Source organism: Nocardiopsis listeri NBRC 13360, from assembly GCF_001570765.1.
In the GTDB taxonomy this organism is placed as follows: Bacteria; Actinomycetota; Actinomycetes; order Streptosporangiales; family Streptosporangiaceae; genus Nocardiopsis; species Nocardiopsis listeri.
Map to the genome: position 1 here is coordinate 110,208 of NZ_BCSH01000007.1, position 54,665 is coordinate 164,872.

Sequence of the window (54,665 nt, forward strand, 5' to 3'; positions counted from 1 at the left end):
GCGATCTTGGCTCATGCACCAATGTTACCGGCGAGTAGCTTTGTCGGCCACAACAACCAGAATCCTATTCGGTCATCCGGTGACCACTCCATGCCCGCGGCGCCGCCTCCTCTGTCGTCCTCACCACGATGGGTGCACGAGGAACACATACAGGGTTTTTCCGCCGAGCCGGCCCATGACAGGCTCGACCCCATGATCGAGCCCCTCACACTGTGGGAACACCTGGCCGGAATCGAGGTGAAGGGACCTTTGACCGTGGCCGTGACACCCGGCTCACGTATCTGTCCGCGGGGTTGGTGTGGCATCGTCCACCTGGACGGACACACCCTGGCCACAGCGCCCACACCCGAACGCGCCTACGCCCTGCACACCGCGTTGGAGACCCTGGACCCGACTTCCCACACCGACCCCGAAGCCCTTGCCACCGTGCTCGACCTCGCGCAGGCGCGGGGGCCTGCCACCCTGGCCTACCTGCGCGAAGACGCCTTCCGGCACGTTCCCACGCCCACCATCACACGACTACCCGCCGAAAACCCGGCCGTTCGGGCACTGTTGGACCGGGCCGCCCCTGAGGAGGCGAGGGAGAGCGACCTGGCCGCCCTCACCCACCCCCTGTTCGTCCATCTGGAACAGGGCCGAGCCTTGGCCGCGGCCGGGTACAAGCCCTGGCCGAAGGACGTGGCCCACCTGTCGGTGCTCACCGACCCCGCCCACAGGGGTCGCGGTCTGGCCACACGGGTGGCCTCGGCCGCGATCACCCACACCCTGGGACGGAAGCTCCTGCCCCAGTGGCGCGCCCGCCCGCCGGCCCCACGCCGAGTGGCCACCCGGCTCGGATTCGAGGAGAGGGGCTCCCAACTGAGCCTGTCGATGCGCTGAGCACCCCCTTCAGTCCTCACCGTCCCCGGACCCGTGGTCGTACCGGGTACCGATGATGTCCCCCTGGGCCCGCGCACCACTCATGTCCACGTGGTCGCCCTTGTACTCGTGCATACCGCCGTGCACGTGCCCGGCCTGGATCACGAAGCTGCCACCCCCGATGTCACGGGCGGTGTTGACGATGGTGTCCCCACCCCGCTGGGGAGCGACCTCGTCCAACAGGGCACGCAACTCGGTGGCGGCCTGGGGGTCCTCACGCAGCAGACGGCGCAGCCGGGTCTTCCACTCCTGCTGTACCTCCTCCAAGAGCGTGGGATCCTCCTCCAGGTCCGCCCGGGAGCGCTCCAGCTCACCCAGGACCTCCTGCTTCCTGTCCACATCACCCTTGAACAGACGGGTGACCCAGGCCTGCACCACGGTCCAGCCGCCCTTGACCATCTCCTGGGTCAGGACCTTGGCACCCTCTTCGAACAACTCCACCGCGTCATCCTCCACCGTCGTCACCAGGACCCTCACCGACCCGGAAAGCCCCACGAATAAGACACGGTAGCCCGCCGAGCGGTTCCGCGTCGGGTCTGGGAAAAACCGCTTCCGGCAACAGCGAGACCACTGTTAACGTTGACCGACGCGGAGCCGAGAGCCAGCCACCGCAGACCGAGAACGGGTGAGTCGATGACCCTCAGAGCCGGTGCCGCCACGAGCAGCGCCCACAACGTCCCCGAACACCGGGCCCTGAGCTGAACAGACGACGGGGCCCACGAACAAAGGTCCTTGAGTTGTCCGACCCCACACGAATCTGGTCCACCCGACCCGAGACCGGTGCCGACATCGGCGCCATCCACACCATCAACGCGGCGGCCTTCGACACCGAGGCCGAGGCCGATCTGGTCCACGCCCTGCGCGCCGACGCCCAGGCCTGGATCGAGGGATTGTCGATCCTCACCCAGACCGACCACGGCCGGGTGGTGGGCCACGCCCTGTTCACGCGCTGTCACGTGGACGGCGCCCCCGCACTGGCGTTGGGCCCGTGCGCGGTCCTGCCCGCCTTCCAGCGCACCGGCGCCGGTGCGGCCGCCATCCACACCGGCCTGGAGAAGGCACGGCACATGGGTGAGAACCTGGTCCTGGTCCTGGGACACGCCGACTACTACCCAAGGTTCGGCTTCACCCCGGCCTCCGGGTTCGGTGTGCGCGCCCCCTTCGAGGTGCCCGACGAGGCCATGATGGCCCTGGCCTTGGACCCCTCGCGACCCACACCGCGCGGGACCATCCGCTACCCGGACGCCTTCGGCGTCTGAAGCCACCGAGTGTCCGCGCCCCGCCCGGGGCGCGGACACTCGGTGTCGGTGCAACCACACCAGGTGGTGACGGCGTTGGGGAACCCGAGAGGGGCCGACGACGTCGGATAGGGGACATCGAACGGAAGAGGAACCATGGGCGGCAGGTACGGACAGAGCATGAACCTGGGTCTGGGGGTGGCCCTGGGCGTGTCCTTCGGCCTGCTCTTCGACAGCCTGGCCCTGGGCATCGTCTTCGGCGCGGCATTCGCCCTGTGCTTCGGCGCCTACGGCTCCAAGAAGAACCAGGGCTGACCCCGACCCTTGCCACACCCCTCAACGCACGAGCAGACTCTCCTGCACCAGCAAACGCTCGGCCACACGCTCGTACATCAACGACCGGTTGACCGCCAGCATCGCCGTGTTCTCCTGGTCGATGGTCACCGCCAACGCCCGCACGTGCGGGAACAGATCATGCACCCGCAACGCCTGGGTGGCCTTGACCCGGCTGGCCAACCTCCGACGACGATGGGCCGGCATCACCGCGGTGTCGTGCTGATCGGCCACCACCCCACCGGTGACCGTGCACACGGTGGCCGCCACCACCTGATCCGACATCCGATCCAGCGCCGCGCCCACCACCAGACGTGAACCGTCCTCGGTGATCTCGCGTTCCCACTCGCGTACCTGCGCCGGTCCCCAGGAGCGGGCCACCATCTGCAACGCCGCTCCGGGCGCGTCCAACAGGTGTCCCATCACCCGCCCGAACGAGCGCACCAGCCCCTCGGGCGCGGGCCCCTCCCAGTGGGTGAGCCGATAACCGCGCGCCGGGGTGGCCGCCAGCGACCAACAGCGCCGCAGCGTGGTCTCGTCCAGGCACTGCTCTTGCAGCTCCAACCGCAACAGGGTGCGCAGGTAGGGGCTGGCCCGAGCGAAGTGTTCACCCGGCTCACCGGCCGGCACGGTGCTCTGGAGCCGCTCCATGCCCAGCGCCCGGGCCCGCTCGACCACCGTCTCGCGCAGCGCGCTCCCCATACCCATGCGGCGGGCCACGGGGGCCACGAACAGGCGCAAAAACCCGATCCGTTCATCATGGGGTTGTCCTCGCAGCTCGGCCACCCCCAGCACCGGATCTGCCGCCGACAGGCGCCCCGCCCACCGCCACCCCTGACCGGCCCGCCGCGAACGCAACCGCATCGCCAGGTCCTCGGCCCGAGGGGCCCCGCCCGACAACTCACCCCGCCCGGCGGTGAAGATCGCCGTCCAAGCGGCCAGATCGGAGTGCGGGGCCGTGACGGGGTCGAAGGGTTCCACGAGTGGGCTCACTCCAACACCGTTTCACATCCGCCCCCGCACTGTCCCCCTCCCACATGGGACACCTCGCCACCGGTCCCACCAGCGCAACCCCGACCGGGTGAGCCCACCGTTTTCCGCGCGTTGCCTCACGACGGGTTCCGGCGACCCCGCTTCCTACCGTCGGCCACGACATACGGTCCTCGCCCGGGAAGAGACGGATCTGGACCGCTCACACCGATGTGCGCGCCGCACACGCACACGCGGCCAACGTGTGGGGGAGGGGCCCAAGGACCTGCCCGGGCCGGGTCGCAGCGCCTTCGAACTCCTCGACGCCCTGGCGGAGGGGAGGGTCCAGGCCGACCCCACCCCCACCTTCGTGCCCTGAACGACCACACATCCCCAGGGTTTCGGTCCACTCACGCAACCGTTCAGGGCTTACCTCAGCGCAGAGACAAACCCACCACACAGCACACCAAAGCGACCACCGACATCAAGGTGCGCACATTGTTCCACCGCACCCACACCTGCTCGAAGGCGGACCGCGCCGCCGCCACGTCCTCGGCCTCCGCGGCCGGCCCCACCGCGTCCAAGGTGTTGTTGCGCGGAACGTTCACCGTGAAGGTGATGGCGACCGCCACCACCAACCCCGCCAACCCCACACCCGTCCAAAGCGCCGAGTGGTGCGCGCCGGCCGCGAAGAAAAGCGCCGTAGACCCCAGCACCGCCACCGGTGCACCCACGAACACCAGCGCGAACATCGGATTGAGGATGGCGGAGTTGATGCGCTGCATCGACTCCACCATCGCCCGGTCCCGCGCCCTGGCCAGACCGGGCATCACCGCCATCGAAAAACCCAGGAACAACCCCGCGAACAGGCCCGTCAACACCACGGCCAGCACCGGAACGAAGCCGAACACCACCTGTGTCACATCCACACGCCCACCCTCCCTCGCCGGGGACGACCACCCGGGGGAACCGCCCCACAACATCGAAGCACCTCCCCGCGCGGCGCGCTATGGCTCACCCTCACCGCCCACCCCGAGGCCGAGACCGAAACCGGACGCCCTCCCAACCGAATACCGTTCCTTGGGTGCGGGCCCCAGAGCCCGCACCGACCGGAGTCGCCTTGCCCGACGACCGAACCAGAATCGTCTCCCCAACGTCTGAGCAGCCAAGCGATCCACAACCCCCGGCCCTCCCCAACGGCCCAAGACGCACAAGGAGCCCCCGCACATGTCCCAACGAGCCCTCGGCGCGATCGGCGCGGCTCTGGCGCTGAGCCTGGCCCTGAGCTCCTGTGGTCTGCTCCGCGACCTCACCGACGCTGAGGACGAGCCCCCGCCGCAGGAGAACTCCGAACAGGCCCAGGAAGACCCCGCACCGGAACTGCCCTACACCCGCCAGGGACGCATGTTCGTCGAAGACGGCAACGACGTCGCCTTCGAAGTCGTCATCAACGCACTCGAATCCAACGGCGAGTACATGATGATCGACGTCACCCACAACATCCTCGAACCCCTGCCCGGCACCGTCACCAGCACCGTGGCCCCCATCCGCATGGTCGACCCGCTCTCCGGCGAGGTCCTTCGGGTGTTGAACAACGAAGAGCACGGCGAGAACTACGGCACCTACTTCGAGGAGGGCGACCCCTTCCTGCCCACCCACGAAGGCCTGCCCCTACCCATGCGCCGCTACTTCCCCGCCCCCAGCGAGGACGTGCAGACCCTCACCTTCACCGGCTCCGGACTGGGTTACGTCCCCGGAATCCCCATCACCCACGTCGACGAGTTCACCCAGGCCCCCGAACCCAACGTCTACGACCACATCGACCCCCACACCTGGGAACAGGGCGAACTGCCCGAGGAGATCTTCTACCCCGAGGACGTACCCGAACCGGGCCTGGACGTGGCCCCCTACCGCCAGTCCATGGAAAGCTTCGTCGACAGCCCCACCGCCTCCACCACCCGCTCCGGTGACCAGGAGACCATCGCCCTGCACTCGGACAACATGTTCGAGGTCGACGAGGCCGACCCCACCGACGAGGCGGCCGAGACCATCCGCCGGACCGCCGCCTCACTGCGCGAGAACCTGGCCCAGGGCACCGAGATCACCGTCATCGGCCACACCGACTCCACCGGCTCCCACAGCCACAACCAGACCCTGTCCCAGGAGCGGGCCCAGGCCGCACGCGAACTCATCGAAGAGGAACTGGGGGAGGGCTTCACCTTCGCCACCGAAGGACGCGGCGCCGACGAACTCCTGGCCCAGGAGGGCGAGGACGACGACGAGGAGGCCCGCGCCCGCAACCGCCGGGTGGAGTTCTTCTACGAGGTACCCATGGAGGCCACCGACAGCCAGGACACCGAAGGCCTGGAGGCCGCCCAACGCCACGTGGCCGACCCGGCCCCGTACTTCGAGGAGATGGACGTGCACACCACCGTCTCCCACAACGACATCGACCTGAACGTCTACCCGCTGGTACGCGACGGCGCCTACCTGTTCCAGGTGGTGGGCTTCCAGAACGCCACCCTGAGCGACTTGGAGGCGGACCTGGAGGGTGATGAGGCTCGCCTGCCGGGCAGCCCCGCCCAGTACGCCGAAGGCACCATGGGCGGCTTCCGTCTGGAGGAGGCCGACTCCGGGCTGATCCGCTACGTGATCCGCATCAGTACCGGCGAGGAGGAGTACGAGGACTTCGCCGACGAGATCCACACCCTCAGCCCCGGCGAGGAGTACCTGGCCCTAGCGGTCTTCCCCGCCCCGGCAGCCGAGGTCACCGAGATGACCCTGTACGCGGGCGCCTTCGGTGAGATCCCCCGGATCCCGATCCAGTAGGTCCCCGGCCACGACCCGGCGCCCCGCCTCCCCGCGCAGGGGGCGGGGCACCGACCCGTCAAGGAGGAGAGCACCGCCCGTCAACGCACCTCGTAGGTGGCCGTGGCCACCGCCGGCGCCGCATATCCCACAGAACCATGGACACGAACACCGACCCGGACCCCTTCGCGGTGGGCACGGTCAGTGACAGTGCGCCACCGGCCCAGCCGATGCCCATGCTCGAAGGGCTGTGCTTGCACCCTGTTCACCCGGTCCGGTGAGCACCTCCCCGGCAAGGGCGGTTCGACCTCCCCCAGCGGGTGAAAGCACCCCGCCCCGGGCCCGAACACGACGAAGGGGCCGGCGCCCTGCCTCGGACACCGGCCCCCGCACACCGATGGGAGGCGCCCTCCGATCAGCCCTGCTGGGCGTAGGCCTTGTCCAACGCCGCGCTGAAGACCTCCAGCGGCTGGGCTCCGGAGATGCCCAAGGCCCGATCCAAGACGAAGAAGGGCACACCCGTGGCACCCAGACGACGGGCGTCGTCGATGTCGGCGCGCACCTGGTCGGCGTATTGGTCGCCCTCCAACACGGCGCGGGCCCGCTCGGTGTCCAGGCCGATCTCACCGGCCAACTCCACCAGGGTGTCCACGTCGTTGAGCACACGTCCCTGCACCAACTGGGCGTTCATCAGCCGCTCGTGCGCCGCATCGCCCAGACCGTGTTCACGGGCCAGGTGGGTCAGCCGGTGGGCGTCGAAGGTGTTGACCATGACCCCGCCGGCGAAGTCATAGCTCAACCCTTCCTGGGCGGCGACCTGCTGGACCTGCTCGGTCATGGCCCGGACCTGCTCGCGTGGGGCGTTCATCTTCTTGGCCAGGGAGTCATAGACCGGCTCGCTCACCCCCTGGGGGAAGGTGGGGTCCAGCTGGAAGCTACGCCAGAGGACCTCGACCTCGTCGGCGTGCTCGAAGTCCGCCAACGCCCGTTCCAGACGACGCTTGCCGATGTAGCACCAAGGGCAGACGATGTCGGACCACACTTCGATTCTCAATGTCATCCCCGCTCAGAAACAGATCCCGTCCGAGCACACGGGCGCGTCCTCGGAACCCAACGTCACCAGACCCTCGACCGAAGGCAGGGCCTGTGCCCACTCCTGGTCTTCGGAGGCCGGTTCGAGCGGGCCCCGCTCATCCTGTTCGGACTCGCCATCGTTCAACTCCAAGGCCCCTTCCCGGTCGATGAGCGTCGGCTTCGACGATGCCGGAACGTCCGCCGCCACACACGCTCGATTGTGCGATCACAACACCGAGCAGAGCCGGTTGCTTCCCACCGCTCACCCCATTTGTCACCTTTCCCAGGGTGCCTGCCCTGTGGTTCGCGCCCGGTGGCGCGCCGCCGCCCGCCGCCAGGCCGCACCCACCAGTTCACGCAACCGCTCACCGGTACGCGGGCCCGGACACAACACCGACACCCACCCCTGCACGGCGTAGACCGGATGCGGCAACAGCCGGTCCGACTCGGTGAAGTCGACCTCGACCCCGGCTGCGGCGTACTCGGCGGGGGAGTGGCCCACCACCTCGGTGAACAGGGCTCCTCCCACCGCGACGTTGACCCGGAACACCCCTTCCCGGTCCAGGTCGGAGACGGTGTCGAAACCCGGGTAGTCCTTGGTCACCACCGTCACGAACGGTTGGAACCCCCGCCCACTCGCCCGACCACCGGGCTCGTAGGTGAGGAAGGTGTCGCCCCAGGCCACCTCGGGCGCCCCACTGTCCTTACTCGCCCGATCCACCCGCACCGACCCCAGGCCGGCCACCAACGCGATGATCTCCTCTTCGCCCATCAGCACACCCCTACCTCACGGGCACAGGACCGACCCGGATGTCCGCCCCACTCCTACCTTCGAGTGTGTCATTGAACCGCTTTGTGAAACCCGACAGCGCCAGAACCCCCACCAACAGCAAAATCAGGAGAGCAACCCTCAAACCAACTCATCCGCTCTCCACGCCCCGACGACCTGCTCCGCGCAACGACACCGCACCACCATGGAGCGCCACCCCCTCGGCCACCCCATGGCCACAACCGGCAAACCCCGCTCGAGCGCCCCCACCCCAGGGCACACACCTCAAGGGACCACCCCCCGGACCGGCCCACCCCAGCCCCGAGAGGACGACCATGCCCTCACCGCCCCACCCCAAGCGCGACTACCGACGCCCCGAACCCGACCGTGCCGCCGGCGCCCTGCTGGGCCCCCTGGCCACCGACGCCCTGGTGGGCACCCCACCCACCAGGCCCACCATCGACCCGACCCTGACCCACCTGATCCACACCGCCCTGCAAGGCGCACTCACCACCGTCACCCCCACCGACCCGCCCCCGGACCCCACCGCCCGCGCCTGGGCCCACACCCTGCGCACCCTGGTACGCACCGGACAGCTGCCCGACCACCCCGGCGCCCTGGAACACACCCCCGACCACGACCCCCACGGCGTCTCCTGGCGGGCCCTGACCCACACCCCGCCACCGGCGCACGACCCCGCCCGCGGAGCCTTCGCCTGCACCCACCTGGTCGACGCCATCAAGGCCGCCCACCGCACCGGCGGCCACACCGCCGCCCTGTACACCGCGGCCCTGGCCGGAGCCCGCTGGGGCGCCTCGGCCCTACCACTACAAGCGATGCGCCACCTCAGCGAACACACCGACCCCCACACCCCCATCACCACCGCCCTACAAGCGATCGCCACCCGCTCCGATCCCACCCAATGGCCACAAGCACCCCTGAACCAAGAGGACCGCCAACGCTTCACCCCCTTCGCCGTTCCCCACCCCCTGGACCCCCACGTACTCCTGGGCAACCTGGCCCACCTACGCCACCACCCCACCGCCACCGACGCCGTGGTCTCCCTGTGCCGCACCCACCCCCACGACGCACCCCACCTGCCCGGACCCGACTGGGTCCGCGTATGGCTGCACGACGCGCCCGGCGCCAACCCCAACCTGCACTACACCCTGGACCAGGCCGCCACGGCCGTGGCCACCCTGCGCGCCGAAGGGAAAAGCGTCCTGGTGCACTGCTGGGCCGGAGCCTCCCGCACCCCCGCGGTGGCCGCCCGCTACGCCATCACCACCCTGGGCGCACCACCCCTGCCCACCATGACCACCCTCATCACCGCCGTGGGCGGGCACCTGGACAACCCCACCCTGTCCCAGGCCGTGGCCCACCTCAGCGGCATCGACCTGCCCGACCCCGCCCACACCCTCTTCAACGGAGACCCACCCCCACGACGCCCCGACCTGCGCACCCACACCTGCCACCACCACACCCCCGACCCACACCGGTGAGAAGTTCCACAAACCTCCCCTTTCCGGTACCGTTACCCTCGCGTTACTCCTAAGCTCTGCGCTCAGACCCCGTGCAACACCATTGACACCGGCGGCCCCACTCCACCCGTGCCGCCCCCACCCCCAGGGGGCCCACACCGGCAGGCGCACCACGCACCCGCCCCTCACCGTGCCCCGCAAGCACCAGGAGAGGGACCGCCCTGAACCGTTCCCGTTCGAAGGACTGCGTCGTGGGCAAACACCAGCCCCAGAACCCACCGGTGGACGACCACCTCGACGAGGGCACGGCCACCCACGCCGACGCCCACACCCCAACGGCCCCCGCGCCACTGGGCCCACGTCGAGCAGCCGCACGCTCACGCAAAAAGCGCGCCCTGATCGTGGCCTCGGCCGCCGGCCTGACCCTGGTCGTGGGCGGCGGCGCCGCGGCCGCCGTCATCTCCTCCGGCGCCGACCCCGACAAGGCCACCACCACCGTGGGCATCCCCCAAGCCCAACCCGACCCGCTACAGGCCTCCGCCGACGACCAAGAGGTCACCCCCGAACTACGCGAGCGCGCCGAAAACGCCCGCCAAGGGGCCACCCAATCCCAATCGGCCGCCGGCACCACCATCGCCGAAGAACCCGAACCCGAAGAGGAGGAAGAGGAGGAGGAATCCACCACCGAATCCCCCTCCGAAGGCTCCGGGGAAGGCGGCACCTGCCAGGCCTCCTTCTACGGCGACGGCTTCCACGGTGCCACCACCGCCAACGGCGAAACCTTCGACACCAACGCCATGACGGCCGCGCACAAGACCCTGCCCTTCGACACCATGGTCCAGGTCACCAACCCCGGCAACGGTAAATCGGTGACCGTGCGCATCAACGACCGCGGACCCTACATCGACGGACGCTGCCTGGACCTGTCCACGGCCGCCTTCGACGAGATCATCGGCACCGGCTCCGGAGTGGGCACCGTCTCCTGGCAGGTCGTGGGCTGAAACACCCTCCACCACCTTCGAGGGGCGCCCGGGAATACGATCCCCGAGCGCCCCTCGCCCATGTCACCGCCCCACCCGCCCCCGGCGGCGTACAATTCCCGCCCAGGGACCCCACCTCACCAGCGGACCGCCCCCACACGTCACCCCCACGTGACACAATCCCGCACCACCACGAACACCGAAACACACAAGGGGAGCACAGGGCCTTGTTCCGCACCACCTCCGGCTGGGTCATCTCACCCACCGACCTGGTCGACACCCTCGAATGCGACCACCGCACCGCACTCAAAAGCGCCCTGGCCGCCCACGTGCCCGGCACACCCCGACCCGAACCCGTCGACGCCCTCGTCGCCCAACACGGCCACGCCCACGAAAAAGCCGAACTCGACCGCCTACGCCACGTCTTCGGCCAGGTCACCACCATCGCCGACCCCGAACCCGACGACCAGGACCTGGCCCGCGCCGCCCACCAGACCGCCCAGGCCATGGCGGCAGGCGTCCCCGTCATCTACCAGGGCGTCTTCCACCACCGACTCACCGACCACGTCGCCTTCCACGGACGCGCCGACTTCCTCATCCGCTCCGACCTGGACACCACCACCGGCCGGCCCCGCCCTGACCACACCGGCGAACCCACCTACGAACCCTGGGACACCAAACTCGCCCGCCGCCCCGGCCCCGCCGCCATCATCCAACTGGCCGCCTACGCCCAAGCCGTACCCCACCTGCACGGCCCCGCCCCCCACCACATGCACCTGCTCACCGGCGACGGACACACCCACACCCTGCCCACCTCCGACTTCACCCCCATCCTGACCACCATCACCACCCGCCTACTCGACCACCTGGCCACCCCACCCGCCCTGCCCACCCCCACCTGGGGACAACCCCGACCCACCTGCGAGGGCTGCGGCTACAACACCTGGTGCTCCCAAGGACGCGTGGTGGCCCGCCACCTGTCCCTGGTCGCGGGCCTGCGCACCGACCAGGCCACCAAACTCACCGACGCCGGCCTGAACACCATCGACGCCCTGGCCGCCGCCACCGAACAGGACCGACCCACCACCCTGCCCCGCCGCTCCTTCGACCAACTCCGCGCCCAAGCCCTCCTCCAAGTACGCCAGGACACCACCCGCACCCCCACCGACCCCCAAGGCACCGTCACCGCCGAGGTCTTCTCACCCGAGGGACTGGCCACCCTGCCCGCACCCGCCCCCGGCGACCTCTTCTTCGACATGGAGGGCTACCCCTACCACTCCACCCAAGGCGGACGAGGCCTGGAATACCTCTTCGGCGCCACCACCGAAGACCCCCAAGGCAACGAAACCTTCCACGCCTTTTGGGCCCACGACCGCGCCCAGGAGAAAAAGGCCCTGGAGGACTTCGTCGACTTCGCCCTGGCCCGCATCGACACCGACCAGGGCGCCCACATCTACCACTACGCCTCCTACGAAGTGGACCGCCTCAAACACCTCAGCTCCGAGTACAACACCCGCGAAGAGGAAGTCGACCGGCTCCTACGCGAACACCGCCTCATCGACCTGTACACCGTGGTCCGCAAGAGCCTGCGCGTATCGCAGCGCTCCTACTCCATCAAGTACCTCGAACCCCTCTACCTGGACACCACCCGCTCCGGCCACGTCACAACCGCCACCTCCAGCATCGACGCCTACGCCGCCTACCTCACCGCCCGCCAAGAACACGACCCCACCACCGCACAACGGGTCCTGGACGACATCGCCGCCTACAACCGCGACGACTGCCACTCCACCGCACGCCTACGCGACTGGCTCGAAGAACACCGCACCCACCAGGGCATCACCACCCGCCCCCTGATCCAGAGCGAACTCACCGAGGAAGAAGCCGAACGCGCCCGCAAAAGAGCCGAGAAGGCCGCCCGCCACGCCGCCCTGACCGGCCCCCTCCTGGAGGGGGTACCCCAAGACCCCGACCAGCGCACCGAAGACGACCACCCCCGCGCCGCCCTGGCCGCCCTGGTCGGCTACTACCGACGCGAGAACTCCCCGCCCTGGCGCGAACACTTCCAACGCCAAAGCGCACCCCTGCCGGAACTGGAGACCGACACCAACTGCGCCGTGCCCTGGCAGGTCCACGTGGGCGCATGGCAAGAGCCCACCGGCCGTCAAAAAACCGCACGCCGCGAAGTGGCCATGCGCCTGGACCGCGCCCACCCCAACCCCTTCGGTGTCGGCGACAGCGTCCACCTACTGCACCCCCAAGCCCCCGGACAGGCCGCCACCACCCACCCCGCCAAGGTCCTGGCCGCCGAACCCGACTCCCTCGAACTACTGGAGAGCGCCCCACCCGAGGACACCATCTCCGCCGCCCCGGTGGCCGCCCTACCCGGTTCCCCCATCGACCCCAAACCCAAGGACGGCGCCCTGGAAGGGGTCGCCCACACCGCCGCCCAGGAACTGCCCACCTGGCCCGCCCACCCCGGCCTGGACGCCCTACGCCGCATCCCCCCACGCCTGAACCCCCCGGGCCCCCTGCCACGACCCACCGGCGGCGGCGACCTCATCGACGCCGCCATCAGCGCAGTGGACCGCCTGGACCACTCCTACCTGGCCGTCCAAGGCCCACCCGGAGCCGGCAAAACCTACCTGGCCGCCCAGCTCATCACCCACCTGATCAAACAAGGACGCAGCGTGGGCGTGTGCTCCACCGGCCACAAGGCCGTGGAGAACGTCATGTCCGCCGCCCTGCGCGCCGCCCAGGACCAAGGCCTGACCCTGGCCGCCGCCAAACGCCCCCGCGGCGGCAAGAAGGACCCCGACGCCCCCTGGTACCAACCCTCCAGCCAACAGGTCCTGGCCAACTGGCGCACCAAACACACCACCAAGGGCGAACCCGTCCTCATCGGCGGCACCGCCTGGGGCATGTCCGGCGCAGACACCATCGCCGACCCCCTGGACGTACTCATCATCGACGAGGCCGGACAATTCGCCCTGGCCGACACCCTGGCCGTGTCCGCCTCCGCCCACAACCTCGTCCTACTGGGCGACCCACAACAACTACCCCAGGTCGTCCAAGGCGTGCACACCGACGGCGCCGACGCCTCGGCCCTGCAACACCTGATGGCCGACCAGGCCATCATCGACCCCGCCCTGGGCTACTTCCTGGACCAGACCAGGCGCATGCACCCGGCCGTGTGCGCCCCCGTCTCCACCCTGTCCTACCAAGGACGCCTCCAAGCCCACCCCACCACCACGACCCGCACCCTGAGCACCCTGCACCCCGGGGTGTACTCACTCCCCATCACCCACACCGGCCGCACCACCCACAGCCCCGAAGAGATCGACGCGGTCCTCCAAGCCGCCCTGCGCCTGACCCACGAACACCTCACCACCGACCCCCGACAAGGACCACGCCCCCTGACCGGCACCGACATCCTGGTGGTGGCCCCCTACAACCTGCAGGTACGCGCCCTACGCCGCGCCCTTGCCCGAGCAGCCAAGGACCACCCCGCCCTGGAAGGGGTACGCGTGGGCACCGTCGACAAGTTCCAAGGCCAAGAGGCCGCCGCCGTCATCTGCTCCATGACCACCTCCAACGCCGCACAGACCAGCCGCGGCCCCTCCTTCGTCCTGGACCGCAACCGACTCAACGTCGCCCTCTCACGCGCCCAACTCCTCGCCCTGGTCATCCACTCACCCGACCTGCTCACCACCACCCCCCGCACCGTGGACGAACTACGCCTGCTGGCCTCCTTCACCGGCCTGGTCACCACCGCCCGCCCCTGGCCTTCGAAGTGAGGCACACGCCCCCTCCCAGGTTTCGGACACATCCCTGGTGGAGTACGTTTTAGATGGCACACCACCACCCCGGCTCACCCCCGTGACGGGTACCCGGTATGCCCGCGGGCCGCGACGCCGCGCGCCGCGCCCCCTTGACCCGGACCACCACCCGCATTTGTCGAAAGGCCGAACGGCCCCCGTGTCTGAACGACCCTCCGCCCCCCAGGGCGGCCGCAACACCCGCCACCCCACCGGGATCCGCGTCGTCATCGCCATCCTGGCCCTTCTCGCCCTGGCCCTTGGCCCCCTGGGATATCTGATGGGGTTGGACGCCCAAGCCCACGCCGGATCGGCCGCCGAATGGTTCACCCTGGCCTTCGGCGCCGCCGTCGGACTCCCCTTCCTGGCCGCCGCCGTGGCCACCGTCGCCGGCGACCGCCGCGCCGCCCTATGGTCCCTGGCCCTGCTGGCCTGGCCGGTGGTGTTCGTGGTGGTCGTTCACCTGCTGGGCATGGCCGGGTAGGCTCCGGCCCGTGTCACCCAAGAAGCGCAAACGCCGCAAACCCCAGGAACAACCGGCCACCACCCCTGCGCGGGAGGCCGAACAGGGACGCGTCCTACCGGGCACCACACCCGAAAAACGCACCCTCAAACGCACCCCCGTGGTGGTGGCCTCCCCACCCGACCGGCGCCTCACCGCGCTGTGGGTGATCCTGTGGATCGCCTGGGCCCTGGGCACACCCCTGGCCCTGGCCGGACTGCTCTTCGCCGGACTGGACACCGGCCAAGTCCCCAACGACCCCGGCATGGACGACCCCCAAACAGCCGCCCGACTGATGGCCGAACAAGAACGACGAACGATGCGCGCCATGGGCAACACCCTGGTGTGGCTGCTGATCATGGCCTGGGGGGTGCCCGCACTGGGCACCGCCCTGGCCCTGGCACTACGCCGCAAGATGGCCGCCCTGTGCTTCGCCCTGGCCCTGGCCCTCTCGGTCACCCTGCTGTTCCTGGTCTCCCCGCCCACCGAGATCTGGGGCGCCCTGAGCGCCCACCTGTTGGGCTGAAACCCCTCCCACCCGGCCACGCCTGACCCGAGCCCGAACCACCACCGGCCACAATGGAACACGTGGACACCACCCAAGCACCCACCATCGACACCGACGGCGCACTACCCGTCACCGTACGCAGCCGCCTACGCCACGTGGACCACGGCGTACTCGTGGACACCCGCGCCCTGGAACGCGTACGCGAACGCTTCGACGCCGACCAGGCCCACCTACTGGGCACCTTCCTGGCCGGAGCCCAATCCCCGGCCACCCTGCGCGCCTACCGCGCCGACTGGACCTCCTTTTGCGCCTGGTGCCTGGCCGAGGGCCGCACCTCCCTGCCCGCCGACCCCACCGACGTGGCCGTCTACCTGGCCGTGTGCGCCCGCGCCCGCACCCCCGACGACACCGACTGGGCCCTGGCCCCCTCCACCCTGGAGCGACGCGCCGCGGCCATCGCCGCCGTCCACGGCGCCCACGGCCTGGACTCACCCACCCGCGCCGAAGTCGTACGCATGACCCTGCGCGGCATCCGCCGCACCCGCAAAAGGCGCCCGCGCCGCAAGGCCCCCCTCATCCTGTCCACCCTGGAAGACCTACTCGCCGCGCGCCCGGCCGAAGGCCACCCCGGGGGAGTGGCCCGGCGCCGCGACGCCCTACTGCTACTGACCGGGTTCGCCGGAGCGCTACGCCGCTCGGAACTGGCCGCGCTCACCTTCGACGACCTCACCTTGGCCACCGACCCCACCACCGGCGCCCCCACCGTGGTGGTGGCCCTGCACACCACCAAGACCGACCAAGAGGGCCGCAAACACCAACAGGTGGCCCTACCCCAAGGGCGACGCCGCACCACCTGCTGCGTATGCGCCCTGACCGAATGGTCACACCTGGTACGAGTGCACGCCACCCACGGCGCCCACGCCCTTCGCTCCCACATGCAAGGGCTGCAAGGGGCCCCCGAACCCACCACCCACAGCTGCACCACCCTCCACGAACTGGACCTGGCCGATGGCACCGGGCGCCCACTGCTGCCCTCGGTGGACCGCCACGGCCGTATCGGTGAGCGCTCCATGTCCCCACGCGCGGTGGGCGACCTGGTCAAACGCTACGCCCAGCGCGCCGGACTGGATCCGGACGACTTCGGCGGGCACTCCCTGCGCGCCGGGTTCGCCACCCAGGCCGCCCTGAGCGGGGCCGCCGACCGCGAGATCATGCGCCAGGGCAGATGGACCAACCCGGCCACGGTGCACGACTACATCCGCACCGCCAACCCCCTGGACGACAACGCCGTCACCCGACTGGGGCTGTGAGGACCCCATCTCGAATCACCAACAAACCCACCGGTAACACCCGAAATAGCCCGCTAACGTGCGATCCTTCCCTGATGAGACATTAGGTTGGTTGCGTGAGAAAGGGGACGTAGCCATGGTCGACGAGTTTCGCACCGCATTCCAAGAGCTGATCGACGCATCCGTCGCCACAGACCCCCACCGCTTCCCACCGGCCGTCCACAAGGTCTACCTCCTGGCCTCCCAAATCCCCGCCTCCGAACGGGAACTGGCCCTGGAAGCCCTCACCCCCCTCCTCGCCGGCGAACACGCCGCACCCGGAGTCCTGGCCGACCTGGCCGTCGTCGCCGGCGCCCTGGTCGAAATGGGCACCGACCCCGGCACCGCCGGCATCGAAATCCTCCACCTACTGCGCACCATGGGCAACGGCGCCGTCGCCTTCCTGGACGCCTGGAACCGCACCGGCGGCGGCACCCCACCCGACCCCGACCACGTCACCGCCGACGCCGAAGCACGCGTGGCCGCCCACCTGGGCAACGACGCCCCCGCCGCCACCATGTGCTGGTGGACCAGCCGCCGCCTGGGCCTGGCCGGCAAGACCATGCTCAGCCACCCCGAGATACGCGCCCACCTACGCCGCGACCCCACCCTGCACGCCCAACTGGTGGCCATCACCAACCAACTCAGCGACCTGCTCTACGAATTCGACGAGGTCCGCACCCTCCTGCGCATGGCCGAGGCCACCTCCGCCCTGATCATGGACCGCGCCTCACGCCGAGCCTTCCGCGTCCTCTTCGACGGCATCGGCGACAACTTCCAACTCCACACCCTGCTCGCCGCAGCCCTGATCGGCCCCAACGCCCAAGGCCTGAGGGGCACACCCCCCGACCCGCGCTGGGCCGCCGCCTACCGCTCCAAGGAGACCGACCCCCAAGCCCAGACCGTATGGGGCTGGTGGAACCTGGTGGCCCACGACGGCTCCTGGGTGTGGAACGAGGGCCTGCCCGCCGAGATCCCCCGGATCGAGGGCGAACACGTCATCATCTTGGACGAGCAGCCCTACCCCCGCTCCTGGAACGCCGAACGCCGCCACCCCCAGGTGAGCGGCTGGCTGGAAGTGGACTCCGAACTGGAGACCGAGGAGGCACAGCTGTGGTGGAAACGCGTCGCCCCGGCCGAAACCCTGCCCTCGCACACCCCTGAGCAGGACGAGCCGCCCCTGCCCGAACCGGTGGTACTGGAGCCCGACACCGAAACCGCCGGAAGGGTACGCGGCTTCGTACCCCCACCCCAGGTCACCGACGCGCCCACGCCCGAGGGCACGGATCTCGACCAAGACGAGCCGGCCGGCCAAGACCACGCCCCCGCCCCTCAGACCCAAGACCCCGAACCCGAGCCGCAGCGCCCCACCACCGGCCCGGCCCTGCCACCACTACCGCCCGGGGTCTCCCACTCCAAGGGGTGGGGTCCCACCTGGCGCTGAGAGGCCCGCGGCCCCCGCACCCGAGAACGCTCGAGGGCGGGGGCCGCGGACCATGGGGGAGCGGCCAGGGTCGCCCTCAGTCCTCCTCCAGACGATGCCGAGGCTCGTGCACGGCCGAGACCGGCTCCGAGCCCAGCGCGCCACCACGCCGCTCAAAGCCACCACCACCGTCCTCATAGAGCCCCTCGAAGTACTCCTCCTCGCTGGGACCCTCCTCCGCCGAGCGCACCCAGCGACCGCCCACGAACAACGGGGCGAACAACACCAGGGCCAAGGGGACGAACACACCCAACGGCAGCAGCACCAAGGCACCCTCACTGCCCGGAAGCGTGGGCAAACGCTCCACCAGGTGCGGACGCACCAAGGAGAGCACGCTCAGCCCGGACAGCACCAGGGCCACACCGAAGGCCGGCATCGGGGTCGACCGCGGGGGCACGGCCAACAAGGCCAACAGGACTCCCACGCCCACCAGCCCGGCCAGAGCGACCGGTCCGGTACCCGACAGCACACTCATGTCGGCGGCGTGCAGGCCCCGCAGGTGCGCGAAGGCCCAGCCGCATACCAGCAGCAGGACCGGGCCCAGAACAAGGCCCGACAAGAAGCCGACGAAATGTCGCACGGGGGGGTGCTCCTCTCAGGGGTTGGCAGCACGATAGCGACAAAAACCGACTAAGGCACCCTTGCCCTCTACCCGGGCACACCACCCATGCCCGTGTCGAAGCCCCCCGACCGGCCACGACAACCCCCACAACAACAGTGGCGCCCCACCCCCAAGGGCGAAGCGCCACCACAGCCGAACCATCAACCACCGTGAGCCGAATCACTCCGGCGCACAGGACCCATCCCCACGCGAACCCGACCCCGCACCAGGCACCGAACCCGGACCGACCAACACATCCAACTCCCGCGGACCCACACGACCCGGCACCCCCAACACCAAACGACTGGGCTCAGGACCCAACCGACGACGCACCTCATACGCCAACACCGCGACCACGACCGCACCCACCGACGCCCACAACGCCTGACGGTGCTCGGGCAACGCCGCCATGGCCACGAAGACCGCCACCAACCCCGACAACGTCACCCACGTCAGATACGGAAAACCCCACATACGCAACGTCAACCGCTCAGGGGCGTTACGACGCACCCGAGCACCCAACACCAACTGCGAAGCACAGATCACCAAGAACAACACCAACAGGATCGCCCCGATGGAGGCCACCAAGAACCCGAACACCTGACCGGGGAACAAATAGTCGGCCACCACCGCCGCGTACCCCACCACGGTGCCCAACAGGATCGCCCGCACCGGAACCCCACGCCGATTGGTACCACGCAACACCCCAGGCGCGTCCCCCTGACGGGTGAGCGTGAACAACATCCGTGAAGAGGTGTACATCGCCGCGTTGAGCACACTCAACACCGCGATCAACACCACGATCTCCATGATCAGCGCCGCACCCGGAACGCCCACGGTCTCCATGACCACCACGAACGGACTACGGTCCAACTCCGTGGAGTTCCACGGCACCACCATCACCACCACCACGATGGAGGCCACATAGAACAGACCGATCCGCCAGAGCACATTGGTGATGGCCGTGGCCACCCCACGCTCGGGCTCCTCACTCTCCCCGGCCGCCACCGTGATGATCTCCACCCCACCAAAGGCGAACAACACCACCACCGTGGCACCCAGAACCGCGACCCACCCCTTGGGCGCGAACCCACCGATCTGCCACAGGTTGGCCACCGTCGACCCACCCGAGCCACTCCACAACCCCAACGCGTACAACCCGCCCACCAACAAGAACGCCACGATCGTGGCGACCTTGACCAGTGAGAACAACGACTCGGTCTCGGCGAACACCTTCACCGAGATCAGGTTGGCCACCGTCATGGCCAACAACACCACCAACGCCAACGCCCAACCGGGCAGCTCCACCCACTGCCCCACGATCGTGGCACCGGCCACCGACTCCGCGGCCACCAACACCGCATACATCCACCAGTACACCCACCCGATGGTGAAACCCGCCCGCGGCCCGAACGCCAACCGCGCATAGTCGGAAAAAGACCCACCCGCCGGCACCGCCACGACCATCTCGCCCAACGCGCGCAGGGTCAAGAACACCAAAGCCCCGGCCAACGCATAGGACAAGATCGCCGCCGGCCCCGCGGTCTGGATCACCGCACCCGAGCCGATGAACAGCCCGGCCCCCACCGAACCGCCGATCGCGATCAAAGCCATGTGCCGGCGGCGAAGCGAATGCGCCAGCCCCGACCCGTCCTGGTCCTGTGTCGTCTCTCGCGACGACCTCTCACTGCCTGTCACACGCCCCACCATAGGACGAAAGGACCATCGACTCTTCCGCGCCCTGGACCAACGACCGACGAACCCACCACCGCACCACCCCCAAGCCCTCACCACCGCCTACCACTTCGGACTCATCCCACCCACCCCAGAACACGACACACCCCACACCACCACCAACAGAAAGTAACAACACTGCTACGTTCAGCAATCAAAAGGGCGGCACACCACCGGGGGAGACCACCATGACCACACCAGCGGCCATCGACCTCGACCTCATCACCCACCTGTACCGAACACACCACCACGACCTGGCCCGCGTACGCGACCAACAACGCCACCACCACCAAGCCGACCCCACCATGACCCCCCAACTCGACGACCTCGAAGCCGAGATCACCTACCTGCTCCTACGCCACCACCAACCCACCAACGTCGTAGAGATCGGCGCCTACTACGGCTGGTCCACCACCTGGATCCTGTCCGCCCTACGCGACAACGGCACCGGACACCTGCACTCCTTCGACATCGTCGACCACGCCACCCGCCACGTACCCCAAGACCTGGCCCAGGACCGCTGGACCTTCACCCAAGGCGACGTACGCGCCAAGATCACCCACATGCCCGCCCGCACCGACTACCTGTTCCTGGACGCCGCACACAACGGCTGGTTCGCCCGCTGGTACATCCACCACCTACTGCCCACCCTGCCCGCCCACATCCCCATCAGCGTCCACGACGTCTTCCACCAACGCCACGCCCTGCCCTTCACCGAAGGCGCCGTCCTCCTGGCATGGCTCGCAGACAACACCACCGACTACTTCACCGCCTCGGCCGCCCGCGCACCCCACCACCACCGGGCCTTGAACGACCTCAAAAGCAACCTCGACCTGCACACCCCCGTACACGAAAGCACCCACAACCCCATGATCTTCTTCCGCCTACCCCAGCGCCCAAGGCCCGCGGCCCTGTTCACCCCACCACGCCAACGCACCTCCAACGACGACCCCGCACACCGCACCTGAACACACAAAAGAACGGGGGAGTGGACCCACCAGGCCCACACCCCCACACCCCTCACCCGCCTACGCCTCACACCCCGTCGGGCTCCGCGCGCTCCACCTCCACCAACTCCTGCTCGGCCTGCACCCGAGCACGCTCCTCGGTACGGGCCCGCACCACCGAACGCCCCTGCCCGACCGAGACCACATCGGCCGCATCCCCCACGATCCGCGAGAAATTCACCGGCTGATCCAAACTCACCATGTGACCGGCCCGCGGAACATTCACCAACCGCCCATCACCACAAGCATCAAAAAACTGCTTCTCATGAATCCGGAAATGATCACGCGCACCATTGATCAACCACACCGGACCCTCATAAGCACGCAACGCCGCGATCGCGTCCATGTCAGAGATCTCATCGATCACCGCCGTGGCGGCCTCCACCGCCAACCCACCATCCAACACCGCATCGACCGCACCATCACGCAACGTCAACCGATGAAAATGCTCATTGAGCGTGGCCCCCTTATCGGGCAACCGATCCATCAACGCAGCCGGAATCCGATACACCTGCGCCAACGACTGCGCCGGCTTGGCCGTACAACTGGCCGCCACCAACCCCGCCACCCGACCCGGCCCCGCCACCCCCGCCGCGGCGATCGAGACGAACCCACCCAAACTCAACCCCACCAACAGGGCACCACCGCCCACCTCGTCGATGGCCGCCGAAACCGTGTCCACCGCACGCCCCAGCGAGAACTCCTCACCCCGCCGCGACCCGTGCCCGGGCAGATCCGGCGCCACCACCGTACGCCCCTGCGCACGCAACAACTCCAACTGCGGCCGCCACATACTCGACGACAACCGCAACCCGTGCACCAACACGATCGGCACACCCATCACCGCACCCCCCTTCATCCCCGCACCGCGTAACGCACCGTCACCGGCGCGTGATCGGACCAACGCTCCTGGCGCGAGGGATAACGCTCCACCACACCCTCACGCGCACCACCCGCCAAACCCGGCGTGGCCACCTGAAGATCGATCCGCCACCCGGTGTCATTATCAAAGGCCCGCCCCCGATACGACCACCACGAATACGGGCCCTCCTGATCAGGGAAGAACGAACGCATAACGTCCACATACCCCGCCTCATCGAAAACCCGCGACAACCAAGCACGCTCCTGCGGCAAAAACCCAGAATTCTTCAGATTCCCCCGCCAATTCTTCAAATCCGCCTCAGTATGCGCAATATTCCAATCCCCGCACACCACCAACTCACGCCCCACACCCTCGACCTCCGAGCGCCGCCGCACCAAATAGGGAAGGAACATCTCCATGAAACGCTCCTTCTCCTCCTGACGCGGCGTACCCACCTCACCCGAAGGCAGATACAAACTCGCCACCGTCACCGAACCGAAATCGGCCTCCACATACCGGCCCGCATCCTCGAACTCCGTCCCCGGAAAACCCACCCGCACCGCATCGGGCACCACCCGCGAATAGATCGCCACCCCCGCACGACCCTTGGCCGCCGCAGGACACAACACCACATGCCACCCATCCGGCTCCATCACATGAGCCGGCAACTGATCGGCCTGCGCACGCGTCTCCTGCAAACACACCACGTCCGCCTCAGTGGCCCCCAACCACGACACGAACCCAGGATCCTTCCTGGACGCCGCACGCAACCCGTTCACATTCACACTGGAAACCACAAAACTCGACTCGTTCACGCCCAACAGAGTAGCCACCACACCACCCCCTCAAGCCCCCTCCTGCGCCAACCTCCGCAACACCCCATAGGTGCGATTGGACCCGGCGGCCTCCCGCTGAGCCCTGGACGTCACCTCGATATAGGCCTGCGACGACGTCACCGACGCATGCCCCAACAAATGCATGATCTCGGTGACCGACGCACCATCCTCGGCCAACCTCGTAGCGAACGTGTGCCGCAACGCGTGCACCAACGTCCCCCGCGCCACCCGATCATGCACACCCGCATGCCGATAACACTGCTTCACCAAGTACTGCAACCCACCCCGACGCAACCCCTGCCCCCGGTTGTCCACCAACAACGCATCCGACCCACGCACCGGAGCATCGAACCGCTGCCCACGCGAGACCAAATACGCCTCCAACAACGCCTCCAACGGCACCTCGATCGGCAACACCCGCTCCCCACCACCCTTGCCCACCACCCGAATCCGCCGCTCACCAGGGCGCCCACCCAACGACTCCACCCGAAGCGACAACATCTCCGCCGACCGCATCCCCGTCAACAACGCCAACGCCAACACCGCCAGGTCCCGCTCCGGCCACGGATCCCGCGCCCGACGCGCACCCCGCGCCAACGCCTCCAACAACCGCTCCGGGGTGTCCTCACCCATCAACGGCTTGGGACCCGAAGGACGCACCCGCGGCCGCGGCACCGCCGACATCGGATTACCCGCCACCACCTGCTCGGCCACCCAGAACGAAAAGAACCCGTTCCACGTCGACCACGCCCGCAACACACTCGAAGCCGCCCGCTCCTCCGCGAAATCCGCGAACGCCTCCCGCAACACCTGCGAGGTCAACGCCCCCAACACCACCCCATCGACACCACACCCCAACACCCGCGCCGCACACCCCGACACCGCCACCAGATCCCGCCGGTAGGCCGCCACCGTGTGCGGCGAGGGCTTGGCGGCCCGCCGCGCCACCAAATACCGCTCGATCGCGGACTCCACCAACAAAGCATCGCCACTCATACCCACATCCTGCCCGTAACCGCCACCACGTGCGCGCACCACCCACCCCCCACCACCAACCGCCCCCTTTCCCGCCCACGACGGGGAAACGGGGGAGCGGCACCACCCACCAGGGCGACAAAAAACGGGGCGACCCCCAAGAGCCCGCCCCGCCCACACCACCCACCTCACCCCAACACCCGCCGCACCACCCGATGACCCACCGCATCCACCACACCCACCTCCGCCGAGGCCCGCTCCACCTCACGCTCGTCCCACACCTGGTCCTGCACCGGGATCACCCGGGACCACTCCACCCTCTCGCCCGCGCCCACCACGCTCAGCTTCAAGCCGCTGGACCCGGCGTTGACCACCAGAACACGCATCAGTACGGCCACACCCAATCGCGAATCGTCTCCGGATCCTCACCGAACTCCCTGGTGTGGGCCCGCTGACGCGACCGCTCCTCCACCATCTGCTGCCGCACCTTCGCCGCGCTCCGCGCCAACCCCGCGACCCGGTCGATGACGTCGATCACCAGATGGAACCGGTCCAGGTCGTTCATCATCACCATGTCGAAGGGGGTGGTCGTGGTGCCCTTCTCCTTGAACCCCCGCACGTGCAGGTTCTCGTGGCCGCGCCGCCGATACGTCAACCGGTGCACCGACCACGGGTACCCGTGGAAAGCGAAGATCACCGGCCTGTCGGTGGTGAACAACGCCTCGTACTCGGCATCGGGCAACCCGTGCGGGTGCTCACCGGTCGGTTGCAACCGCATCAGGTCCACCACGTTGACCACCCGCACCCGCAACCACGGCAAGTGCCGCCGCAACAGGTCCACCGCCGCCAACGTCTCCAGCGTTGGCACATCACCCGCACACGCCAACACCACGTCCGGGTCCGCACCACCATCGGAGCTCGCCCACTCCCAGACCCCGATACCTCGAGCACAGTGCGCCACCGCCTCCCGCATCGGCAGGTGGTCCAAAGCGGGCTGCTTACCGGCCACCACCACGTTCACATAGTCACGAGAGCGCAGACAGTGATCGGCCACCGACAGCAAAGTGTTGGCGTCCGGAGGCAGGTACACCCGCACCAGCTCGGCCGGCTTGTTCATCACCACGTCCAAGAACCCCGGATCCTGGTGACTGAACCCGTTGTGGTCCTGCCGCCACACATGCGAGGACAGCAGGTAGTTCAGCGAGGCGATCGGCGCCCGCCACTCCAGCTCACGCGAGACCTTCAACCACTTGGCGTGCTGATTGAACATCGAGTCCACGATGTGCACGAACGCCTCATAGGAGTTGAACAACCCGTGCCGGCCGGTCAGCAGGTACCCCTCCAACCACCCCTGGCACAGATGCTCACTGAGCACCTCCATCACCCGCCCCTGCGGGCCCAGATCCTCATCCACCGGATCCAGACGCCCCCACCACACCCGGTCGGTGGCCTCATAGACCGCCGACAACCGGTTGGAGGCGGTCTCGTCCGGACCCATGATGCGAAAACTCCTCGGGTTGGCGCGCACCACCTCGCGCAGGAAACCCCCCAACACACCGGTGGCCCCACTGGAGTGCGTCCCGGGTCTGGAAAAACGCACCGCGTGCTCCCGAAAGTCGGGCATCACCAACGGCTCCAGCAACAGCCCGCCATTGGCGTGCGGGTTGGCGCTCATACGCCGCTCACCCCGCGGCGCCAGGTCCCGCAACTCCTCGACCGGCCCACCCTGGGCGTCGAACAACCGCTCGGGCCCATAGGAGCGCATCCACCCCTCCAACAGGCGCAGATGCTCCGGATCCGAACGCACCCCCGACAACGGCACCTGGTGCGAGCGCCAGGTCCCCTCCACCGGGTCACCATCCACCTCCACCGGGCCGGTCCACCCCTTGGGCGAGCGCAACACCACCATCGGCCACACCGGCCGGTGCGAGGCACCCCCAACGCGTGCGGCCCGCTGGATGCGCGCGATCTCCTCCAGCGCCTCATCCAACACCGCGGCCATCTTCGGATGCATCACCTGCGGATCCGACCCCGACACCACCAGCGGCCGATACCCGAACCCCTCCAACTGCTTGATGAGCTCCTCATCGGTGATGCGATCCAACACCGTCGGATTGGCGATCTTGTACCCGTTCAGATGCAGGATCGGCAACACCGCACCATCACCCACCGGATCCAAGAACTTGTTCGAATGCCAGGAAGCGGCCAGCGGACCCGTCTCGGCCTCACCATCACCCACCACACACGCCACCACCAGGCCCGGATTGTCGAAAACCGCACCGAAGGCGTGCGCCAACGAATACCCCAGCTCACCACCCTCATGGATCGACCCCGGCGTCTCCGGCGCCACGTGCGAGGGGATCCCACCGGGAAAGGAGAACCGACGAAACAAACGCCCCATCCCCACCTCGTCCAAGGGCACATCCCGATACACCTGGCTGTAGGTACCCTCCAACCACGCGTTGGCCACCGCCGCCGGCCCACCGTGACCCGGCCCCATCACGTAGATCATGTCCAGATCACGCTCACGAATGACCCGGTTCAGATGCGCGTAACAAAAGTTCAACCCCGGCGTGGTACCCCAATGCCCCAACAACCGCGGCTTGATGTGCTCGGGCGCCAACGGCTCCCGCAACAACGGATTGTCCAACAAATAGATCTGCCCGACCGACAGGTAGTTCGCCGCCCGCCAATAGGCGTCCAGCAACCTCAGATCCTCATGCTCCACGACCATCGACCTCCTCAAGACGAGGTGTTCACGGTGGGGGAGGACCGGGCCAGAACCCGCACACCCCTCCAAGGTCGACGGGAGCACACCCGGTCCGAACCACCGTAACCGCCCACCCCGCCACACTCCATGACCCACAGCCCCGCCAACCAAGGCACTACTGTGGCCCATCGTGACCACGGATCCCACCACCACCTACGCCCGATGGGGCCACCACCACACCCGACCCCTGGGACAAGGCATGGAAGGCACCGTCCACCACCTGGGCCCCGGCCCCCTGGGCGAGGACCTCATCGCCAAGGCCTGGCACACCCGCACCGCCACCGACCTCCAACCCCTCCAGGCCTTCTACGACGAACTCGCCACCCACGCCACCACCACGACACCACCATCACCATCGAGCCCCACCTACCGGGAACCGCCCTGAGCACCCTCATCGACCAGGGCACCCTCACCCACCCCCAAGCCCAGGACACCCTCACCAGCGTCCTGACGGCCCTGTCCCACACCCGCGCCGGCGCCGCCACCCGCGCCCTACCCGTCCTGGACGAGGACCGACCCCTGTGGGAGGGCCACACCACCTGGGGCCAGACCATGGCCGCCCTGGTCCAACGCCGCACACGACGCTTCGCCCCCTCACTGCGCGCGGCACTACCCGACCTGGACACCCTGCTGGACGCACTGACCCGGCGCCTGCACCGCATCCCCGACCCACCCGCGCGCATCGTGCACGGCGACCTGTGCCCGCCCAACATCCTGGCCACCCCCCCAGGGCGAGCCCACCGCCGTCCTGGACTGGGGCTTTCACACCACCGCCGGCGACCCACTGTTGGACACCGCCACCGCCGCCGGGTTCTACGACATGTACGGGCCACGCGCACGCGAGTTCGACGACGCGCTGCTGGCCCGATGGGCGGGGGAGTCGGGGACCGAGCGCGAGCGCGCGCTGGTGTACCGGGCCGCCTACGGGCTGGCGTGCGCCAACGCCTATTCGGAGCAGGGTCGGGACGGCCACTTCGCCTGGTGCGTACACACCTTCCAGCGCCCGGAGGTGCGCGCCGCCCTGGGGCTGTGAGAGGCGACGATGGGGGAGCGGGGCGGGGTTCCACTGGGCCACCGCCGCGGGGGGAGAGGGCTCCGTGGTTCGCGCACCGGGCGCATCCACCCCTTCACCTTCGGTGCGCACGTCTGTTCGAATGCGAAGGGCGCGGGGGAGTCGCGTGGTCAGTGGTCAGGTGCGCACCGGGGGTCGACCGGCGCCTGCCCTGCCTCTGCGCCACTCGCACGCTAAAACGGTCACGTGTCGCCAAAACACCTCAAAATGATGCATAACACCGTTTATGCATGAAACATGGAGATATCGCCCGGCGAGAGTGGTTCTCGGCAACACCCACCACGAGCAGAACCCTCGAACGGGGAGACCCCACCTGCCGGACCACCGACCCCCGACAGGAGATGCCCCACACCGCCGGCGCCCACCGGCCGGTCACCCACATCCCACCGACCGGCCACTTGCCCGAGCATCCTGCGCGCCCGACTCCGATTCGGGGGCTTCACACTCGGCCACAGGCCGCACACGGCGCCCCCGAAAACGACGCCACCCCGCCACCACCCACCCGCTCAGACCCGAGTTCGCCCACCCGCGAAAAACCCACCCGACCCTCGGCGACCCCGGCGCGAGCCGCACCCGCCCGCAACACGCCAGCGGTCACCCCAGACCCACCACACACCCCACAGGCCACCCACCCGCCACAACCCCTTCCCCACAGGCATCCCCACAACGCCGATAATGCACATTATGTCAAGTTAAATGTTCGTGGGCCTCCCCACCACCAAAAGACACGACCAAGCCCCACACCCCTGAAGACAAAAAGAGGGCCACCCGAACCCGAGCGACCCCCACACCTCACGACAACGGCAACCACCCCGTGCACACCCTCAAACCCCCACCCGACTCCAACCGCTCCACCACAGCCCGATCCAACCGGGTCCGCCGCGGCGCCGCCCCCACATCCACCCGCGCCATCCCGAACACGAACCGGAACACATCCCCCTCACCCGAAGACCCCTCACCCACCAACGTGAACCTGCGCTGGAACCGCACGATGTTGGAACCCTCCCCCAACACCTCACCCCAATAAGGATCCAACAACCACGACGTACACGTGGCCACCACCGGATCCATCCCCAAATGCTCCCGAGCGAACCCACGCGCACGCGCCAACGCCCCATCTACCGAAACCGGATCCAACCCACCCGTGGGGATGTGCAACCGCAACACCGCATCCCCCACACCCATCCCCGGACCCCACCCGGCCGCCTCCTCCTCCGAATACCACGGCACCGACCCCGGAGCACCCAAACGAGCCGGCTCCAACTGCAACCCACCCACCCAGTACAACCGGCCCCGGAACTGCGCCGCCACCCACGCCGCCGTCTCCACACTCAACCACCCGAACAACCGCCGCGACCGGGCCACCTGCACACCCACATCCGCCAACGTCGCCACCGTCACCGACTCATCGATCCCCAACGAGGCATGCCGAGCGAACTGCTCGGGCACCATCGCAGCGAACGCCACCAGCGACACCATCCGCACCCGCGCGTCCTCCACCTCCACCAAACTCGGCCAAGAACGCCACTCCCCCACCGGCAGATCCCGATCAGCCCACAACCGCCGACACATCAAATCCACCAGGTACCACAACTCCGGCGGCCAACCACCATCACCCTCACCCGGCCACAGGCCCGCCACCTCCACACGATCGGCCTCGGCCAAAGCGAACAACCCCCACACCCGCTCCGCCTCAACACCCACCGGCACACTCAACCCCGCACCCGGCAACGCCTCAGCCTGCGCCAACCACCCCCGAACATCCTCACCCAAACCAAAACGTTCCACCACAAGAGCACTATCCATGACCACATCCTGCACCCACCCACCAGTGAGACGCGACCCACAGATGCGCATAGTCTTGAAACACCACCCACCACCCGAAGAACGAGGAACACCACCGATGTCGGACCCGGCGCAACTCCTACGCGACTGGATCGCCACCTACCACACCCCCACCACGTCGGTGGCCCACCTCCTCTGCGAACGCCACAACCCCCACACCATCGCCACCACCGAAATCGGCCCCACCCTGGAGGCCACCACCCTCACCTTCGGCGAACTCGCCCAACGCTCCACCACCCTGGCCGCCGGCCTGGCCACCCTCGACATCAACCCCGGCGACCGCATCGCCACCCTCATGCCCAAAGGCATCGACCTGACCATCACCGCCCTGGCCATCTGGCGCCTAGGAGCCGTCCTGGTCCCCCTCCTGTCCTCCCTCGCCCCCCACGCCATCACCCAACGCCTCACCGACTCAGGCGCCCACCTGGTCATCTGCCAAGACGAATACCGCACCAAACTCGACCCCGGCCCCCACCACCCCACACCCCCCACCTGGCACATCGCCACCACCGGCACCCACCCCCTACGCCCCGGCGACCACACCCTCACCACCCTCACCACCCACCCCAACCCCACACCACCCCAACCCACCACCACCGCAGACACCACCCTGGCCCTGCTCTACGTCTCCAACCTCATCGGCCCACCCCGCGGCGCCCGCGTCCCCGTCCGCGCCCTGGCCGCCATGCACGCCTACCACCACCACGGACTCGGCCTCACCCACCACGACACCTACTGGAACACCGCCGACCCCGGCTCCGCCTACGGCCTCTACCACGGCCTCATCTCACCCCTGCTCGCCGGCCACAACTCCCTGGCCCTACGAGCAGGCTTCTTCGACCCCGAACTCACCCTCGACGTCCTGGGCCTACACCAAGTCACCAACTTCGCCTCAGACCCCACCACCTACCGCACCCTGCGCGCGGCCACCAAAACCCTGCCACCCGAGATCATCGTCCAAAACCTCGCCAGCGCCGGCGAACCCCTCGCCCCCGACGTCATCGACTGGGCCACCGACCTCTTCGGCGTCCCCGTCCGCGACCACTACGGACAAACCGAACTCGGCTGGTGCGCCGGCATCCCCAACGACCCCGACCTGCCCGAACACACCCACCACCTCCCCCCAGGCGCCATCGGACCCGCCCTACCCGGCTGGAACATCCACGTCCTGGACCCCATCGACGACCAACCCGCACCCGCCGGCGTCTTCGGACGCATCGCCATCCACCACCCCACCAGCCCCCTGGACTGGTTCGAGGGCTACCACGGCTACGACAACACCATCGACATCCGCCACAGCCCCGACCACACCCACCACCTCACCGGCGACACCGGCATCATCGACCGCCAAGGCAACCTCCACTTCAACACCCGCGACGACGGCGCCATCATCACCCGCAGCTACCGCATCGGCCCCACCGAAATCGAAGCCGTCCTGACCACCCACCCGGCCGTGGACGAAGTCGGCGTCTACGCCATCCCCGACGACATCGCCGGCCACCTCGTCGGCGCCCGCATCGTCCTACAGCCCCACACCCACCCCACACCCCAACTCACCGACGAACTACGCGACTGGGTCGCCACCCACTTCGCCCCCCACGCCACACCCCACAAAATCGACTTCGTCGACCAACTCCCCCGCACCGCCTCAGGCAAAATGCGCCGCTCCCACCTGCGCTGACACACCCACCCCCACACCCCGGCATAGCCTGACCAGCACAGGAACACACCCGGGAGCACACCATGACCACCACCCACCCCGCCGACGACCACCCCACCATCAACGTCCACGGCGCCCGCACCAACAACCTCGCAAACGTCGACCTCACCCTGCCCAAACGCCGACTCACCGTCTTCACCGGCGTCTCCGGATCCGGCAAAAGCTCCCTGGTCTTCGACACCATCGCCGCCGAATCACGCCGCATGATCGACGAAACCTACAGCACCTTCCTCCAAGGCTTCATGCCCACCCTCCCCCGCCCCGACGTCGACCTCCTCCAAGGCCTCACCACCGCCATCATCATCGACCAAGAACGCCTGGGCTCCGACCCCCGCTCCACCGTCGGCACCGCCACCGACACAGGCACCCTCCTGCGCATCCTCTACAGCCGCATCGCCCAACCCCACATCGGCAACCCCAACGCCTTCTCCTTCAACGTCCCCACCGTCCGCGCCGGCGGCTCCATCACCATCGAACGAGGCAACACCAAAACCACCAAGGTCGGCTTCAACCGCCAAGGCGGCATGTGCCCCCACTGCGAAGGCCGCGGCAAGACCACCGACTTCGACCTCACCCACCTCTACGACGACACCAAATCCATCAACCAAGGCGCCTTCACCATCCCCGGATACAAATCCGACAACCTGTGGACCACCCGCACCTATGCCGCCTCCGGACTCCTCGACCCCGACAAACCCATCCGCGACTACACCCCCACCGAACTCCACAACCTCCTGCACCACGAACCCACCAAGGTCAAAGTCGAAGGCGTCAACCTCACCTACGAAGGCCTCCTGCCCAAACTCCGCAAAACCTTCCTGTCCAAAGACCGCGAAGCGATGCAACCCCACATCCGCGCCTTCGTCGACACCGCCGTCACCTTCACCGACTGCCCCCAATGCGAAGGCACACGCCTCAACCCCACCGCCCGCTCCGCCAAGATCAACGGCACCGGCATCGCCGACCTGTGCGCCATGCAGATCAACGACCTCGCCCACTGGGTCCGCAACCTGAACGAACCCTCAATCGCACCCCTACTCACCACCCTGACCCACACCCTGGACTCCTTCGTCGAGATCGGCCTGGGCTACCTGTCCCTGGACCGACCCGCCGGCACCCTCTCCGGAGGAGAAGCCCAACGCACCAAACTCATCCGCCACCTGGGCTCCTCCCTCACCGACATCACCTACATCTTCGACGAACCCACCGCAGGCCTGCACCCCCACGACGTCCAACAGATGAACGAGCTCCTACTACGCCTACGCGACAAGGGCAACACCGTCCTGGTCGTCGAACACGAACCCGACACCATCGCCATCGCCGACCACGTCGTCGACCTGGGCCCCGGAGCAGGCACCGACGGCGGACACATCGTCTTCCAAGGCACCGTCGAACAACTCCGCACAGCCCCCACCACCACCGGCCGCCACCTGGCCGACCACACCACACCCAAACCCACCGTGCGCACCCCCACCGGCACCCTCCCCATCCGCGCCGCCACCACCCACAACCTCAAAAACGTCGACACCGACATCCCCCTGGGCGTCCTCACCGTCGTCACCGGCGTCGCAGGATCCGGCAAAACCTCCCTCATCCACGGATCCCTCACCGAACACGACAACGTCCTGGCCATCGACCAAACACCCATCCGCGGCTCACGCCGCTCCAACCCCGCCACCTACACCGGACTCCTGGACCCCATCCGCAAAGCCTTCGCCAAAGCCAACAACGTCAAACCCGCCCTGTTCAGCGCCAACTCCCAAGGCTCCTGCCCCCAATGCAAAGGCATCGGCGTCACCTACACCGACCTGGGCATCATGGCCGGCATCACCACCACCTGCGACGTATGCGAAGGCAAACGCTTCGCCCCCGCCGTCCTCCAACACCACCTGGGCGGCCACGACATCAGCCAGATCCTGTCCATGTCCGTCGACCAGGCCCACACCTTCTTCGAACAGGGCCCCGCACACACCCCCACAGCCCACAAGATCCTCACCCGCCTACACGACGTCGGACTGGGCTACATCAGCCTCGGCCAACCCCTGACCACCCTCTCCGGCGGCGAACGCCAACGCCTCAAACTCGCCACCCACATGGGCGGCGAAGACAACATCCTCATCCTCGACGAACCCACCACCGGCCTCCACCTGGCCGACATCCAACAACTCCTCACCCTGCTCGACCAACTCGTCGACACCGGCACCACCGTCATCGTCATCGAACACCACCAAGCCGTCATCGCCCACGCCGACCACATCGTCGACCTGGGCCCCGGAGCAGGCACCGACGGCGGACACATCGTCTTCCAAGGCACCCCCACCGACCTCATCGACCAGGCCACCACCCTGACCGGCAAACACCTGGCCCACTACGTCAAAGGCACCACACACACCTGACCCCGGACAGAGAAAAACCCCCGCAACCCATGGCTGCGGGGGCTCCCGTCAACACCGGACCCCGCACATCCCCCGATACCGAGGATCCGGCCCAGGCCGCGCACACAACCCCCGTAGGCGCCCGACCCCACACCCGCGTCAAGGCCCCAGGACCGATCGGCCGTAACGGCCGCCCCCGACCCCCAGGGCGCGCAGATGCTCACCCAACGCCCTACCCGACCCCTGGCCGGTAAACATCCCCACCCCGGAAATACTCACGCCCCCTCACCCGTTACACCCACTACAGGCAGATGCGGTAGCAAGTGTCCCCCGGGCGCCACACACCGCCTTCGCGGAATACCACGCCCCTCGCGGGCGGTTCGGAACCGCGTCGCGCAACCCGCCGCGAGGCGACCACCGCATCCGCCTGCCACACACCACGGCCCCGCCGAGCACCCGCTCGACGGGGCCGTTCCCATACCCACCCCAAGAACCCCACCACACCGACACCGCCCGCGCCCCTCACACGCTCGGCCCCTCCTTGCGACACAACAGATGCGCCTGGGCGAACCCACGGCGAGGATCCTCGCGCTCCGCCAGGACGGAGCGGGCCACCTCCACCATCCCCGCCGCACGCAACGGCTCCAACACATGCTCGACGCCATAGCGGTAGGCCGTGGCCACCCGATGATCGAAGACCTCCACCGGCCCGGCAGGATCCTCATGACTCTGGAAGGACACCAACAAGTACCCGCCACCCACCACGACACGCACCATCCGGGCCAAGACGCCGGGCAGCCGTTCGGGCGAGGTATGGATGACCGAGTACGAGGACAACACCCCGGCCACGGAACCGCCCACCAGCGGTAGCTCCTCCAACCCTCCCACCACGAACCCGGCGGACGGACAGGCCTCGCGGGCCAGGACCAATGCCTTCGGCGCCAGATCCACACCCACCACCGCCAACCCCCGCCGCACCAGGTGAGCACTGATGTGCCCGGGACCGCAACCGGCGTCCAAAACCGTCCCGCCACCGATGGAAAGCACCATGTCCGCGAACACGTCGACCATGGCCCGATGCAACGGATCCACCGCGAAGGCCGAACCCGCGTGATCCGCGTAGAGTTCGGCGATCTCGTCATAGGCACGGGAAACGGACAGAGCATGTTCGGTCATGGAGACCGATCATAGAGGCCCCCAAGGCACGCCCGTTCCTCAGGGCTCCCAGAGGGCCAACCTCCGCAGAGCCTCCACCGCCTCGTCGAACCCCTCCTCCCCCAACAGCGCCCGCGCCTCGGTGTTGAATCGGTCGATCTGGGGCCGGGCAGCGGCCAGGCTGTCCCGTCCCGCCGAGGTCAGCCCCAGCACCACCGCACGATGCTGAGCGGGGTGGGTGCCCTTGGTGATCAATCCGGCCTTGGTGAGTCGTGCCACCAGGGAGGTGATGGCGGACTCGCCCGACCCCAGGGTGCGGGCGAGCTCTTGTTGAGTGATGCCGGGGCGGTCGTGCAGGGCGAACAGGGCGCCGAGCTGGGCGGTGGTGACGCCTGCGGCCTCCAGACAGCGACGGTCGGCGTCGGTGCGCAACCGGTGCGCGGCTCGTTGCAGGAGGAAGTACAGGCGCTGATCGGGTTCGGCCATGGGTCGAATCTTGACAGAGGCTCCCGGTGCGCGAGAACCTCACTTCACTATCGAAGTGAGAGTCGGGAGGACCACATGAACGACGCCGACCTGGGGTTCGCCCGAAAGATCCTGGCGGAGCAGCCCTTCAGTAACCTGGTCGGCGCCCGCCTGATCGCCTTCGGCGGCGGAGAGGCCACCCTGGAACTGGACATCCGCCAAGACCTGCTCCAACAGAACGGATACCTGCACGGCGGGATCCTGAGCTACGCGGCCGACAACGCGCTCACCTTCGCCGCGGGTACCGTGGCCGGAGCCTCGGTCCTCACCACCGGGTTCACCATCGACTACCTGCGCCCCGCCACCGGAACCTTGCTGCGCTCCCACGGGTGGGTCGTGCGCTCGGGCCGCAGTCGCGTGGTCTGCCGGTGCGACCTGTTCGCGGTGGACGAGGAAGGCGCCGAGACGCTGTGCGCGGTGGCTCAGGGCACGATCTCGGTGCTCCCGCCATCGAACGGCTCTTGAGGCCTCCCCCGACGAAGTCCACCCCCACCGAGGTCAGTCCGCGGGGACCGTCGCCGCCACCAGCTCATCGATACGAGCGGCCAGGGCCATGTCCTTGTCGGTGACCGCACCCTCCGAATGGGTGCTCAGGGTCAGCCGCACCGTGTTGTAGCGGATGTCGATGTCGGGATGGTGCTCGGCCTGCTCGGCGGCCTGGGCCACCTCACTCACCAGGGCGATCGCGCCCAGGAAGTCCGGCAGGCTCACCGTGCGGTGGACCGAGGTCGTCTCCGGATCCCACTCCCACTCCGTGAGCCGCTCCAGACCTTCCCGGATCTGTTCGTCATCGAGCCGGACCATGGCTCCCCCTTCGAGGTTCGGTGCCGCTTGAGGCGCCAATCCGTGATTGGCCGGTTCCGGCCGGTACCTACCCGGACCGGGCCACGCCATCACTCCCGTCCCGCACACGAAGAAACCCTTTTGAGTAGGTGCGGCGAAGCCGCTCCTTTGGTTTGAAGGAGTGGTATTTCATTGAACTCGCACCTTTACGGCGTAGATTATTAAGTGTGTGAACGGAGGTGTGCGCGAGGAACCCCTTCTCGCTCACGAAACCCCCGCCCCACAGCCGGATCCGGACACCCACCGCCCCTTGCCAAAACCTCATGGCGGGGGTTGGCTCGGTGCTGCCATCCCCTCCACCCCGATCCCCCGCCCCGGCCACGGCCACGCACGCCACTCCCCCGAAAGGCGCGTCCCGCCCCCATAAGAAGCGCCGGTCGCTTCGTGCCCGCGATCCGCCCAGCCCTGCCCGCTCAGTCCGCGGGCACTGTTGAGCACCCGCGAACGCACCGACCGGACCATCCACGCCCTCTCCCCCACCAGCGCTCCCTGCCCCCTCCCCGCGCATCCACGAACTCCTCGATCAGACGAAAAGTGGGAGCACATGAGCCCGTCGCCGCATCGGAACCAAGGGTGGTCGGCCGAATCGAGCCTGGTCCGCCCCTATTCGCTCACCGGGGGCCGCACCCGCCCCACCCGCACGGACCTGGCGCCGAACACCCGGGTGGTGGCGGTGCCATCGGTGGATCCGACGGAGCTGGATCCGGAACTGGAGACGATCCTGTCGTTGTGCGTGCGCCCGATGTCGGTGGCCGAGGTGTCGGCCCGCTCGGGGTTCGCACCGGGGGTGCTGCGGGTGTTGCTGTCGGATCTGGCGGACCAGGGACGGGTGATGGTGCATTCCTCCGGCCAGGAAGGACACCGCCCCGACGCCGACACCCTGCGTTCGGTGTTGGCCCGCATCAAGGAAATGTGACGCGGGCGAAGAGCGCCCTTGGGTACCGGACACGCGCGGGGCGTGCCGGGGTCAGAGGATGCCTTCGACGCGTTCCAACAGGTCGGTGACCGGACCCACGGCGAACAGCCCGCTCTGGGCCCCGGCCTGCTCGCCGCGAGCCGGGGTCAGAGCGGCGTGGGCGCGGCGCAACGCGGGCCGATGACCGAGGGCCAGGGCGGCGTGCGCGATGAGCGCCCAGTGAGCCTCCATGAGCAACCCCGGGTCGGGGTCGGTGAACCCGTCCAAGGCGCGCGCGGCCTCCTGGGCCCGGTCCTGGGCGAGCAGCCGCAAGGGGAGCACCCAGGGTGTGTGCGGCCCCCACTCGGTGCCCGGTTCCTCTTGCCAGGGCAGGTCGTGGCGCAGTCGCAGGCAGGCCAGGGCCAGGGGCCGTAGCCCTCGTTCCAGGCCGGGCATGCCGGCCGTGGCGGTGCGTTCGGCGGCCTCCCGATAGGCGTGGGCCACCTGTTCGGGGTCCTGGCCTCGCAGGTCCATGCGCAGCGCCCGGTACCAGCTCGTGAAGACCTCCACCAAGGGGCGTTCGTGGCGACGGGCCAACCCTTCGACCGCTTCGGCGTGGTGGTCGGCGCGTTCGACGTCGGCGAGTGCCGCGCCGGTCTGTATTCCGATCAGGTGGCCCAGGATCTCGAAGGATTCGGATCCCTGTCGGGTGGAGACCCGGACCAGTTCGTCGCCGATGCGTCCACGTTCGGTGGTCAGTCCGGTGCGGTGGAAGGTCTGCATCCATCGGCCGTTGAGCGCGAACGCCAATGGGGCCGGGTCTCCCGATTCCCGGGCCAGGTCCTCGGCCTCGGACGCGGCCTGGCGCGGGCGTGGGGAGCGTGTTCCACGTGATTCCAGGGCGATGGTGGTGAGCAGGCGAGAGCGGGTGATCGGGTGCGCGTTGGGGCCCAGGTCGCTCAGGGTGTCCTCGGCGGCGGTCACCACGTGGGCGGCCTGGTCGAAGTCGTCGGAGCGGGTCCAGTTGGCGGGAACGTCGAAGGCGCCGATCACGCGTGCGGTCAGTTCGGGGTCGCCCAGTTCCCGGGCGGCGTCGATGGCCCGCACGCGGCGTTGTCGGGCGCCGACCAGTCCTTGGGGTCCGGTCAGGGCCAGGGAGCGCAGTAGGCCCATGGTGGATTCCAGGCGTGCGCGGGGGCCGGGGGCGGCCCGGTAGGCGCGGGCGGTGCTGTGCCAGAGCTCGTCGACCACGTCGGTGGGTCGTTCGGGTGGGTCGAGGTGGTCGGCCTGCTGGAGGATGTCGTGTTCGAGGCGGCGTAGGGCGCGTCCGGGGTCCAGGCCCAGGTCGTGGGCGAGCAGGGTGCGGGCGCGGCGTAGGACCTGGAGTGCCTCGCCTTGGCGGCCGGTGTGGTAGAGGGCGGTGGCCAGGAGTTGCCAGGCCTGTTCGCGCCAGGGGTGCTCGGCCAGGTGGGCGTCAAGGTCGGCGATGGCCCGGGCGGTGTGGCCGGTGTCCAGGTGGGCTTGGGCCAGGGTCTCCACGGCGTGGAGTCGCAGTTGGCTCAGGCGGGCGCGTTCGGCCCGGGCCCAGGTGGTGTGGGCGACGTCGGTGTAGGCGGGGCCTCGCCACAGTTCCAGGGCCCGTTCCAGGGTGTGTGCGGTCTGGTGGGGGTCGGTGGTGGATCGTGCGTGGGTCAGGTCGGATTCGAATGTGCGGGCGTCCACCGCGCGGGTGCGTAGTGCGTATCCGGGGCCTTGGGTGATGAGCAGGGTCGGTGGGGTGCGTGGGGTGCGGTCGGGTTCCAGGGCGCGGCGTAGGGCGGCGACGAAGGTGCGCAGGGCCCCGATCGCGTTCGTGGGTGGGTCCTGGTCCTCCCACAGGTCTTCGACCAGTACGTTCACCGGGACGACGCGGCCGTGGGCGATGGTCAGTCGGGCCAGGAGTTGGCGGTGTCGGGGTCCTTTGAGCGGTAGGTCGTGGCCGTGGTCGTCCCAGGCCCGTATCGATCCCAGTACTCCCAGGCGTGCCGTCACCGGCTCTCCCCCGTGTTCCTCGTCCTGTCCGGGCAGGGGTCACGGTATCGCGTGCTCATCGGTTGCTCATCGGGGGTCGAGAGGCTGATCGCGTCCGCTTCTTCACCTGTCTGAGAGGAACCTTCGCATGTCGAGTGTCATCACCGGTTTGGAGTACCGCCGTGTCCCGGTGGCCGAGGGTGTGTCGTTGAACGTGGCCGTGGGAGGGTCGGGTCCGGCCGTGGTGTTGTTGCACGGTTTCCCGCAGACGCACCTGATGTGGCGGCACGTGGTCGCCGATCTGGCCGAGGACCACACCGTGATCTGCCCGGACCTGCGCGGCTACGGGGACAGTGATCACCCCGTCGAGGATGGGCCCCACACCTACGCCAAGCGCACCATGGCCGCGGACGTGGTGGCCCTGGCCCGTGCGTTGGGGCATGAGCGGTTCGCGTTGGCCGGGCACGACCGGGGCGCGCTGGTGGGTATCCGGGCCGGGCTGGATCACCCTGGGACGGTCACCCATCTGGCCGTGTTGGACGTGCTGCCCGTACCGGAGATGTGGGAGGCGTTGCGGGGCGTGCGAGGGGCGGTGGGCTTTCACCTGTACCTGATGGCGCAGCCGCCCGGTCTGCCCGAGGCGATGATCCAGGCCGCTCCGGAGGAGTTCTTCGGACACTTCCTGGACCTGTGGGCGAACTCGCCGGAGGCGATCCCCGCCCCGGTGCGTGGCGCCTATCTGAAGGCGTGCGCGGGCGCGGTGCCCTCGATCGTGGCCGACTACCGTGCCTCGGCCGGGATCGACCTGGAACACGACCTGGTCGACCGCGACGCCGGGAACCGGTTGGGCATGCCGGTGACCGTGTTGCAGCAGGACTGGGGCGCCGCCCTGGGCTATGACGCCGCCGCGCTGTGGGGGCGCTGGGCCGAGGACCTGCGTCACGACACGGTGGGTTGCGGTCACTTCATGGCCGAGGAGGATCCCGGCCTGGTCGTCGAGGAGTTGCGCACCCTGCTGCGGCGCTGACCCTGGGCCGGCCCCGTGCCGCGGGCCCCTTCTACCCGTGGTCGCGTCGTACTCCGCGCCGGTCCAGCGGCACGATCATCGGGGTGTCGGTCTCGGGGTCGGCGATGATGCGCACGGGCAGGCCGAAGACCTTCTCCACCAGGTCGGCGGTGACCACGGTGGCCGGGTCGCCCTCGGCCACGATCGCTCCGTCCTGCATCACGATCAGGTGGGTGGCGTAGCGGCAGGCGTGGTTGAGGTCGTGCAGCACGGCCACCAGGGTGTGGCCCTGTTCGGCGTGCAGGTCCGCGCACAGGTCCAGCATGTCCATCTGGTGGGCGATGTCGAGGTAGGTGGTGGGCTCGTCCAACAGCAGCAGTGGGGTCTGCTGGGCCAGCACCATCGCCAACCACACCCTTTGGCGTTGGCCGCCGGAGAGTTCGTCCACCGACCGGTCGGCCAGGGCGGTCACTCCGGTGGATTCCATGGCCTGGGCCACCACCGCCTCGTCCTGGGCCGACCATTGGCGTAGGAAGCTCTGGTGTGGGAAGCGTCCGCGGGCCACCAGGTCGGCCACTCCGATCCCGTCGGGGGCGATGGAGGTCTGGGGCAGCAGGCCCAGGCGGCGCGCCACCTCCTTGGCCGGGTAGGAGCCGATGGTCTGTCCGTCCAGGAGGACGTTGCCCTGCGAGGGTTTGAGCGTGCGTGAGAGGGCGCGCAGCAGCGTCGACTTGCCGCAGGCGTTGGGGCCCACGATGACGGTGAAGGAGTTGTCGGGGATGGTGACGGCCAGCTCGCGTGAGATGACCCGTTGGTCGTAGGCGAGGGTCAGTTCTTGGCCGGTCAGGCGGGTGTGGTCGTTCATCGTCGCTCTCTTCGAGGTGCGCGGGACGTCAAAGGGGTTCGGGGCGGGCGGTTCAGGCGCGGCCGCCGCGCCATTCGGTGTACAGCAACCAGATCAGGTAGCTGCCGCCGATGACGGCGGTGACCACGCCCACCGGCAGTTGGGTGGGTGCCAGGGCGCGCATGGCCACCAGGTCGGCGAGTACGAGCAGGGTGGCGCCCATGAGCGCCGCGCCGATCAGCGTGGTGCCACCGGTGCGGGTCAGGCGTCGGGCCAGTTGGGGGGCGGCCAGGGCCACGAACCCGATGGGGCCGGCCACCGCGATGGCGGCGCCGGTCAGGGCGCTGGCGGCGGCCAGGGCGATGACCTGGGTGGAGCGGGTGTTCACTCCCAGGCCTTGGGCGGCGTCCTCGCCCAGTTCCATGAACCGTAGGCGTTGGCCCACCGCGAACAGCACCGGGGCCAGGAGGGCGAAGCCGATCCAGACGGCGGCGACCTCGCCCCAGCCGCGTCCATTGAGGCTGCCGATCATCCAGATCTGTGCGCCCAGGGCGTCGGTGAGTTCGGCGCGGGTCAGGAGGTAGTCGCGGACCGAGGCCAGCATGGCCGAGACGCCGATTCCGACCAGTACCAGCCGGTAGCCCTGCACTCCGTTCTTCATGGCCAGCAGGTAGACCACGGCGGCGGTGATCAGGCCGCCGGCGACGGCTCCCAGGGAGACCACCAGGCGGCTCGCGCCCAGGACGAGGATGGCGAAGACGGCGCCGGTGGCCGCCCCTGAGGTGAAGCCGATGATGTCGGGGCTGCCCAGGGCGTTGCGCGAGAGGCTTTGGAAGACCGCGCCTGCGACGCCCAGGGCGGCGCCCACTCCGATCGCGGTCAGGGCGCGGGGTAGGCGTACGCCTTGGACGAAGAACACGTCCAGGCGTTCGCCATAGCCCATCAGGGCGCCGGGTACCGCCGACAGGGGGATCTCGTAGTCGCCGACGGTCACCGAGACCACCAGGGCGACCACGCTCACCAGGGCCAGGACCAGGCACACGATCAGGGTGCGTGGGCGCAGGAGGAAGGAGAGGCGTTCGCCCTTGCTGCGCCAGGCCACGGTGCCACGTGGGCGGGTGTGGGTGTGCTCGTCGGGGCGTGGTGGGGCCAGGGTCTTGTTCAAAGTTGGGCCATCTTTCTACTGCGGACCAGGGCGATGAACAGGGGCGCGCCCACGAAGGCGGTGATGATGCCGACCTCCAGTTCGGAGCCGGGCAGGATGACGCGCCCGACGGTGTCGGACGCGGTGAGCAGGATCGCGCCCAGGACGGCGGAGTAGGGCAGCATCCAGCGTTGGTCGGGGCCGGTGATGACCCGGGCGGCGTGCGGGATGATCAGGCCGACGAACCAGATGGGTCCGGCGGCGGCGGTGGCGGCTCCGCACAGCAGGATGACGGCCACGGCGGTGCCGGCGCGGATCAGGGGGATGCGGGCGCCCAGGGTGGCGGCCAGGTCGTCGCCCAGGGCGATGGCGTTCAGGGAGGGGCCCAGGGCCAGGGTGAGCACGATTCCCGCGACCAGGAAGGGGGCGACCTGCCAGAACAGGTCCAGGTCGCGTCCGGTGAGGGAGCCCACCTGCCAGAAGCGGATGCGGTCGAACACGAAGTCGTTGAGGACGATGACCCCGTAGATCAGCCCTTGGAGGACGGCGGCCAGGGCGGTTCCGGCCAGTGCCAGGCGGACCGGGGTGGCGCTGGCGCGGCCGCGGGAGCCCAGGGCGTAGACGGCGATCGCGGCCACTGCGGCGCCGACGAAGGCGGGCCAGACCAGCCCTGCGCCGCTCAGGCCGAACAGGAACACGGCGATGACCACGGCGGCCGCGGCCCCGGAGTTGATGCCCAGGATGCCGGGTTCGGCCAGTGGGTTGCGGGTCAGGGCCTGCATGAGGGCGCCGGCCATGCCCAGGGCGGCGCCCACGAACACACCGATGATGGTGCGGGGCAGGCGCAGGGTGCGGATGACGTCGTGGTCGTAGCCGCCGTTGTAGGCGGTCAGTGCGGCCCAGACGTCGGCGGCGGGGATGGGTTTGGCTCCCACGGTGACGCTGAGCAGCATGCACACGGCCAGGGCCGCCAGGGCGACGATGAGGCCGATGGGGCGGATCACGCGTCGGGTGAGGGTGGGGCGCGTTGGTGTGGGCGCGCGCAGGGCCACGGCTTCCCCGTTCTGGTGCGGGTACGGATGGTGGTCGTGGGGGGCGTGGTGGTGCCGGCGGTGCCGACGTCGCATCGTATGGCACCGGGGAAACCCGGAAGAACACCACTGGGACAGGTTAGCCTTACCTACGTCATGTTCGCACGGAAGGGTCCCCCAACGATGTCGCACGCACGCCCCCTGCTCGCCTTCGTCTGCCTGCCCCTGGCCGGGGCGCTCGCCCTGACCGGGTGCGGGCCCGGCTCCGAGGAAACCGGTTCGGAGGACTCCGCGAACGGGCGGACCCGGACCGTGGAAGGGACCAACGGCCGGGTGGAGGTCCCCGCCGAGCCCGAACGCGTGGCCGTGCTGTGGCGTCCCACCCTGGCCGCGGTCACCGGTCTGGGGCACGAGGTGGTGGGCACCATGGGCACCCCCGGTTCGGCCGACCAGGGGTTGGCGCCGTTCCTGCCCGCCGACGCCGACGGTGGGGCGTTGACCCTGGTCACCAACTCCCCGGTGGAGGACGACGTCAACATCGAGGAGTTGGCCACCACCGCACCGGATCTGATCATCGGTGTGGACACCCCGATGGGCACCCAGGCCCAGATGTTGGATTCGTTGGAGGCGATCGCCCCCACCGTGCTGTTGGAATGGGAGGGCACCGGTTCCTGGCGCGGGCACCTGGAGGAGGTCGCCCGGGTCCTGGACGCCCGGGAGGCGGCCGAGGAGGCGTTGGACACCTACGACACCGCCATCGAGCGGGCGCGCACCCGGATCGAGGAGGCGGGGGTCGACCCGGCCCGGACCGAGGTGTCACTGGTGCGGTTGCAGGACGAGTCCGAGATCCGGTTGGAGACTCCGGCGTCCTTCCCCGGTCAGGTCGTCGACGACCTGGGTTTCGCCCGGCCCGAGACCCAGTCGGAGGCCGAGGGCGACACCGACTTCATCTCACGCAGCTACGAGAACCTGGAGCAGGGCGATGGCGATGTCGTGTTCGTCATGGCCGGGTCCGGTTTCGCCGACGCTCCGGACACCTTCACCGACGGGGTGTGGTCGAACCTGGACGCGGTGCGGCGGGAGCAGGTCTATCGGGTGGACCACGACTTTTGGGGCGCGGCCAACCACCACAGTGCCCACCGCATCGTCGAGGACGTCACCGCCGCTCTGACGGGTGGGATGGACCCGGCGGTGTAGGCCTGCTCCACCCCGGGCCACGGCGAGCCGTAAAGTGGCGGGAACTCCCGAGGCCACGGATCAGGTGACCCATCGGCGACCGAACAACCCCTTCCACGATCGTGTGCGCTCTGGGCCCCCGAGCGCCACGACCCGGGCGCGCCCCTCGTGCGCCAGGACCGGGCAGACCGGACAGATCCGTGTCAGGGGCGCGCGGCCCGTTCGTTGGCCGCTGAGCGATCACCGCCGGCTCCTGTGGCGCTCCTCCTCGATCCTGGTGTCAGGTGCGACGGGCGGCCCAGACAGTGCGTTCGGTGCGTACTGTCAGGTCCTCGCGGCGCAGCACGCTGTGTGGGCCGCTGGGGTCCAGGAGGCGGTCGAGCGCGGTGAGGTCCTCGTGGGAGAGCCTGTCGGCGATGACACCGCGAATGCGTTGCAGGACGCCGAGGGCGTAACGGCCGATCGCCTCGTCGCGGTCGCCTTCGATGTCCACGGCGATGGTGCGTTGGCCCTCCACGGTGAAGCCGGCGGCGGTCAGCATCGGCCCCCAGTCGGCGCCGCGGCCGGGCATGTGTTCCTTTTGGAGACGGTCGGCCGCGGCGTGGACGCGCTCTTCGAGGCCGGGCCGCTCCTCGGGCGCGTTCTCGGGCAGAAAGCGAGGGTGGCCGGCCAGTTCCACGACGGCGAACAGGGCTCCGGGCGCGAGAGCGTCGTGGACGTTGCGCAGCGCGCGCTCGGGTCGGGCCATGTGGTGCATCGAGGCCGAGGCCCACACCATGTCCGGTGAGCCGAGGTCGGGCCAGGCGGTTTCGTCGAGGTCGGCCCGTACCGTGCGCACGCGGTCCTGGACGCCCAGGGCGCGCGCCTTGGTGCGCAGGCGCTGAAGGTGTTCGGTGGAGGCGTCGACGGCGGTGACGTGGGCGTCGGGGAAGCGGTCCAGGAGGGCGAAAGTGCCCGTACCGGTACCGCAGCCCAGATCCACGAGGTGGTGTGGGTCGCTCTTCAGCGGCAGCCAGGCGGTGATGGAGGTGGTGTGTTCGGCGAGGACCTCGGCGTCCAGGTCCAGGATTTCCGCCTGGACGTCGGTGTCGGTTCCGTGCGTGTGGCGGGCGGTGTGGGTGTGGTTCATGCCTGGCACCTTAGGAGGGCTATGCGTTTCAAGCCCGTCTTCTTGCCGCTCTCGCAAAAGGTCGGGTCGGTGTACTGCTCGACACGCGAGGCGCCCCCGCTCAAGGGGTGCGGGTCACCGGTTTCTCGTAGCGCATGACCGGGTGCCAGGCCAGGTGTTCGGCGAAGGATGTCCGGCCTCGGGCCCGGTAACCCAGACGCTCGTAGTAGGCGCACAACCCGGGGTCGGCGGCCACACAGTCCAACCGCACCAGAGCGCACCCGGCGCGGGCGGCCCTGGCCTCGATCCAGGCGAGCAGCCCCTCCCCCAGCCGGCGACCGGCGGCCCGGTGGTCGACCATGAGTCCGTGGACGTAACGGGCCGCCTCAGGCCCGGGTTCGGGCCACACCTGCGGGTCGGACTCCAACACGCGCACGGCCGCCACCAGGAAGTCCTCTTCCAGCACCCACCACTGGCCGCGCTCGATCTGAGCCCTTACCTGCGCGGGAGCGACCTCCCCCGGGGCCCACTGGTCGATCCCGCCTCGTCGCAGTCGCCGGGTGTGGTCGTCTCGCAGGTGGGCGATGGGGGCGGCGTGCTCGGCTCGGGCGGGCACGGGCGTCATGACGGTCATGGGTCTCCTGGTGGGTGCGGGTCAGGCGAAGACGTCCCAGCCCATGCGTACCAGCAGCGCCAGCACCACCACGAGCAGAACGATCCGGATGAACCCGGCGCCGCGTTGTAGCGCCATGCGTGCGCCGACCTGCGCGCCGATGATGGTGCACACCGCCAGCCCCAAGCCCAGTACCCAGTCGATGTGCCCGCCCAGGCCGAAGACCACCAGAGCGCCGATGTTGGTGCACACGTTGACGATCTTGGCCGCGGCGGAGGCGTGCAGGAAATCCATGCCCAGCACCGCGGTGAAGGCGATGATGAGGAACACGCCGGTGCCCGGGCCGATGAGTCCATCGTAGAAGCTCACGCCCAGACCGGCCAGGGTCAGGACGGCCAGGATCCGGTTACGGGTGCGCAGCGCCGGATCGGGGCTGGTGCCCATGGTCGGGCGAAAGACCACCAGCAGCGCCACCCCGGCCAGGACGACCATGATGACGGGTTTGAGGACGTCGGCGGTCAGCGCGGTGGCCAGGCCCGCGCCCAACCCCGACCCGAGAAGGGCCAGGGTGGCGGTGGGCACGATGATCCGGCGGTCGAGCTCGACCCTGCGGGCGTAGGCCACCGCGGCGGAGACGGTGCCGAAGACCGCGCCGAGTTTGTTGGTGCCCAGCAGGGTGGCCAGGGGTGTGGTGGGGGCCGCGACCATCAGGGCCGGCAGTAGGAGCAGGCCTCCTCCCCCGACCACGGCGTCGACCCATCCGGCGGCGACGGCGGCCAGCAACAGCAGGCCCAGGATCTCGGGGTCCATCAGCGGACCTGGGGTGCAAGAGAGGGGATCATGGGCTCTTCTCAGGGGCGGGGAAGGGGACGCGTGCCAATCTAGCCGGCCCGGTCGGCCACTTTGTCAGCGGACCTGGTGAATTGTCCTGTTTCGGGGTGCGGTTACGATCTCCGACACGGATCCTGGGGGGCCAACCATGATCTGCTGAATCGCCCGCCTACTCGGGGCCCGACTCAACCCTGTACGAACATGCACCGAAACCGTCCGATGGCCGTACCGCACTCCAAGGAGACGAGTGAACACATCTTCCATGTCTTCGGACGACATCCGACGCATCGCCATGGAACTCACCGCCCAGGCGGAGTCAGGACTGGCGTACTGCACCGACCGGTTCGACATCGAACGGTTCCACCGCATCGGGACCCTGGCCCGCGATCTGATGCAGACCATCGCCGCGGAAGACCTGCCCGCCTACGACCGCCGGGTCGCCGCGACCGCCGGTTACACCACACCCAAGATCGATGTACGCGCCGGAGTCTTCGACCCCTCGGGCCGGGTACTGCTCGTGCGGGAAGCCTCCGACCAACACCGTTGGACCCTGCCCGGCGGATGGTGCGACATCTTGGAGAGCCCACGGCAGGCGATCGAACGCGAAGTAGCCGAAGAGGCCGGGCTGGCCGTACGGGTAGCCCACCTGGCGGGGGTCCTGGACCGGCACCTGTGGCCCCACACCCCGGTGTACGACCGGCACATCTACAAGCTGTTCTTCGTGTGCGAACCCGTGGGTGACCTGGATGCCTCCTTCACCAGCGTCGAGACCAGCGAGGTGGCGTGGTTCGAGGTGGACGCGCTGCCGGAGTTGTCTGTGGCGCGGGTTCTGCCCGAGCAGATCAGGTTGTTGCACGAACACTGGGCTCGTCCGGGACCAGCGCACGTGGACTGAACCGGGTATGAACGGAACGCCCACCTTGACGCTGTAGATTCACAAGAGGCCACGAAGAAGCGGTGGCGTCCAGGTACAGGGAACGCCACCGCCGTTCGTCGAGGGCCCGAGGGACGGGCCCTCGAGGTCTAGAAACCCGCCTGCGCGAACCACTCCCGAGCGCGCGAGACCACCGACTGCGGCAGCTGGTGTCCCCCGGGGTGCTCCTCGGCGCGCACGTTCGCGCCCCGCTCCCCCAGCTGGGCGGCCACCAGCCGCGCCTGGTCGATCGTGGTGATCGGGTCGGTGACACCACTGCCCAGGAACACCCGGGTCCCCGACAGGTCCACCGGATCGGGTTCGCGCCCCTGCAACGGAGCACCGCCGGCGAACAGCGCCGCCCCCGCCACCAGCCCCGGATGCAGCAACAGCAGCCCCGCGCCGGTGTTGGCGCCGTTGGAGAAACCGCTCACCACGATCCGCTTGGGGTCCAGGCCGTAGGTGAGGGTGGCGGCCTTGACGAACTCGGCCAGCTCGGCGGTGCGCTCGATCAGGTCCTCGACGTCGAACACACCCTCGCGCAAGCGACGGAACCAACGATTCATGCCGTTCTCACTGACCTTGCCGCGCGGTGAGAGCAGCGCCGCGCCCGGGGCCAGAGCACGACCCAGCGGCAACAGGTCGTGCTCGTCGGCGCCGGTGCCGTGCAGCAGCAACAGCGTGGGCGCGTCCGGCTCGGTGGCCGGCTCGAAGACGTGGACGAAGTCCTCGGTGGTGGTCACCGGGGCACCTCCAGGTGGGGCAGGTTCGCGGCGATCTGGTCCTGGCGGGGCTGCAACCACGGCGGCAGTTTCAACGAACGTCCCAGTTCCAGCAGGGGCTCGTCGTAGTCGAAACCGGGGCCGTCGGTGGCGATCTCCAACAGCACCCCACCGGGTTCACGGAAGTAGATCGAGGTGAAGTAGCTGCGGTCGCGGATCTCGGTGACCCCCACCCCGTCATCGGCCAGGCGCTGACGCCAGGCGTCCTGGACGGGGGTGTCGGGGGCTCGGTAGGCGACGTGGTGGACGGTTCCGGCGGCGACCAGGCCGCGCTCGGCCTTGGGATCGGCCAACACGTCGACGATGGTGCCCACTCCGTCACCGGAGTCGTTGGTGTGGAAGCGCATCCGGCCACCGCTCTCGCCGTGCAGCCGAAAACCCAGCTGGTCGCCGAGCATCCGCGCGGTGCCCTCGGCGTCCTGTTCGGTCAGGGTGACGGCGCGGATTCCGCGGATGGCGTGGTCGGTGGGCACCGCTCCCCCGTCCCAGGGGTCGGTGTCGTGGTGGTCGGCGCTCGCGGCCAGTTCGATGAGCAGGCCGTCGGGGTCGCGCAGGCTCAGCACGTCCTCGTCGACGCGCTCGGTGGGGCTGGTGAAGGGGATGTCGAGCGCGGAGAGGTGGTCGGCCCACCAGCCCAAGGAACCTTCGGGGACGGAGAAGGTCGTGGTGGTGGCCTGCCCCGCGCCGATCCTGCCCTTGGGCGCGTCCGGCCAGGGGAAGAAGGTCATGATGGTGCCGGGGTTGCCGGCGCGGTCGCCGTAGTACAGGTGGTAGGTCTCTGGGGAGTCGAAGTTGACGGTGCGCTTGACCAGGCGCATGCCCAGGACGTTGAGGTAGAAGTCGGCGTTGGCCTGGGGATCGCTCGCGATGGCGGTCACGTGGTGGATCCCCGAGGGGCGTACGTCCATGGGCCTTCGTCCTCTCCTGAAGTCCTGCGTCGGTCACTCGCTCCAACAAGTTGAATATTAAACTAATTCCGGAGCGATGTCTGCCCCTCGCTCCCGCACACCGTCCGCTTTGCCCGAGAACGCCCCTCGTCGATCCACGCGCAGAGCACCCAAGGGACAACGATACGTCTACCGAACTTCCGTTCCCGGATTATCCGGCCCGTGGACGTCCGAGAGATTCGGAAGTAGATCCACGACTCGACGACCCTTTCCCGATTCGACCCCGTGTGGAGGGGTAGCCGCGCGAAGTCCCGCGCACCGCCCGTGTCGGATCCGACGCAAGACCCGCGGCCGGCTAGGTTCGGCACATGGGCAGACCACACAAGTTGGCCAGGTCGGCGCTGGGAGAGCGCGTCCGGGAGTCGTTCGTCATGGTCCCGCTGTCCGGGATGGTGTTCTTCGCCGTCCTGGCGCCCGCCACCGCGATGGTCGACGTGGCGGTCGGACACTTCCTGGTCGAATATCAGGGGGACCTACAGATCTCCCCCAAGGACCGGTCCGCCTGGGTGGACAACGGGCGCACCGTCATCCAGACCGTCGGACCGGCCACCCTGACCGTCATGGGCGTGGTCTTCAGCATCACCCTGGTGGCGTTGCAGATGGCCACCGACAAGCTCTCACCACGCATCGTCCATCTGTTCACCCGCAGCTGGACCACCAAGCTCACGCTCACGGTCTTCCTCGGCACGTTCGTCTACACCATCGGGGTGCTCTACCTCGGCGGGCTCATGTCCGATCAGGACAATCCCTTCGTGCCCGTGGTCTCCACCACCCTGTCGATCCTATTGTTGCTGCTGTGCCTGCTGAGCTTCCTGTTCTTCGTGCAGGGAACGGTCGCCCTGATGCGGGTGACCTCGGTGATGGACCACCTCACCCGAGGGACGCTCGCACAGATTCGCCGTATGGCCCTGGCCGCTCCCCCGCCTTCGCCCCCCAAGCCCTCCGGCGCCAAGGTCACCAGGGTGCTCTCCCAGACCCGGGCGGGGGTGCTGACCTGGGTGGACGAGCGCAGGCTGGCCGCCTGGGCGCGACGCAACGACGCCTTCGTGCGGGTCGTTCCCAGGATCGGCGACCACGTGCCCGCCGACAGCGTGGTCCTGACCGTCCGGTCCGGGAGGAAGCCGCGCGCCGTCGCACGCGCGGCGCGGACGCTGCGCACCGGACAGGAGCGGTCCACCTACCGGGATCCGGCGTTCGGTCTGCGACAGATCGTCGACATCGGCGTGCGCGCTCAAGCGTTCGGTGAGAACGATCCGACCACCGTGGTGCAGTGCGTGGACCGGGTCCAGACCCTGGTGGAGGCCTTCGCGCAGGTCACCGAACACACCTGGACCGTTCACGATCGTCAGGGGGTTCCCCGCGTTCTGATGCCGATGCCCACCTGGGAGGGGTTCGTGGAACTGGCCTTCAGCGAGCTGGTGCTGCAGTGCGAGGGACACACCCAGGTGACCCGGAGGTTGTCCGCGGCCCTGCGCGACCTGGAGGAGCGGGTCGATGGGCGCCACCGGCCGGCGATCCGGCGCTACCGGGACGAACTGCGCCGGGTGTGCGAGCGACACCTGCCCGAGCACCTGGTGGGGTTCGCGTTGACCCCCGACCACCAGGGGCTGGGCGGAGGTGGACGAGGGCCGGAGGACGCCTGAGGTGACCGGCGGGTGTGTGAGGGGTCGTCTCAGGAGAGGTCCGAGCGTGCCGGAGAGTCGAGCGTCAGCGGGTGGCGCCCACCAGGGCGGCCCGGGTCGCGTTGGGCGGGGTTCTTCGAATCGGTCGTGCCTCCTTGGCACACACGGCCGATGGCGTGAGCATGGAGGTATGGACACGGTGGTGCGTGAGGCCGTCCCGGGCGATGGGCCCGGGATCGCCACGCTGATCACCGAAGAGGCCCCGCACTTCGACCTGCAGGGTTACCCCGAGGACCTGTGGCCGGATCACCTGGTCGTGCTGGTCGCGGAGCGAGAGGGTCACATCGTCGGTTGGCTGGAGGGGATCCTCGACGGTGAGTACGAGGGTTCCGGCGCTCCGGTGCCTCCCCCGCACGGGTACATCCTGGCGATCGTCGTCGACGAGGAACAGCGCCACCACGGGATCGGCGGCGATCTCATCGAGAAGTTCATGGAAGAGGCCCTCGCGGCGAAGGTCGAGTGGGTCTTCCTCATCCCCGAAGGGGGCGAGGGCTGTGAGGACCGCGTTCGTTTCTTCATCCACTCCGGGTTCACCCCCACGGAGGTCCTCGACGAGAAGCGCCTCATCATGGCCCGCTGGACCTGAGACGGGAACGCCCACCACAGACAGCCCTACAACGCAGGGCCCCCGGCGACCTGGAGAATCTGTCCGGTGATCCAACGGGCCTACTGCGAGGCGAGAAAGACCACGGCGCCGGCGATGTCGCTCGGGGCGCCCAGCGTGCCCATCGGTACGATCCGCCTCACTCGGGGAAGCGCTTCCTCATCCATCCAGCCGATCTGGCCATGGCCCGGAGCGACGGCGTTCACCCGGGCTCCCCGAGGTGCCGGGGCCAAGGCGGTGGACCTGGCGCTCGCCTCCAGCACCGCTTTCGACGAGGACGACACCGGGCGATGAGCTTGCCGTTCAACAGAGTGAGGTCTTGGTCACCGGCCGGTCCGGTAGTGCGGGAGTGGCCGAAACGGCTGTCGTGCTGACGGAACCGGCGGAGCCGCGCCAGTATGAAGTCATGAATGACATCGCTGTTCGCTCAGTTCAGTCCCACGAGTTAGCTGCTGTCGCCGGGCTGCGATGGCGGTGGATGCAGGAGCTCTACGGAACTCCCGACACCACGTTGGAGGAGTTCGTTCCCCGATTCGTGGCGTGGGCCCGGGAGAACGAGTCCTCCCATCGGTGCATGGTGCTGGTCCGCGAAGATGTGGTCATCGGGATGGCCTGGCTGGCGATCACGCAGCGCGTACCGCTTCCGCGTGCGCTTGAGCGGATGTCCGGTGATGTGCAGTGCGTGTACGTCGCGCCGGACGAGCGCGACCGTGGCCTGGGCGGTGAGCTGATCGATGCGGTCTTGGCGTGGGCGGGCGAACTTGGACTCGAGCGGGTGACGGTGCACTCCAGCGCCAGGGCGGTTTCGGCGTACTCCCGTCACGGGTTCGCGGTTTCTCCGCATCTGCTCCAGATCAAAGTTGAACAAGGCCAGGGGGATGAGTCCCCCGCAAGCTGATGTCCAGGGCACGACGCTGAACGCGCTGCCCCGTTCACGGAGGGGAGGACGCAATAGGCGAGCAGGACGCCGGTGTTGGTGCCCTCCTCGGCCGCATGGGTGAGCGCCGAGTTCCGCAGCTGGTGCACCAGCGTGCCGCCGGCAGCCGCCTCGCGGAACACCTCCAACCGCTTCTCCCCCGGCTGCGGGGCAGCTCAAACAACATGTTCCCCCTGCACCCCAATGCCGAGTTCACCACCTGATAGGGCCCGTGCCCCACCTCCAATGAAAAGTCCTTCGACTCAGAGTTCTCAGCATCCTGCAACTGGTGGAAGGCATCCGCCAGGGCGCGGTCGCCACCGCCGGTAACGCTCTCTTCCGACCAGACATAGGACCAGGCCCCACCGTCGCCCCATCCTCACGATCCGCCCGAGAGCATCCTGGAAAAGCCGCATCCCGGTTCCCCAAACGCGTCCCCGGCAGCATGAGCATGAGCCGGATCATCAGCCCCGACTCGATATTGTGGTGTGTCCGGGTGCGGCCACGTCTTGGGTACTGTCGGGTGTGTCTTCCCTGGTTGCTGCATTCGCGGGTGTGGTGTCGCTGAAACCTCCACCTCGATCAGGGCCGTCGAAATAAGATCGGTTCCAGAATCGAACCCCCGTGGGAGGAACCCTCTTGGTGAAGATCGCCCCCAACAAGGCATTTGTCAGCGACGACGGCCAGTGGTACTACGCCATGCTCGGTTGGAAGCCCCTCGTGCCCTCTCCCATCTCGAAGAAGCCCAGTATGGTGCAGACCGCACCGATTGCTGGGAAGGCATCGATCGAAACGTCATCTGCGGGGAAGAAGCTCGCCGCGCTGGTCGCTGAGCACGGTGATCTGCACAAGGCCGAGTACATGCTCGACCCGCAGTGCGCTCAAGCCGAACAGCTCGGTCTTCGGCAGATCGTCCGCCAGTACTCCTCCGCCGAGCAGGTCGAGGAGGATCTTCCGCGGATGGTGTCCGCCGGTTGGTCAGCCGCCACCCAGGGGCAAAGCGCGGAGCGGACCAGTACTGGCCGAACCGTGGCTGGTGTGGTGATCGGCGCGGTCGCGACCGGCGGGTTGGGAGCGATCGCGGGCGGCATCATCGGTGCGTCGGCGAAGAAGGCCGGGCTTATTCAGGTCACTTGGGAGCGCTGATACCGCCAGGGGCACTCCCCCCACGGAGTAAGCCGCCAGACCTGCCCTTTCAACACCCCCGGAGGGATCCACCCGATGGCCCGACGGACCCGGCGCAAAGCAAGGAGGGCCTCGACGTCGGCGATGTCGGCACCCCTGGCGGCCGGAGCCACAGCTTCTCGGCCACTTCAAAGACACCACCGATCCTCGCCACAGCAAGGACGTGGAGATCAAATGGGGTGTCCATCCACGCGGAGACACCACCGAGTGGATCAGGGGCGAACAACGGACGGCTCTGCTAGTGCTCATCAGTGGCTGGTTCCGCGTTGAGCCCCCCGATCGGGACGTCGTCTTGGAACAGTAGGGCGACTACATCGCTTGGGGGCGCGGAACCGACCACTCCTGGATCGCGCAGGAAGAGTCGGTGGTGTTGACGGTCCGGTAGCCCTCCGTTCCCGATTACACGGTGACCGAGGCAGAGCCGTGAAGCACAGGCGTGTTATTGAGCC

General features: G+C 68.6%; 53 protein-coding genes and 1 pseudogene (1 of these 54 only partly in view). 26 read left to right on the forward strand and 28 right to left on the reverse strand.

Annotated features, from left to right (window positions below):
- On the reverse strand, positions 1–15 hold the 5' portion of the coding sequence (locus tag NLI01S_RS03080) for a thioesterase family protein (RefSeq protein ID WP_067598761.1). 795 nt of this gene lie to the left of the window's left edge; only the first 15 of its 810 coding nucleotides appear in the window; the start codon lies at positions 13–15; the stop codon falls past the left edge of the window.
- A gap of 177 nt (positions 16–192) precedes the next feature.
- Between NLI01S_RS03080 and NLI01S_RS03085 the strand changes: the two genes are divergently transcribed.
- A complete protein-coding gene (locus NLI01S_RS03085; RefSeq protein WP_067598764.1) occupies positions 193–879 on the forward strand; it encodes a GNAT family N-acetyltransferase in 687 nt (228 codons plus the stop codon).
- A gap of 9 nt (positions 880–888) precedes the next feature.
- On the opposite strand, the gene NLI01S_RS03090 is transcribed toward NLI01S_RS03085, so the two are convergent.
- Entirely contained in the window at positions 889–1,383 is a 495-nt protein-coding gene (locus tag NLI01S_RS03090) for a hypothetical protein (RefSeq protein WP_223809085.1), read from the reverse strand.
- 272 nt (positions 1,384–1,655) lie between these two features.
- Between NLI01S_RS03090 and NLI01S_RS03095 the strand changes: the two genes are divergently transcribed.
- Both NLI01S_RS03095 and NLI01S_RS25545 read left to right on the forward strand, forming a co-directional pair.
- Positions 1,656–2,177: a GNAT family N-acetyltransferase gene (locus NLI01S_RS03095; protein ID WP_067598767.1), complete on the forward strand. Its 522-nt coding sequence runs from the start codon at positions 1,656–1,658 to the stop codon at positions 2,175–2,177.
- Positions 2,178–2,312: 135 nt separating this feature from the next.
- Positions 2,313–2,471 carry a hypothetical protein gene (locus NLI01S_RS25545; RefSeq protein WP_157090930.1) on the forward strand — a complete coding sequence of 53 codons (159 nt, stop codon included), beginning with the start codon at positions 2,313–2,315 and terminating at the stop codon, positions 2,469–2,471.
- A gap of 21 nt (positions 2,472–2,492) precedes the next feature.
- Here the strand turns inward: NLI01S_RS25545 and NLI01S_RS03100 are convergent, their stop codons facing one another.
- Together NLI01S_RS03100 and NLI01S_RS03105 are read right to left on the reverse strand one after the other, a co-directional pair.
- Positions 2,493–3,482 (reverse strand): GNAT family N-acetyltransferase, encoded by a 990-nt coding sequence (locus NLI01S_RS03100; protein WP_067598770.1) that lies wholly within the window; start codon positions 3,480–3,482, stop codon positions 2,493–2,495.
- Between the two features lie 410 nt (positions 3,483–3,892).
- Positions 3,893–4,381, reverse strand: a complete 489-nt coding sequence (locus tag NLI01S_RS03105) for an anthrone oxygenase family protein (RefSeq protein WP_067598948.1) — start codon at positions 4,379–4,381, stop codon at positions 3,893–3,895.
- Positions 4,382–4,685: 304 nt separating this feature from the next.
- On the opposite strand from NLI01S_RS03105, the gene NLI01S_RS03110 reads away from it, so the two are divergent.
- The gene (locus tag NLI01S_RS03110) at positions 4,686–6,287 is read left to right on the forward strand and encodes an OmpA family protein (RefSeq protein ID WP_067598773.1); all 1,602 of its coding nucleotides are present in this window, start codon (positions 4,686–4,688) and stop codon (positions 6,285–6,287) included.
- Between the two features lie 394 nt (positions 6,288–6,681).
- On the opposite strand, the gene NLI01S_RS03115 is transcribed toward NLI01S_RS03110, so the two are convergent.
- From NLI01S_RS03115 to NLI01S_RS03125, 3 genes are all read right to left on the reverse strand, one after another.
- Positions 6,682–7,320: a DsbA family oxidoreductase gene (locus tag NLI01S_RS03115; protein WP_067598776.1), complete on the reverse strand. Its 639-nt coding sequence runs from the start codon at positions 7,318–7,320 to the stop codon at positions 6,682–6,684.
- A gap of 12 nt (positions 7,321–7,332) precedes the next feature.
- Complete coding sequence (locus tag NLI01S_RS03120; protein WP_157090931.1) at positions 7,333–7,491, reverse strand: hypothetical protein; 159 nt, start codon at positions 7,489–7,491, stop codon at positions 7,333–7,335.
- A 123-nt stretch (positions 7,492–7,614) separates the two neighbouring features.
- A complete protein-coding gene (locus NLI01S_RS03125; RefSeq protein ID WP_067598951.1) occupies positions 7,615–8,112 on the reverse strand; it encodes a DUF6194 family protein in 498 nt (165 codons plus the stop codon).
- Between the two features lie 332 nt (positions 8,113–8,444).
- On the opposite strand from NLI01S_RS03125, the gene NLI01S_RS03130 reads away from it, so the two are divergent.
- The 7 genes from NLI01S_RS03130 (at position 8,445) to NLI01S_RS03160 (ending at position 18,170) form a co-directional block, all read left to right on the forward strand.
- Positions 8,445–9,611, forward strand: a complete 1,167-nt coding sequence (locus NLI01S_RS03130; RefSeq protein WP_067598782.1) for a protein-tyrosine phosphatase family protein — start codon at positions 8,445–8,447, stop codon at positions 9,609–9,611.
- Positions 9,612–9,841: 230 nt separating this feature from the next.
- On the forward strand, positions 9,842–10,591 hold the full coding sequence (locus NLI01S_RS03135) for a septal ring lytic transglycosylase RlpA family protein (RefSeq protein WP_067598785.1): 750 nt from the start codon (positions 9,842–9,844) through the stop codon (positions 10,589–10,591).
- Positions 10,592–10,797: 206 nt separating this feature from the next.
- The gene (locus NLI01S_RS03140; protein WP_067598788.1) at positions 10,798–14,367 is read left to right on the forward strand and encodes a TM0106 family RecB-like putative nuclease; all 3,570 of its coding nucleotides are present in this window, start codon (positions 10,798–10,800) and stop codon (positions 14,365–14,367) included.
- A 181-nt stretch (positions 14,368–14,548) separates the two neighbouring features.
- Positions 14,549–14,872: a hypothetical protein gene (locus NLI01S_RS03145; protein WP_067598791.1), complete on the forward strand. Its 324-nt coding sequence runs from the start codon at positions 14,549–14,551 to the stop codon at positions 14,870–14,872.
- Between the two features lie 10 nt (positions 14,873–14,882).
- Complete coding sequence (locus tag NLI01S_RS03150; protein ID WP_067598794.1) at positions 14,883–15,416, forward strand: hypothetical protein; 534 nt, start codon at positions 14,883–14,885, stop codon at positions 15,414–15,416.
- A gap of 53 nt (positions 15,417–15,469) precedes the next feature.
- Positions 15,470–16,708, forward strand: a complete 1,239-nt coding sequence (locus NLI01S_RS03155; RefSeq protein WP_067598797.1) for a site-specific integrase — start codon at positions 15,470–15,472, stop codon at positions 16,706–16,708.
- A 115-nt stretch (positions 16,709–16,823) separates the two neighbouring features.
- The gene (locus NLI01S_RS03160; RefSeq protein ID WP_067598800.1) at positions 16,824–18,170 is read left to right on the forward strand and encodes a hypothetical protein; all 1,347 of its coding nucleotides are present in this window, start codon (positions 16,824–16,826) and stop codon (positions 18,168–18,170) included.
- A gap of 76 nt (positions 18,171–18,246) precedes the next feature.
- Here NLI01S_RS03160 and NLI01S_RS03165 read toward each other — a convergent pair whose 3' ends face one another.
- Both NLI01S_RS03165 and NLI01S_RS03170 read right to left on the reverse strand, forming a co-directional pair.
- Positions 18,247–18,789 (reverse strand): hypothetical protein, encoded by a 543-nt coding sequence (locus tag NLI01S_RS03165; RefSeq protein WP_067598803.1) that lies wholly within the window; start codon positions 18,787–18,789, stop codon positions 18,247–18,249.
- Positions 18,790–18,990: 201 nt separating this feature from the next.
- A complete protein-coding gene (locus NLI01S_RS03170) occupies positions 18,991–20,424 on the reverse strand; it encodes an amino acid permease (RefSeq protein ID WP_067598807.1) in 1,434 nt (477 codons plus the stop codon).
- A 308-nt stretch (positions 20,425–20,732) separates the two neighbouring features.
- Here NLI01S_RS03170 and NLI01S_RS03175 point away from each other — a divergent pair, with 308 nt between their 5' ends.
- Entirely contained in the window at positions 20,733–21,512 is a 780-nt protein-coding gene (locus NLI01S_RS03175; RefSeq protein ID WP_067598810.1) for a class I SAM-dependent methyltransferase, read from the forward strand.
- 67 nt (positions 21,513–21,579) lie between these two features.
- Here the strand turns inward: NLI01S_RS03175 and NLI01S_RS03180 are convergent, their stop codons facing one another.
- The 5 genes from NLI01S_RS03180 to NLI01S_RS03200 all read right to left on the reverse strand — a co-directional run bounded on the left by NLI01S_RS03180 (position 21,580) and on the right by NLI01S_RS03200 (position 26,958).
- Complete coding sequence (locus NLI01S_RS03180) at positions 21,580–22,392, reverse strand: alpha/beta fold hydrolase (RefSeq protein WP_067598954.1); 813 nt, start codon at positions 22,390–22,392, stop codon at positions 21,580–21,582.
- Between the two features lie 14 nt (positions 22,393–22,406).
- A complete protein-coding gene (locus NLI01S_RS03185) occupies positions 22,407–23,228 on the reverse strand; it encodes an exodeoxyribonuclease III (RefSeq protein ID WP_084392275.1) in 822 nt (273 codons plus the stop codon).
- 30 nt (positions 23,229–23,258) lie between these two features.
- The gene (locus NLI01S_RS03190) at positions 23,259–24,245 is read right to left on the reverse strand and encodes a tyrosine-type recombinase/integrase (RefSeq protein ID WP_067598816.1); all 987 of its coding nucleotides are present in this window, start codon (positions 24,243–24,245) and stop codon (positions 23,259–23,261) included.
- 167 nt (positions 24,246–24,412) lie between these two features.
- A complete protein-coding gene (locus tag NLI01S_RS03195) occupies positions 24,413–24,622 on the reverse strand; it encodes a hypothetical protein (RefSeq protein ID WP_067598819.1) in 210 nt (69 codons plus the stop codon).
- Positions 24,610–26,958, reverse strand: coding sequence for a phosphoketolase family protein (locus NLI01S_RS03200; protein WP_067598822.1), 2,349 nt, complete (start codon positions 26,956–26,958; stop codon positions 24,610–24,612). Before NLI01S_RS03200 ends, NLI01S_RS03195 begins: the two co-directional genes overlap by 13 nt.
- Positions 26,959–27,124: 166 nt before the next feature.
- On the opposite strand from NLI01S_RS03200, the gene NLI01S_RS26210 reads away from it, so the two are divergent.
- The 3 genes and pseudogenes from NLI01S_RS26210 to NLI01S_RS26220 all read left to right on the forward strand — a co-directional run bounded on the left by NLI01S_RS26210 (position 27,125) and on the right by NLI01S_RS26220 (position 28,027).
- Positions 27,125–27,379 (forward strand): hypothetical protein, encoded by a 255-nt coding sequence (locus NLI01S_RS26210; RefSeq protein WP_223809086.1) that lies wholly within the window; start codon positions 27,125–27,127, stop codon positions 27,377–27,379.
- Positions 27,380–27,387: 8 nt separating this feature from the next.
- Positions 27,388–27,657: pseudogene (locus NLI01S_RS26215) on the forward strand (aminoglycoside phosphotransferase family protein); the annotation flags it as partial.
- A gap of 124 nt (positions 27,658–27,781) precedes the next feature.
- Positions 27,782–28,027 carry a hypothetical protein gene (locus NLI01S_RS26220; RefSeq protein ID WP_223809087.1) on the forward strand — a complete coding sequence of 82 codons (246 nt, stop codon included), beginning with the start codon at positions 27,782–27,784 and terminating at the stop codon, positions 28,025–28,027.
- An 831-nt stretch (positions 28,028–28,858) separates the two neighbouring features.
- Here the strand turns inward: NLI01S_RS26220 and NLI01S_RS03210 are convergent.
- Entirely contained in the window at positions 28,859–29,872 is a 1,014-nt protein-coding gene (locus tag NLI01S_RS03210) for an acyltransferase domain-containing protein (protein WP_067598825.1), read from the reverse strand.
- 97 nt (positions 29,873–29,969) lie between these two features.
- On the opposite strand from NLI01S_RS03210, the gene NLI01S_RS03215 reads away from it, so the two are divergent.
- Positions 29,970–31,592 carry an AMP-binding protein gene (locus NLI01S_RS03215; protein WP_067598828.1) on the forward strand — a complete coding sequence of 541 codons (1,623 nt, stop codon included), beginning with the start codon at positions 29,970–29,972 and terminating at the stop codon, positions 31,590–31,592.
- 62 nt (positions 31,593–31,654) lie between these two features.
- Positions 31,655–34,027 carry an ATP-binding cassette domain-containing protein gene (locus NLI01S_RS03220; RefSeq protein WP_067598831.1) on the forward strand — a complete coding sequence of 791 codons (2,373 nt, stop codon included), beginning with the start codon at positions 31,655–31,657 and terminating at the stop codon, positions 34,025–34,027.
- A gap of 501 nt (positions 34,028–34,528) precedes the next feature.
- Here NLI01S_RS03220 and NLI01S_RS03225 read toward each other — a convergent pair.
- Together NLI01S_RS03225 and NLI01S_RS03230 are read right to left on the reverse strand one after the other, a co-directional pair.
- On the reverse strand, positions 34,529–35,182 hold the full coding sequence (locus tag NLI01S_RS03225; RefSeq protein WP_067598834.1) for a class I SAM-dependent DNA methyltransferase: 654 nt from the start codon (positions 35,180–35,182) through the stop codon (positions 34,529–34,531).
- 39 nt (positions 35,183–35,221) lie between these two features.
- Positions 35,222–35,647: a MarR family winged helix-turn-helix transcriptional regulator gene (locus NLI01S_RS03230; RefSeq protein WP_067598837.1), complete on the reverse strand. Its 426-nt coding sequence runs from the start codon at positions 35,645–35,647 to the stop codon at positions 35,222–35,224.
- Between the two features lie 75 nt (positions 35,648–35,722).
- On the opposite strand from NLI01S_RS03230, the gene NLI01S_RS03235 reads away from it, so the two are divergent.
- The gene (locus NLI01S_RS03235) at positions 35,723–36,151 is read left to right on the forward strand and encodes a PaaI family thioesterase (RefSeq protein WP_067598840.1); all 429 of its coding nucleotides are present in this window, start codon (positions 35,723–35,725) and stop codon (positions 36,149–36,151) included.
- Positions 36,152–36,184: 33 nt separating this feature from the next.
- Here the strand turns inward: NLI01S_RS03235 and NLI01S_RS03240 are convergent, their stop codons facing one another.
- The gene (locus NLI01S_RS03240; protein WP_067598843.1) at positions 36,185–36,490 is read right to left on the reverse strand and encodes a 4a-hydroxytetrahydrobiopterin dehydratase; all 306 of its coding nucleotides are present in this window, start codon (positions 36,488–36,490) and stop codon (positions 36,185–36,187) included.
- A 583-nt stretch (positions 36,491–37,073) separates the two neighbouring features.
- On the opposite strand from NLI01S_RS03240, the gene NLI01S_RS03245 reads away from it, so the two are divergent.
- Positions 37,074–37,445, forward strand: coding sequence for a DUF742 domain-containing protein (locus NLI01S_RS03245; RefSeq protein ID WP_067598846.1), 372 nt, complete (start codon positions 37,074–37,076; stop codon positions 37,443–37,445).
- 51 nt (positions 37,446–37,496) lie between these two features.
- Here the strand turns inward: NLI01S_RS03245 and NLI01S_RS03250 are convergent, their stop codons facing one another.
- Positions 37,497–39,455 carry an AfsR/SARP family transcriptional regulator gene (locus tag NLI01S_RS03250; protein ID WP_067598849.1) on the reverse strand — a complete coding sequence of 653 codons (1,959 nt, stop codon included), beginning with the start codon at positions 39,453–39,455 and terminating at the stop codon, positions 37,497–37,499.
- Between the two features lie 127 nt (positions 39,456–39,582).
- Between NLI01S_RS03250 and NLI01S_RS03255 the strand changes: the two genes are divergently transcribed.
- A complete protein-coding gene (locus tag NLI01S_RS03255) occupies positions 39,583–40,461 on the forward strand; it encodes an alpha/beta fold hydrolase (protein ID WP_067598852.1) in 879 nt (292 codons plus the stop codon).
- A gap of 31 nt (positions 40,462–40,492) precedes the next feature.
- On the opposite strand, the gene NLI01S_RS03260 is transcribed toward NLI01S_RS03255, so the two are convergent.
- The 3 genes from NLI01S_RS03260 to NLI01S_RS03270 are packed head-to-tail and all read right to left on the reverse strand — an operon-like array spanning position 40,493 to position 43,480.
- Positions 40,493–41,305 carry an ABC transporter ATP-binding protein gene (locus NLI01S_RS03260; RefSeq protein ID WP_067598855.1) on the reverse strand — a complete coding sequence of 271 codons (813 nt, stop codon included), beginning with the start codon at positions 41,303–41,305 and terminating at the stop codon, positions 40,493–40,495.
- Positions 41,306–41,357: 52 nt separating this feature from the next.
- Complete coding sequence (locus NLI01S_RS03265) at positions 41,358–42,449, reverse strand: FecCD family ABC transporter permease (protein WP_067598858.1); 1,092 nt, start codon at positions 42,447–42,449, stop codon at positions 41,358–41,360.
- Positions 42,446–43,480: a FecCD family ABC transporter permease gene (locus tag NLI01S_RS03270; protein ID WP_067598957.1), complete on the reverse strand. Its 1,035-nt coding sequence runs from the start codon at positions 43,478–43,480 to the stop codon at positions 42,446–42,448. Before NLI01S_RS03270 ends, NLI01S_RS03265 begins: the two co-directional genes overlap by 4 nt.
- Positions 43,481–43,642: 162 nt before the next feature.
- On the opposite strand from NLI01S_RS03270, the gene NLI01S_RS03275 reads away from it, so the two are divergent.
- Positions 43,643–44,656: an iron-siderophore ABC transporter substrate-binding protein gene (locus NLI01S_RS03275; protein ID WP_067598864.1), complete on the forward strand. Its 1,014-nt coding sequence runs from the start codon at positions 43,643–43,645 to the stop codon at positions 44,654–44,656.
- Between the two features lie 259 nt (positions 44,657–44,915).
- Here NLI01S_RS03275 and NLI01S_RS03280 read toward each other — a convergent pair whose 3' ends face one another.
- From NLI01S_RS03280 to NLI01S_RS03290, 3 genes are all read right to left on the reverse strand, one after another.
- A complete protein-coding gene (locus NLI01S_RS03280) occupies positions 44,916–45,764 on the reverse strand; it encodes a class I SAM-dependent methyltransferase (RefSeq protein WP_067598867.1) in 849 nt (282 codons plus the stop codon).
- A 100-nt stretch (positions 45,765–45,864) separates the two neighbouring features.
- Complete coding sequence (locus tag NLI01S_RS03285; RefSeq protein WP_067598870.1) at positions 45,865–46,377, reverse strand: GNAT family N-acetyltransferase; 513 nt, start codon at positions 46,375–46,377, stop codon at positions 45,865–45,867.
- A 21-nt stretch (positions 46,378–46,398) separates the two neighbouring features.
- Positions 46,399–47,166, reverse strand: a complete 768-nt coding sequence (locus NLI01S_RS03290; RefSeq protein ID WP_067598873.1) for a sulfite exporter TauE/SafE family protein — start codon at positions 47,164–47,166, stop codon at positions 46,399–46,401.
- 283 nt (positions 47,167–47,449) lie between these two features.
- Between NLI01S_RS03290 and NLI01S_RS03295 the strand changes: the two genes are divergently transcribed.
- Positions 47,450–48,082, forward strand: coding sequence for an NUDIX hydrolase (locus NLI01S_RS03295; RefSeq protein ID WP_067598877.1), 633 nt, complete (start codon positions 47,450–47,452; stop codon positions 48,080–48,082).
- A 128-nt stretch (positions 48,083–48,210) separates the two neighbouring features.
- On the opposite strand, the gene NLI01S_RS03300 is transcribed toward NLI01S_RS03295, so the two are convergent.
- Together NLI01S_RS03300 and NLI01S_RS03305 are read right to left on the reverse strand one after the other, a co-directional pair.
- Positions 48,211–48,843: an alpha/beta hydrolase gene (locus NLI01S_RS03300; protein WP_067598880.1), complete on the reverse strand. Its 633-nt coding sequence runs from the start codon at positions 48,841–48,843 to the stop codon at positions 48,211–48,213.
- Positions 48,840–49,790, reverse strand: a complete 951-nt coding sequence (locus NLI01S_RS03305) for a ring-cleaving dioxygenase (RefSeq protein WP_067598882.1) — start codon at positions 49,788–49,790, stop codon at positions 48,840–48,842. Before NLI01S_RS03305 ends, NLI01S_RS03300 begins: the two co-directional genes overlap by 4 nt.
- A 347-nt stretch (positions 49,791–50,137) precedes the next feature.
- Between NLI01S_RS03305 and NLI01S_RS03310 the strand changes: the two genes are divergently transcribed.
- Together NLI01S_RS03310 and NLI01S_RS03315 are read left to right on the forward strand one after the other, a co-directional pair.
- A complete protein-coding gene (locus tag NLI01S_RS03310) occupies positions 50,138–51,472 on the forward strand; it encodes a DUF2254 domain-containing protein (protein WP_067598886.1) in 1,335 nt (444 codons plus the stop codon).
- Positions 51,473–51,641: 169 nt separating this feature from the next.
- The gene (locus NLI01S_RS03315) at positions 51,642–52,097 is read left to right on the forward strand and encodes a GNAT family N-acetyltransferase (RefSeq protein WP_067598889.1); all 456 of its coding nucleotides are present in this window, start codon (positions 51,642–51,644) and stop codon (positions 52,095–52,097) included.
- Between the two features lie 80 nt (positions 52,098–52,177).
- Here NLI01S_RS03315 and NLI01S_RS03320 read toward each other — a convergent pair whose 3' ends face one another.
- Entirely contained in the window at positions 52,178–52,399 is a 222-nt protein-coding gene (locus NLI01S_RS03320) for an SDR family oxidoreductase (RefSeq protein ID WP_084392273.1), read from the reverse strand.
- A gap of 65 nt (positions 52,400–52,464) precedes the next feature.
- Between NLI01S_RS03320 and NLI01S_RS03325 the strand changes: the two genes are divergently transcribed.
- Positions 52,465–53,013: a GNAT family N-acetyltransferase gene (locus NLI01S_RS03325; RefSeq protein WP_223809088.1), complete on the forward strand. Its 549-nt coding sequence runs from the start codon at positions 52,465–52,467 to the stop codon at positions 53,011–53,013.
- A 660-nt stretch (positions 53,014–53,673) separates the two neighbouring features.
- Positions 53,674–54,177, forward strand: a complete 504-nt coding sequence (locus NLI01S_RS03330) for a hypothetical protein (protein ID WP_157090933.1) — start codon at positions 53,674–53,676, stop codon at positions 54,175–54,177.
- Positions 54,178–54,665: the final 488 nt, after the last annotated feature.

Bases quoted from the DNA above. Each gene is read 5' to 3' on its own strand.
- NLI01S_RS03085 (WP_067598764.1), top strand. From the start codon at position 193: ATGATCGAGCCCCTCACACTGTGGGAACACCTGGCCGGAATCGAGGTG.
- NLI01S_RS25545 (WP_157090930.1), top strand. From the start codon at position 2,313: ATGGGCGGCAGGTACGGACAGAGCATGAACCTGGGTCTGGGGGTGGCC.
- NLI01S_RS03110 (WP_067598773.1), top strand. From the start codon at position 4,686: ATGTCCCAACGAGCCCTCGGCGCGATCGGCGCGGCTCTGGCGCTGAGC.
- NLI01S_RS03125 (WP_067598951.1), bottom strand. From the start codon at position 8,112: ATGGGCGAAGAGGAGATCATCGCGTTGGTGGCCGGCCTGGGGTCGGTG.
- NLI01S_RS03130 (WP_067598782.1), top strand. From the start codon at position 8,445: ATGCCCTCACCGCCCCACCCCAAGCGCGACTACCGACGCCCCGAACCC.
- NLI01S_RS03155 (WP_067598797.1), top strand. From the start codon at position 15,470: ATGGAACACGTGGACACCACCCAAGCACCCACCATCGACACCGACGGC.
- NLI01S_RS03160 (WP_067598800.1), top strand. From the start codon at position 16,824: ATGGTCGACGAGTTTCGCACCGCATTCCAAGAGCTGATCGACGCATCC.
- NLI01S_RS03170 (WP_067598807.1), bottom strand. From the start codon at position 20,424: ATGGCTTTGATCGCGATCGGCGGTTCGGTGGGGGCCGGGCTGTTCATC.
- NLI01S_RS03175 (WP_067598810.1), top strand. From the start codon at position 20,733: ATGACCACACCAGCGGCCATCGACCTCGACCTCATCACCCACCTGTAC.
- NLI01S_RS03180 (WP_067598954.1), bottom strand. From the start codon at position 22,392: ATGGGTGTGCCGATCGTGTTGGTGCACGGGTTGCGGTTGTCGTCGAGT.
- NLI01S_RS03190 (WP_067598816.1), bottom strand. From the start codon at position 24,245: ATGAGTGGCGATGCTTTGTTGGTGGAGTCCGCGATCGAGCGGTATTTG.
- NLI01S_RS03200 (WP_067598822.1), bottom strand. From the start codon at position 26,958: ATGGTCGTGGAGCATGAGGATCTGAGGTTGCTGGACGCCTATTGGCGG.
- NLI01S_RS03210 (WP_067598825.1), bottom strand. From the start codon at position 29,872: ATGGATAGTGCTCTTGTGGTGGAACGTTTTGGTTTGGGTGAGGATGTT.
- NLI01S_RS03215 (WP_067598828.1), top strand. From the start codon at position 29,970: ATGTCGGACCCGGCGCAACTCCTACGCGACTGGATCGCCACCTACCAC.
- NLI01S_RS03220 (WP_067598831.1), top strand. From the start codon at position 31,655: ATGACCACCACCCACCCCGCCGACGACCACCCCACCATCAACGTCCAC.
- NLI01S_RS03225 (WP_067598834.1), bottom strand. From the start codon at position 35,182: ATGACCGAACATGCTCTGTCCGTTTCCCGTGCCTATGACGAGATCGCC.
- NLI01S_RS03230 (WP_067598837.1), bottom strand. From the start codon at position 35,647: ATGGCCGAACCCGATCAGCGCCTGTACTTCCTCCTGCAACGAGCCGCG.
- NLI01S_RS03235 (WP_067598840.1), top strand. From the start codon at position 35,723: ATGAACGACGCCGACCTGGGGTTCGCCCGAAAGATCCTGGCGGAGCAG.
- NLI01S_RS03240 (WP_067598843.1), bottom strand. From the start codon at position 36,490: ATGGTCCGGCTCGATGACGAACAGATCCGGGAAGGTCTGGAGCGGCTC.
- NLI01S_RS03245 (WP_067598846.1), top strand. From the start codon at position 37,074: ATGAGCCCGTCGCCGCATCGGAACCAAGGGTGGTCGGCCGAATCGAGC.
- NLI01S_RS03255 (WP_067598852.1), top strand. From the start codon at position 39,583: ATGTCGAGTGTCATCACCGGTTTGGAGTACCGCCGTGTCCCGGTGGCC.
- NLI01S_RS03260 (WP_067598855.1), bottom strand. From the start codon at position 41,305: ATGAACGACCACACCCGCCTGACCGGCCAAGAACTGACCCTCGCCTAC.
- NLI01S_RS03275 (WP_067598864.1), top strand. From the start codon at position 43,643: ATGTCGCACGCACGCCCCCTGCTCGCCTTCGTCTGCCTGCCCCTGGCC.
- NLI01S_RS03280 (WP_067598867.1), bottom strand. From the start codon at position 45,764: ATGAACCACACCCACACCGCCCGCCACACGCACGGAACCGACACCGAC.
- NLI01S_RS03285 (WP_067598870.1), bottom strand. From the start codon at position 46,377: ATGACCGTCATGACGCCCGTGCCCGCCCGAGCCGAGCACGCCGCCCCC.
- NLI01S_RS03290 (WP_067598873.1), bottom strand. From the start codon at position 47,166: ATGGACCCCGAGATCCTGGGCCTGCTGTTGCTGGCCGCCGTCGCCGCC.
- NLI01S_RS03295 (WP_067598877.1), top strand. From the start codon at position 47,450: ATGTCTTCGGACGACATCCGACGCATCGCCATGGAACTCACCGCCCAG.
- NLI01S_RS03305 (WP_067598882.1), bottom strand. From the start codon at position 49,790: ATGGACGTACGCCCCTCGGGGATCCACCACGTGACCGCCATCGCGAGC.
- NLI01S_RS03310 (WP_067598886.1), top strand. From the start codon at position 50,138: ATGGGCAGACCACACAAGTTGGCCAGGTCGGCGCTGGGAGAGCGCGTC.
- NLI01S_RS03315 (WP_067598889.1), top strand. From the start codon at position 51,642: ATGGACACGGTGGTGCGTGAGGCCGTCCCGGGCGATGGGCCCGGGATC.